61 protein-coding genes, 1 tRNA gene, 3 pseudogenes and 1 riboswitch (2 of these 66 only partly in view) are annotated in these 53,737 nt (G+C 65.2%); of the genes and pseudogenes, 13 read left to right on the top strand and 52 right to left on the bottom strand.

Translation table 11 applies throughout. The features are described from left to right. Positions 1 to 1,066: the 3' portion of a type VI secretion system baseplate subunit TssK gene (gene tssK, locus APZ15_RS05930; protein WP_011350756.1), read on the top strand. It extends 281 nt beyond the left edge of the window; the window shows 1,066 of its 1,347 coding nt (coding positions 282–1,347); the start codon falls outside the window, past its left edge; its stop codon occupies positions 1,064 to 1,066. Then, positions 1,063 to 1,845 (top strand): type IVB secretion system protein IcmH/DotU, encoded by a 783-nt coding sequence (icmH, locus tag APZ15_RS05925; protein ID WP_027788517.1) that lies wholly within the window; start codon positions 1,063 to 1,065, stop codon positions 1,843 to 1,845. The genes tssK and icmH overlap by 4 nt, the downstream gene beginning before the upstream one ends. Positions 1,846 to 1,937: 92 nt before the next feature. On the opposite strand, the gene APZ15_RS38805 is transcribed toward icmH, so the two are convergent. The 8 genes from APZ15_RS38805 to APZ15_RS05885 form a co-directional block, all read right to left on the bottom strand. Continuing rightward, entirely contained in the window at positions 1,938 to 2,633 is a 696-nt protein-coding gene (locus APZ15_RS38805; RefSeq protein WP_049096226.1) for a DUF7716 domain-containing protein, read from the bottom strand. Beyond that, positions 2,630 to 2,995 carry an immunity protein Imm33 domain-containing protein gene (locus APZ15_RS05915; protein WP_034195822.1) on the bottom strand — a complete coding sequence of 122 codons (366 nt, stop codon included), beginning with the start codon at positions 2,993 to 2,995 and terminating at the stop codon, positions 2,630 to 2,632. The genes APZ15_RS38805 and APZ15_RS05915 overlap by 4 nt, the downstream gene beginning before the upstream one ends. Further along, positions 2,979 to 3,431 (bottom strand): SMI1/KNR4 family protein, encoded by a 453-nt coding sequence (locus APZ15_RS05910; protein ID WP_049096227.1) that lies wholly within the window; start codon positions 3,429 to 3,431, stop codon positions 2,979 to 2,981. Before APZ15_RS05910 ends, APZ15_RS05915 begins: the two co-directional genes overlap by 17 nt. A gap of 53 nt (positions 3,432 to 3,484) precedes the next feature. Beyond that, positions 3,485 to 3,973 carry a DUF4265 domain-containing protein gene (locus APZ15_RS05905; RefSeq protein ID WP_027788521.1) on the bottom strand — a complete coding sequence of 163 codons (489 nt, stop codon included), beginning with the start codon at positions 3,971 to 3,973 and terminating at the stop codon, positions 3,485 to 3,487. 103 nt (positions 3,974 to 4,076) lie between these two features. Beyond that, complete coding sequence (locus tag APZ15_RS05900; protein ID WP_027788522.1) at positions 4,077 to 4,658, bottom strand: hypothetical protein; 582 nt, start codon at positions 4,656 to 4,658, stop codon at positions 4,077 to 4,079. A 287-nt stretch (positions 4,659 to 4,945) separates the two neighbouring features. Further along, on the bottom strand, positions 4,946 to 5,269 hold the full coding sequence (locus APZ15_RS05895) for a DUF7716 domain-containing protein (RefSeq protein ID WP_027788523.1): 324 nt from the start codon (positions 5,267 to 5,269) through the stop codon (positions 4,946 to 4,948). A gap of 261 nt (positions 5,270 to 5,530) precedes the next feature. Next, on the bottom strand, positions 5,531 to 5,872 hold the full coding sequence (locus APZ15_RS40755; RefSeq protein WP_138143305.1) for a hypothetical protein: 342 nt from the start codon (positions 5,870 to 5,872) through the stop codon (positions 5,531 to 5,533). A 677-nt stretch (positions 5,873 to 6,549) separates the two neighbouring features. Then, positions 6,550 to 6,858 (bottom strand): hypothetical protein, encoded by a 309-nt coding sequence (locus APZ15_RS05885; protein WP_027788525.1) that lies wholly within the window; start codon positions 6,856 to 6,858, stop codon positions 6,550 to 6,552. A gap of 362 nt (positions 6,859 to 7,220) precedes the next feature. Between APZ15_RS05885 and APZ15_RS38800 the strand changes: the two are divergent. Further along, positions 7,221 to 7,351, top strand: a pseudogene (locus APZ15_RS38800) (IS256 family transposase); the annotation flags it as partial. A gap of 33 nt (positions 7,352 to 7,384) precedes the next feature. Here the strand turns inward: APZ15_RS38800 and APZ15_RS42820 are convergent. After that, a pseudogene (locus tag APZ15_RS42820) lies at positions 7,385 to 7,513 on the bottom strand (RHS repeat-associated core domain-containing protein); the annotation flags it as partial. A gap of 178 nt (positions 7,514 to 7,691) precedes the next feature. On the opposite strand from APZ15_RS42820, the gene APZ15_RS05880 reads away from it, so the two are divergent. Further along, positions 7,692 to 8,492 carry a transporter substrate-binding domain-containing protein gene (locus tag APZ15_RS05880; protein ID WP_027788526.1) on the top strand — a complete coding sequence of 267 codons (801 nt, stop codon included), beginning with the start codon at positions 7,692 to 7,694 and terminating at the stop codon, positions 8,490 to 8,492. A gap of 59 nt (positions 8,493 to 8,551) precedes the next feature. Here the strand turns inward: APZ15_RS05880 and APZ15_RS05875 are convergent, their stop codons facing one another. Both APZ15_RS05875 and APZ15_RS05870 read right to left on the bottom strand, forming a co-directional pair. Continuing rightward, complete coding sequence (locus tag APZ15_RS05875; protein WP_027788527.1) at positions 8,552 to 8,755, bottom strand: hypothetical protein; 204 nt, start codon at positions 8,753 to 8,755, stop codon at positions 8,552 to 8,554. A gap of 354 nt (positions 8,756 to 9,109) precedes the next feature. Further along, complete coding sequence (locus APZ15_RS05870; RefSeq protein ID WP_027788528.1) at positions 9,110 to 9,652, bottom strand: DUF6622 family protein; 543 nt, start codon at positions 9,650 to 9,652, stop codon at positions 9,110 to 9,112. A gap of 414 nt (positions 9,653 to 10,066) precedes the next feature. Here APZ15_RS05870 and APZ15_RS05865 point away from each other — a divergent pair, with 414 nt between their 5' ends. Then, positions 10,067 to 11,152: a sensor histidine kinase gene (locus APZ15_RS05865; RefSeq protein WP_080981879.1), complete on the top strand. Its 1,086-nt coding sequence runs from the start codon at positions 10,067 to 10,069 to the stop codon at positions 11,150 to 11,152. Position 11,153: 1 nt separating this feature from the next. Continuing rightward, a complete protein-coding gene (locus tag APZ15_RS05860) occupies positions 11,154 to 11,888 on the top strand; it encodes a LytR/AlgR family response regulator transcription factor (protein ID WP_027788530.1) in 735 nt (244 codons plus the stop codon). A 194-nt stretch (positions 11,889 to 12,082) separates the two neighbouring features. On the opposite strand, the gene APZ15_RS38795 is transcribed toward APZ15_RS05860, so the two are convergent. Next, positions 12,083 to 12,208, bottom strand: coding sequence for a helix-turn-helix transcriptional regulator (locus tag APZ15_RS38795; protein ID WP_226113714.1), 126 nt, complete (start codon positions 12,206 to 12,208; stop codon positions 12,083 to 12,085). Positions 12,209 to 12,458: 250 nt separating this feature from the next. Between APZ15_RS38795 and APZ15_RS40750 the strand changes: the two genes are divergently transcribed. Further along, a complete protein-coding gene (locus tag APZ15_RS40750) occupies positions 12,459 to 13,856 on the top strand; it encodes a hypothetical protein (RefSeq protein ID WP_138143304.1) in 1,398 nt (465 codons plus the stop codon). Positions 13,857 to 14,459: 603 nt separating this feature from the next. On the opposite strand, the pseudogene APZ15_RS05850 reads toward APZ15_RS40750, so the two are convergent. The 8 genes and pseudogenes from APZ15_RS05850 to APZ15_RS05815 form a co-directional block, all read right to left on the bottom strand. Next, positions 14,460 to 14,696 (bottom strand): annotated as a pseudogene (locus APZ15_RS05850) (helix-turn-helix domain-containing protein); the annotation flags it as partial. Between the two features lie 218 nt (positions 14,697 to 14,914). After that, positions 14,915 to 14,990 (bottom strand) — tRNA-Thr (locus APZ15_RS05845). Between the two features lie 18 nt (positions 14,991 to 15,008). Beyond that, a complete protein-coding gene (locus APZ15_RS05840) occupies positions 15,009 to 15,536 on the bottom strand; it encodes a ClpXP protease specificity-enhancing factor (RefSeq protein WP_027788532.1) in 528 nt (175 codons plus the stop codon). A gap of 71 nt (positions 15,537 to 15,607) precedes the next feature. After that, complete coding sequence (locus tag APZ15_RS05835) at positions 15,608 to 16,219, bottom strand: glutathione S-transferase N-terminal domain-containing protein (protein WP_006400565.1); 612 nt, start codon at positions 16,217 to 16,219, stop codon at positions 15,608 to 15,610. Positions 16,220 to 16,312: 93 nt separating this feature from the next. Next, on the bottom strand, positions 16,313 to 17,071 hold the full coding sequence (locus APZ15_RS05830) for a cytochrome c1 (RefSeq protein WP_021161843.1): 759 nt from the start codon (positions 17,069 to 17,071) through the stop codon (positions 16,313 to 16,315). A gap of 21 nt (positions 17,072 to 17,092) precedes the next feature. Continuing rightward, complete coding sequence (locus APZ15_RS05825; protein ID WP_027788533.1) at positions 17,093 to 18,475, bottom strand: cytochrome b; 1,383 nt, start codon at positions 18,473 to 18,475, stop codon at positions 17,093 to 17,095. Continuing rightward, on the bottom strand, positions 18,472 to 19,092 hold the full coding sequence (petA, locus tag APZ15_RS05820) for a ubiquinol-cytochrome c reductase iron-sulfur subunit (RefSeq protein WP_011350741.1): 621 nt from the start codon (positions 19,090 to 19,092) through the stop codon (positions 18,472 to 18,474). The genes APZ15_RS05825 and petA overlap by 4 nt, the downstream gene beginning before the upstream one ends. 218 nt (positions 19,093 to 19,310) lie before the next feature. Continuing rightward, positions 19,311 to 20,057 (bottom strand): Nif3-like dinuclear metal center hexameric protein, encoded by a 747-nt coding sequence (locus tag APZ15_RS05815; RefSeq protein ID WP_027788534.1) that lies wholly within the window; start codon positions 20,055 to 20,057, stop codon positions 19,311 to 19,313. 21 nt (positions 20,058 to 20,078) lie between these two features. On the opposite strand from APZ15_RS05815, the gene APZ15_RS05810 reads away from it, so the two are divergent. After that, positions 20,079 to 21,284, top strand: a complete 1,206-nt coding sequence (locus APZ15_RS05810; RefSeq protein ID WP_021161847.1) for a Do family serine endopeptidase — start codon at positions 20,079 to 20,081, stop codon at positions 21,282 to 21,284. A 204-nt stretch (positions 21,285 to 21,488) separates the two neighbouring features. Here APZ15_RS05810 and tatC read toward each other — a convergent pair whose 3' ends face one another. The 29 genes from tatC to APZ15_RS05665 form a co-directional block, all read right to left on the bottom strand. Beyond that, on the bottom strand, positions 21,489 to 22,277 hold the full coding sequence (tatC, locus tag APZ15_RS05805) for a twin-arginine translocase subunit TatC (protein ID WP_021161848.1): 789 nt from the start codon (positions 22,275 to 22,277) through the stop codon (positions 21,489 to 21,491). A gap of 41 nt (positions 22,278 to 22,318) precedes the next feature. Further along, positions 22,319 to 22,849 carry a Sec-independent protein translocase protein TatB gene (tatB, locus tag APZ15_RS05800; protein ID WP_027788535.1) on the bottom strand — a complete coding sequence of 177 codons (531 nt, stop codon included), beginning with the start codon at positions 22,847 to 22,849 and terminating at the stop codon, positions 22,319 to 22,321. Positions 22,850 to 22,875: 26 nt separating this feature from the next. Beyond that, the gene (gene tatA, locus APZ15_RS05795; protein WP_021161850.1) at positions 22,876 to 23,106 is read right to left on the bottom strand and encodes a Sec-independent protein translocase subunit TatA; all 231 of its coding nucleotides are present in this window, start codon (positions 23,104 to 23,106) and stop codon (positions 22,876 to 22,878) included. 93 nt (positions 23,107 to 23,199) lie between these two features. Continuing rightward, a complete protein-coding gene (locus APZ15_RS05790; RefSeq protein WP_021161851.1) occupies positions 23,200 to 23,565 on the bottom strand; it encodes a histidine triad nucleotide-binding protein in 366 nt (121 codons plus the stop codon). Between the two features lie 31 nt (positions 23,566 to 23,596). After that, a complete protein-coding gene (locus APZ15_RS05785; RefSeq protein WP_011350734.1) occupies positions 23,597 to 23,989 on the bottom strand; it encodes a DUF4870 family protein in 393 nt (130 codons plus the stop codon). Between the two features lie 69 nt (positions 23,990 to 24,058). Beyond that, positions 24,059 to 24,424, bottom strand: a complete 366-nt coding sequence (locus tag APZ15_RS05780) for a phosphoribosyl-ATP diphosphatase (protein WP_006485344.1) — start codon at positions 24,422 to 24,424, stop codon at positions 24,059 to 24,061. Then, positions 24,421 to 24,837: a phosphoribosyl-AMP cyclohydrolase gene (hisI, locus tag APZ15_RS05775; protein WP_027788536.1), complete on the bottom strand. Its 417-nt coding sequence runs from the start codon at positions 24,835 to 24,837 to the stop codon at positions 24,421 to 24,423. Before hisI ends, APZ15_RS05780 begins: the two co-directional genes overlap by 4 nt. Continuing rightward, entirely contained in the window at positions 24,837 to 25,610 is a 774-nt protein-coding gene (gene hisF, locus APZ15_RS05770) for an imidazole glycerol phosphate synthase subunit HisF (RefSeq protein ID WP_011350732.1), read from the bottom strand. The genes hisI and hisF overlap by 1 nt, the downstream gene beginning before the upstream one ends. Before the next feature lie 108 nt (positions 25,611 to 25,718). After that, entirely contained in the window at positions 25,719 to 26,474 is a 756-nt protein-coding gene (gene hisA, locus APZ15_RS05765; RefSeq protein ID WP_021161854.1) for a 1-(5-phosphoribosyl)-5-[(5-phosphoribosylamino)methylideneamino]imidazole-4-carboxamide isomerase, read from the bottom strand. A 163-nt stretch (positions 26,475 to 26,637) separates the two neighbouring features. After that, complete coding sequence (gene hisH, locus APZ15_RS05760) at positions 26,638 to 27,279, bottom strand: imidazole glycerol phosphate synthase subunit HisH (RefSeq protein ID WP_027788537.1); 642 nt, start codon at positions 27,277 to 27,279, stop codon at positions 26,638 to 26,640. After that, on the bottom strand, positions 27,276 to 27,896 hold the full coding sequence (locus APZ15_RS05755) for a MarC family protein (RefSeq protein ID WP_027788538.1): 621 nt from the start codon (positions 27,894 to 27,896) through the stop codon (positions 27,276 to 27,278). Before APZ15_RS05755 ends, hisH begins: the two co-directional genes overlap by 4 nt. A gap of 66 nt (positions 27,897 to 27,962) precedes the next feature. Continuing rightward, the gene (hisB, locus tag APZ15_RS05750; protein WP_011350728.1) at positions 27,963 to 28,550 is read right to left on the bottom strand and encodes an imidazoleglycerol-phosphate dehydratase HisB; all 588 of its coding nucleotides are present in this window, start codon (positions 28,548 to 28,550) and stop codon (positions 27,963 to 27,965) included. Between the two features lie 65 nt (positions 28,551 to 28,615). Next, positions 28,616 to 29,689 carry a histidinol-phosphate transaminase gene (gene hisC / locus APZ15_RS05745; protein ID WP_021161857.1) on the bottom strand — a complete coding sequence of 358 codons (1,074 nt, stop codon included), beginning with the start codon at positions 29,687 to 29,689 and terminating at the stop codon, positions 28,616 to 28,618. A 145-nt stretch (positions 29,690 to 29,834) separates the two neighbouring features. Next, a complete protein-coding gene (gene hisD / locus APZ15_RS05740; RefSeq protein ID WP_027788539.1) occupies positions 29,835 to 31,151 on the bottom strand; it encodes a histidinol dehydrogenase in 1,317 nt (438 codons plus the stop codon). Positions 31,152 to 31,175: 24 nt separating this feature from the next. Continuing rightward, on the bottom strand, positions 31,176 to 31,829 hold the full coding sequence (gene hisG, locus APZ15_RS05735; protein ID WP_027788540.1) for an ATP phosphoribosyltransferase: 654 nt from the start codon (positions 31,827 to 31,829) through the stop codon (positions 31,176 to 31,178). Between the two features lie 8 nt (positions 31,830 to 31,837). Continuing rightward, on the bottom strand, positions 31,838 to 33,187 hold the full coding sequence (gene murA / locus APZ15_RS05730) for a UDP-N-acetylglucosamine 1-carboxyvinyltransferase (protein ID WP_027788541.1): 1,350 nt from the start codon (positions 33,185 to 33,187) through the stop codon (positions 31,838 to 31,840). Between the two features lie 14 nt (positions 33,188 to 33,201). Beyond that, entirely contained in the window at positions 33,202 to 33,441 is a 240-nt protein-coding gene (locus APZ15_RS05725) for a BolA family protein (protein WP_006477131.1), read from the bottom strand. A 56-nt stretch (positions 33,442 to 33,497) separates the two neighbouring features. Continuing rightward, positions 33,498 to 34,352: an ABC transporter permease gene (locus tag APZ15_RS05720; protein WP_226113712.1), complete on the bottom strand. Its 855-nt coding sequence runs from the start codon at positions 34,350 to 34,352 to the stop codon at positions 33,498 to 33,500. Beyond that, positions 34,349 to 35,275 carry an ABC transporter ATP-binding protein gene (locus tag APZ15_RS05715; protein WP_027788543.1) on the bottom strand — a complete coding sequence of 309 codons (927 nt, stop codon included), beginning with the start codon at positions 35,273 to 35,275 and terminating at the stop codon, positions 34,349 to 34,351. Before APZ15_RS05715 ends, APZ15_RS05720 begins: the two co-directional genes overlap by 4 nt. Before the next feature lie 192 nt (positions 35,276 to 35,467). Further along, on the bottom strand, positions 35,468 to 35,743 hold the full coding sequence (locus APZ15_RS05710; RefSeq protein WP_027788544.1) for an STAS domain-containing protein: 276 nt from the start codon (positions 35,741 to 35,743) through the stop codon (positions 35,468 to 35,470). Then, positions 35,740 to 36,369, bottom strand: a complete 630-nt coding sequence (locus tag APZ15_RS05705; protein WP_027788545.1) for an MlaC/ttg2D family ABC transporter substrate-binding protein — start codon at positions 36,367 to 36,369, stop codon at positions 35,740 to 35,742. Before APZ15_RS05705 ends, APZ15_RS05710 begins: the two co-directional genes overlap by 4 nt. A gap of 111 nt (positions 36,370 to 36,480) precedes the next feature. Continuing rightward, positions 36,481 to 37,446: an MlaA family lipoprotein gene (locus APZ15_RS05700; protein ID WP_027788546.1), complete on the bottom strand. Its 966-nt coding sequence runs from the start codon at positions 37,444 to 37,446 to the stop codon at positions 36,481 to 36,483. A 31-nt stretch (positions 37,447 to 37,477) separates the two neighbouring features. Beyond that, positions 37,478 to 38,029, bottom strand: coding sequence for an outer membrane lipid asymmetry maintenance protein MlaD (gene mlaD / locus APZ15_RS05695; protein ID WP_027788547.1), 552 nt, complete (start codon positions 38,027 to 38,029; stop codon positions 37,478 to 37,480). A 24-nt stretch (positions 38,030 to 38,053) separates the two neighbouring features. After that, complete coding sequence (gene mlaE, locus APZ15_RS05690; RefSeq protein ID WP_021164333.1) at positions 38,054 to 38,821, bottom strand: lipid asymmetry maintenance ABC transporter permease subunit MlaE; 768 nt, start codon at positions 38,819 to 38,821, stop codon at positions 38,054 to 38,056. After that, complete coding sequence (locus tag APZ15_RS05685) at positions 38,818 to 39,639, bottom strand: ABC transporter ATP-binding protein (RefSeq protein ID WP_014898316.1); 822 nt, start codon at positions 39,637 to 39,639, stop codon at positions 38,818 to 38,820. Before APZ15_RS05685 ends, mlaE begins: the two co-directional genes overlap by 4 nt. Positions 39,640 to 39,723: 84 nt before the next feature. Next, entirely contained in the window at positions 39,724 to 40,848 is a 1,125-nt protein-coding gene (gene thiE, locus APZ15_RS38425) for a thiamine phosphate synthase (protein WP_027788548.1), read from the bottom strand. Beyond that, on the bottom strand, positions 40,845 to 41,660 hold the full coding sequence (locus APZ15_RS05675; RefSeq protein ID WP_021163925.1) for a thiazole synthase: 816 nt from the start codon (positions 41,658 to 41,660) through the stop codon (positions 40,845 to 40,847). Before APZ15_RS05675 ends, thiE begins: the two co-directional genes overlap by 4 nt. A 38-nt stretch (positions 41,661 to 41,698) precedes the next feature. Then, positions 41,699 to 41,896 carry a sulfur carrier protein ThiS gene (thiS, locus tag APZ15_RS05670; protein WP_011350713.1) on the bottom strand — a complete coding sequence of 66 codons (198 nt, stop codon included), beginning with the start codon at positions 41,894 to 41,896 and terminating at the stop codon, positions 41,699 to 41,701. Between the two features lie 32 nt (positions 41,897 to 41,928). After that, positions 41,929 to 43,065 (bottom strand): FAD-dependent oxidoreductase, encoded by a 1,137-nt coding sequence (locus tag APZ15_RS05665; RefSeq protein ID WP_027788549.1) that lies wholly within the window; start codon positions 43,063 to 43,065, stop codon positions 41,929 to 41,931. A 225-nt stretch (positions 43,066 to 43,290) separates the two neighbouring features. Further along, positions 43,291 to 43,414, bottom strand: a riboswitch (TPP riboswitch). Between the two features lie 269 nt (positions 43,415 to 43,683). Between APZ15_RS05665 and APZ15_RS05660 the strand changes: the two genes are divergently transcribed. The 4 genes from APZ15_RS05660 to APZ15_RS05645 all read left to right on the top strand — a co-directional run bounded on the left by APZ15_RS05660 (position 43,684) and on the right by APZ15_RS05645 (position 49,093). Further along, positions 43,684 to 45,453 (top strand): ABC transporter ATP-binding protein/permease, encoded by a 1,770-nt coding sequence (locus tag APZ15_RS05660; RefSeq protein ID WP_027788550.1) that lies wholly within the window; start codon positions 43,684 to 43,686, stop codon positions 45,451 to 45,453. Continuing rightward, entirely contained in the window at positions 45,450 to 46,226 is a 777-nt protein-coding gene (locus tag APZ15_RS05655) for an SDR family NAD(P)-dependent oxidoreductase (RefSeq protein ID WP_027788551.1), read from the top strand. Before APZ15_RS05660 ends, APZ15_RS05655 begins: the two co-directional genes overlap by 4 nt. Before the next feature lie 244 nt (positions 46,227 to 46,470). Then, entirely contained in the window at positions 46,471 to 47,733 is a 1,263-nt protein-coding gene (locus tag APZ15_RS05650) for an MFS transporter (protein WP_027788552.1), read from the top strand. A 25-nt stretch (positions 47,734 to 47,758) separates the two neighbouring features. After that, positions 47,759 to 49,093: a D-amino acid dehydrogenase gene (locus APZ15_RS05645; RefSeq protein WP_027788553.1), complete on the top strand. Its 1,335-nt coding sequence runs from the start codon at positions 47,759 to 47,761 to the stop codon at positions 49,091 to 49,093. A 172-nt stretch (positions 49,094 to 49,265) separates the two neighbouring features. Here APZ15_RS05645 and thpR read toward each other — a convergent pair whose 3' ends face one another. From thpR to APZ15_RS05630, 3 genes are all read right to left on the bottom strand, one after another. After that, on the bottom strand, positions 49,266 to 49,844 hold the full coding sequence (gene thpR, locus APZ15_RS05640; protein ID WP_027788554.1) for an RNA 2',3'-cyclic phosphodiesterase: 579 nt from the start codon (positions 49,842 to 49,844) through the stop codon (positions 49,266 to 49,268). Then, positions 49,841 to 51,331, bottom strand: a complete 1,491-nt coding sequence (locus tag APZ15_RS05635) for an alanine/glycine:cation symporter family protein (protein ID WP_027788555.1) — start codon at positions 51,329 to 51,331, stop codon at positions 49,841 to 49,843. Before APZ15_RS05635 ends, thpR begins: the two co-directional genes overlap by 4 nt. Positions 51,332 to 51,576: 245 nt before the next feature. Further along, a protein-coding gene (locus APZ15_RS05630; RefSeq protein ID WP_088611304.1) for an IS3-like element ISBcen6 family transposase occupies positions 51,577 to 52,787 on the bottom strand; the annotation gives its coding sequence in 2 pieces (ribosomal slippage) (positions 51,577 to 52,472 and positions 52,472 to 52,787; 1,212 coding nt in all). A 410-nt stretch (positions 52,788 to 53,197) separates the two neighbouring features. Between APZ15_RS05630 and APZ15_RS38785 the strand changes: the two genes are divergently transcribed. Beyond that, on the top strand, positions 53,198 to 53,737 hold the start of the coding sequence (locus APZ15_RS38785) for a lipid II-degrading bacteriocin (RefSeq protein WP_080982187.1). It continues 594 nt past the right edge of the window; only the first 540 of its 1,134 coding nucleotides appear in the window; the start codon lies at positions 53,198 to 53,200; the stop codon falls past the right edge of the window.

The following is a 53,737-nucleotide window of genomic DNA, read 5'->3' as shown; positions in this document are numbered from 1 at the left end:
CGGCATCAACGAATTCGTGTTCTATCTCGCGCTGCACCCGCTGCGCGAGAACGGCACCAACTACAGCGACGATCCGGCCGCCGGCTTCATGACGCGTTTCGTCAGCGAGCAGACCAGCGTCGGCGACAACTTCACCGACGCAGCCGAAGCCGACATCACGTTCCTGAAGACGCAGGTCAAGCTGATCGCGCACAGCGAACCGCGCGACCAGCTGCTGTCGGTGCCGCTCGTACGCGTGCGCCGCACCGCGACGTCCGGTTTCGAGATCGACGACAGCTTCGTGCCGCCGTGCCTCGCGATCGACGCATCGCCGATCCTGCACCAGCGGCTGCGCCAGCTCGTCGATGCGCTGCAGGCGAAGGTGAACGCGCTGTACGGCTTTCACCGCGAGCCGTCGAAGAACATCATCGAATTCCGCTCGGGCGACATCGCGTCGTTCTGGCTGCTGCACACCGCGAACGCCGCGTTCGCGACGCTCGCGCACCTGCACCAGCACTCGGCGCTGCATCCCGAGCGGCTGTTCCAGGAACTGCTGCGCCTCGCGGGCCAGCTGATGACGTTCTCGAAGGGCTACACGCTCGCGGACCTGCCGGTGTACCGCCACGACGATCCGGGCCCGAGCTTTGCGCGTCTCGACCTGATGCTGCGCGAGCTGCTCGACACCGTGATCTCGACGCGCTACTTCGCGATCACGCTCGACGAGGTGCGCCCGTCGTTCCACCTCGGCCGCCTCGATTCCGGCAAGATCGACGACAAGACCGAGTTCTACCTCGCGGTGTCCGCGGACATGCCGAGCGTCGAGCTCGTCGATGCGGTGCCGGCCCGCTTCAAGGTCGGCGCGCCCGACGACGTCGACAAGCTCGTGCTGTCGGCCATGCCCGGCGTGCGGCTGTCGTACACGCCGCAGGTGCCGCCCGCGATTCCGGTGCGCCCCGGCGCCTGCTACTTCGCGCTCGATTCGCGCGGCGCGCTGTACGAGCGCATGCTGCAGGCCCAGTCCGCGATGATCTACGCGCCGACTGGCATCAATGACCTGAAGTTCGAACTGATCGCGGTCACATCATGAGCTACGCGCCTTCCCTGTTCGGCGACAACGCGCCGCCTCCCCTGCATACCCCGGCGTCGACGGACGCCTCGTTCCAGGCCCGTTCGCTGCTCGACCTGCTGTACGACGGGTTCTTCATGCTGTTCCTGCTCAAGAACGGGCGGGAACCGGATAGCGCGAGCGAGTTCAGCACGCGGATCCAGGAATTCCTGTCGGACTTCGAGCGCGGCGCGAAAAAGCTGAATATCGCGGCCGAGGATGTGTACGGCGCGAAGTTCGCGTTCTGCGCGGCCATCGACGAGATGGTGCTGTCGTCGCAGTTCAAGATCCGCACGGACTGGGAACGCCGGCCGCTGCAGCTCGTGCTGTTCGGCGAGCAGCTCGCGGGGGAGAAGTTCTTCCAGTATCTCGAGGAAGGTCGCGCGCAGGGTGCGGCGCGGCTGCAGTCGCTCGAGGTGTTTCATATGTGCCTGCTGCTCGGGTTCCAGGGCAAGTATCTGCTCGAAGGGCCGGAGAAGCTGGCTTACCTCACCGCGCGGCTGGGGGACGAGATCGCGCATATGAAGGGCAAGCGGGCGCCGTTCGCGCCGCATTGGCCGTTGCCGGATCAGATCGCGCATCGACTCAAACGCGAAGTGCCGGTTTGGGCGATCGGGGCGGTTTTTGCGCTGGTGGCGCTGCTCGGGTATCTCGGGCTCAATACGTATCTGAAGGACAAGACGCTGCAGGCGTTGGCGCCTTATTCGCAGGTCATCAAGGTCGGGCCGGAATCGGCCAATTTGACGATTTCGCTGCCTTGAGGGGCGGAGGTTTCTCGGCCTCGCTTCACGATGAGAAAGGACCGCCCCGGCGGTCCTTTTTTGTTGCGACGTCCCATTCGTCGTGCTCGCGGCTACTCGCCGTTCGAATCCAGATCGAGGAAGTCGTCGTGGCGATCGAAGTGGTTAAGACAGCGGACGAGGTCGTCGATCGACGCGCCCGGTTTCTGACGACAGGCCAGATCGACGACGTCCTGGAAGTGCTCGCACGAGTAGCGGAATACGTAACCGAGCTCAGTGACACGTTCGGGGTAGCGCTCGCGATCCTCGTCGTCGACCTGTACCTTGTCGGCGATATAGATCGTCTGCCGCGGGCACCAGTCTGCATCGCCGTCATTTCCGTACACATCGTATTGCCACGCCGGATCGTAGCCCGCCGGCCGTTCGGCCTTCGCTCGCACAACCGCGATGAAGTCGGCAAGCGTGAACGTCCTGTTCTTGAAATCTTCCGGGCCGCGAATCTGCAATCCGATGCGCTCGCATTCGATACGCGCCAGCAATCGTTCGGCCCTGTCACGCTCGCACGCCAGCAGGCCGGCATCGAGGTCTCGTGCCGCCGCAAGCGCCCGCTCCAGGAACGGACGCGCCGATCCACTGCGTGACGTCTCGCACATCAGATCGCCCAGCGCGACGAGCGACTGGGCGAGTGCAACGCGATCGCCCTCCTGCTCGGCCTCGGTCAGCGCAAGATGCAGCACGGCTTCGCCTCGATCCGTCATGCCATGATCGAGCAGCATCAGCGCCTTGCGAAAGGTCTGCCGCGCACTCATCGCGACGCCTCGTTGCCGGGCAGATCCATCCAGACGTCTTCGTAGCCGGCGTCGTCGATGATGAAACGCGCGCCGGGCGGCAGCATCAAATAGGGCAAGACGAGCGGCAGGTAGGTGGGCAGATGTGCGGCGTGCAGCGGCTGGTAGAAATCGGGCGCGTCCGAATATTCGCCGCAGTGGAAAAACCAGCCGATGTCATCGCCTTCCGACAGCGCGATCCGCGTGCCATAGACAGGCATCCGCCCGAGCGTCGATATCGCGACCGCAACCTTGTGCTCGGGTTCGGCAGCGCGCAGAGCGTATCGCGCACACATGGCCTCCTGGCGCTCACGCCACTCGGCCGGATCATTCGTCAGGTTCATTTCCCGCCCCCTCCATGGCGCCCCGCATCGACAGAAAGGCCGTGAAACTGTCGGATACCGGCGTCGTCTCGCCCGTCTCGTGCGACCAAAGGACGACGGCCGGCTCGCACGATGCCGCTGTCCGGTCGTAGTCGAAGCAGTAGTAGTCACCTGTCCCGAACTCGGCAAACGGCAACAAGTGCGAGAAATCGGCATCCGTATGGTCGAAATTGTCTCGCCACGCGCGCCAGCCTTCGTCGTAGCGCCGCACGATCGAATTCCACGTCCTGCGCGGATTGCGCGCATCGAAGACGGGGAACACGGGCAGTCCGCCGAGCGACCGGCCGTTGTTGAGAAGCAGCCATGCGGCGAACGAACGCGGCAACGCGCGGCCGAGTAATGCTTCGGCCGCTTCGATCTCGGCCACGGTCGTGCCGATGGTCGGCGTGGGGGGCATCGGTTGATCTTCCTGTCGGTATCCCCGACATACACGGGTTCGATTTTGCACCGTCACGACTCGAGCCACCAGTCGAGCAGCGTTTCGTCGTCCGGATCCTCGAAGTTCCGGTAGATGTTCGCGTAGTACCAGGCAAGGCCGGTTCTTGCCGTGAAGCCGTCGAAGACGGCGCGGATTCGCTCGCCTCCCGCACCGGACGGCACCGATAACGCGAGCGAGCCGCCGTAACAACCGTCGAGCGTACCGCCCAGTTCGGATTCGACCTCATCCGCAAGCCGGTTGATGTCGCTATCCGGAATCGCGTCGCCATAGATCTGGATGCAGTAGTTTCCGCCGCGCTTCAGTACCGTGGCAGGACGATCGGGGTCATCCATGCGGACAAGATCGCCTTTCGCGAGATTCAGCGCCAGGCCAGGCGATGCCAGCAATTCGTAGATGCCCGGCTCGACCTGACGCGCGGGAAGTTCTTCATGAACCGGTGCATCTCCGGAGCTACCTGCGTAGACGTGGATCAGGTCGTCATCCTGGTCGGGGTCAAGCATTTCGTTCTCGCCGTAAGTAAGACCGTGTTTCAGTCAATCACTTGTGTCACCCGGGGCTGCCTGCGGATTGGCCTGCGCATTGCTCGAGACTGCTCGCCCGCACTCACCCGCCGACCATCTCCAGGAACACCACCGCTTCCGCATCGGGCAGCGCCTCGCCTATCCGCGCCCGGACTTCAGCAAGGAATGCCGGGCGGATTTCATACGTGTCGTCGAAGATATCGCGTGAGTACCTTCCAACGTACAACTCGCACCAGATACACAGCGCGTGGGCGAAGTGCGTGAGGGATGACGCAACGCGCAATGGTGCCCAGGAACCCGCGCCGTGGCGGTCGAACAGCACATCGCCTTCCGGGACGACGATAACGGGATCGCCGCCCATCTGACCCAGCACGATCCAGTCGTCGTGCCATCCGGACAGACGCCGCCCAGATGCGTCGACACGATAGCCGGTCTGGCCAAGCGCGAGACTCGCCTGGTTGCCGTACAACAGGAGGTCGTCAGCGGTCCAGGGAATCGACGGATCGACATCGTCGAGTGCGCTGAACCATGCAGCAATTTCATCGCTCACGGAGAGGGAGCTCGTGGGTGTTGCATGGTCGGGCGCAGGTGCGCCGATGCTTGCGTGCACGCCCACCGTGTCGCGAATTTCGACGATAAACTGCTTCAGATCCCGATCGTGCATCGTGCCTCCCGGCGACATGGCGCCTTGTCGAATCGCTTGCGAACGATACCGGTCTCGCGTCTCTCTGTCAGCCGCATGCCGACACATGAATTCACCGAAATCGTCGATGGAGTCATCGGTCGCTAAACGACTTGCGACCTTCGCATCCCGGACAACGTAATGCGCCGCAGGATTGCCGAGATAGACGGCGCCAAAAATGCATCCTCCTCGAGAAATCGAACGAGCGGATTGGCTGCAATCAGGATGTCCCGCCAGGATTTCATGATGACGTGTGGCAAACCACGTCGTCAGAACAGGATGAATTCATCGTTCTCTACGTAAAAGACGAATGCGTCGAGCAACTGCGAAACGCTCGGTTCGTCGATTTGGTCGTGGGCGTTGATCACGATATCTTCGATCGTCGCACTATTCAGCGTGACGCTCCAGCCGGGTTGCAGCGCGATCGAGGACGACGCATCGTCTTCGGCATGTTGCGCGTCTGCCGAGAACGCGCCCTCTGTATCGAGCGTCCACGGCTTCGGTGGTAGATGGAGCCAGCCAGAGAAGTCGCCGGGCGTTTCGAGGATCTGCTTCAGGCTGACTACGGTCGTCAGGTCGGTTGTTGCGAGCATGGGTTGTAGGGGTGGGAGTGACGTTTGGCGGTGCGGATGGCACGGCGTCGTGACATGCACGTGCGATATCGTCGGTAGATTCGTGTGAGCGCCGCAAAGCACGTACGTAGTTCGTCAGCATCACGGAATCGGACATCAGCGCTCGCGCACGGTACCGCAAAAGGTCGTGATTATGCCAATGAAGCGAGGGGCGAAACCTGCCACCATTTTTGTGGGTGTAGCGATCGAACAACGTGTTGGCTGCCCGCTGCGGCTGGCCATTCAGACCGGTTGGCCGAAATAAACGACCTCGAACATGTCGACCCATCGGTGGAATGGTTCCGGCAGCGCGTTCAGCAAATCGCTTTTCCCTGCAATTTTCGCATCGGACGCGAACACGACTTCATTGACTTTGGGATCGCCATAGACGGTCAGCACGACGAGGCCCCCACTGCTTCGCGTGAACGCTGCGCGCCGACAAGGCCCCGGGTCTTCCACATCGTCGAAGAATTCGACACCCGATGCAGTCAAGTCTGTCTCCCGGCATTCGAAGTATCCCCAGTCCGCGATCCGGACCGGACGATCCCGAAAAGCCGCTTCGAGGGATGGGTAGTGAGTCGTCATATGTCTCAATGAGATTCGCTCGCAACGCAGGATCGCGACCATCAGGTTCAGCGAGGCGTGTGTAAGCCGACGGCCTGCGGCACGTGGTCGGCACGCTTGCCGCGCTACCCCATCCCAAAGAGCGAATCGACAACGTTCCTGATCCACGTCTTGACATCACCCCAGGCGATTTTCTTTTGCGTCGTAATTTTTCCGATAAAAATTATCGACCACACGACGGCGAGACCTGCGGCGACACATAGGCTTAAAAATGAAAATTCACTCATTGGAATGAACGCGTTCAAATTTCTTCGCGATGTACGCATGCGACATGAGTGTACGTGAGGTCCAGAGGTCTCTGGCCGAGCACTATGGCATCGATGTATCACCCGACTTCATCGAGACGGTTACTGAAGGGCGATCGCCAAAGCGCTGAGTTGGCAGAACCGTCCGCTTGACGCGATGCATCAGGTATTGCTCTTCGACTCGCTGCGGATCGAGGAGACCGACGGCGCTAAGTTCCGGCTTCAGGCGGGTACCCGGAATCCGCAGCACTTCGATGGCAATACTTCGAGGCTCGGCGCTGTCGGCCAGTTAACGTGTCCGACGCCACGTCGCCTTGTCGGCTTCGATATCGACTCCCTGCCCATCCGTAGGCTCGCTTCGCCACATGACCAGTACATGATGAGCCCAACCGGTCAAGCAGCTCTGCTCTGATACTCGCCAAAACACTTGTCGCAAACAGCAACGAGCCCGTCGAAGACGGCCGCATGCTGATCCTCGAAATCCGATCCAAACGGCGCATCACCAGGCTCCGGCAAACCGAACTGTTTCGCGACCTCGGTCGAAACAAAGTACGAAATGTCGGCGAGTCCGTCTCCCAGCCAGTCGATGTCGTAACGGAGAATCTTCAAGCGCCTCGCGTCCGTTTTCATGTCGGCGCCGATATCGCTCGAAACATGTATCACCCCGGTTGCGCCATGCGATTTACACAGTATCCGGCCCATGTCTCATCCTATTGTCGTTTCCCATTCGCAACTAGAGCGAATCGATGACGTTCCTGATCCACGTCTTGACATCACCCCAGGTGATTTTCTTTTGCCTGGTAATTTTTCCCATAAAAATTATCGACCACGCGACGGCGAGACCCGCGGCGACACATAGGCTTGAAAATGAAAATTCACCCATTGGAATGAAAGCGTTCCAATTTCTTCGCGATGTATGCATGCGACTATTTTTTCGAATCACTGCGGATCGAGATCCGCGACGACGGCGTAGTCGGCAACAAGGCCGTCTATCCAGACCGACGGGCAGGAGCTTATCCGATCTTTTGTGTGAGGCATAAACCGAGAGCCAAGGAACCACTTTTATGCCACGCAAACGCAAGGAGGAAGTGACGATTGAACCGGGCACGACGGCTTGAACCTTGACCCGGCACTGATCAAGCAACTGGTGCCCGGGACACTGAACCGGTCGACGATCAACGAACGGCTTGCAGCAGGCCAGCCAATCCGCGTCCAGGCGTCCAACTCCGTGCAATCCACTTTCATCATCAATTTGCTGCCCCTGAAATCGGAGTGAATTTCGAGTGATTTCGCCCGTCACTCGCGATACCCGCGCAACAACTTCTTGCGCGACTCCCCACGCCTTGTACGACGCCTCCCGCCAATCACGCGGCCGGCCGCCCCCGCCCTGCTGAAATCGATCTCAATCAGGGCCAATTCGACTTCCGGCGCGGCGCGGTTGCGAGTAGTGTCTACATGCCCGTATTCCGGCCGCCCCCGGGTTCGACCGATACCCGGCGCTCACCACACACGACACTGACCTCTGGAGATCTGCGATGAAACGTTCGAAGTTCCTGCTGTCGGGCCTGCTGCTCGCGTCGGCCCTCGGCTTCACGGCCGTCGCCGCGCACGCCGACGACCTGCTCGACTCGGTCAAGAAAGCCGGCGTGCTGCGCGTCGGCCTCGAGGGCACGTACCCGCCGTTCAACTCGCGCGGCACGTCCGGCCAGCTCGAGGGTTTCGACGTCGACGTCGCGAACGCCGTCGCCGGCAGGCTCGGCGTGAAGACGCAGTTCATCCCGACCGAATGGAGCGGCATCATCGCCGGCCTGCAGGCCGGCAAGTTCGACGTGATCGTCAACCAGGTCACGATCACGCCGCAGCGCAAGGAAGCGCTCGACTTCAGCGAGCCGTACACGTACTCGGCCGCCCAGCTGATCCAGCGCAAGGACGACACGCGCAACTTCAAGTCGCTCGACGATTTCAAGGGCAAGAAGCTCGGCGTGACGCTCGGCACCAACTACGACCAGATGGCGCGCACCGTGCCGGGCATCGAGGTGCAGACGTATCCGGGCGCGCCGGAGAAACTGCGCGACCTCGCCGCCGGCCGGATCGAGGCGACGCTCGACGACCGCCTGATGCTGCCGTACATGATCAAGACGTCGAACCTGCCGCTGCGCGCGGGCGCAGTGCTGAACGGCGGCAAGCAGGAAATGGCGATCCCGTTCCGCAAGGGCAACCCGAAGTTCGAGAAGGCGATCAACGACGCGCTCGACTCGCTGCACAAGGACGGCACGCTGAAGAAGATCTCGATGCACTGGTTCGGCAGCGATGTGACGGTGCCGGTCGCGCAGTAAGCGGCCCGACACTTCAACGCGTCACGCCATTCGTTTCGGTGAATGCGTGACGCGTCCCCTCAAGCCGCTTCGTCGAAGCGCGCCAGCAGCATCTGGCCGACCGGTGTCAGCGCCGGGCGCGCGGCCACGGCGTTCATGCGCATCTGCGTATCGTCGACCAGCCGCTTCTCGACCAGCACGGCAAAAGCCGGATTCGACGGATCGACGCTGTCCGGCGCACGTGCAACGCGCAACAGCATCGAGAATTCATGCGGGCTCAGCATGGTCCCTGTCTCCTGATCGTCCGCGATCCGGTTCGAACCGGCGTCGATCGTATTTTCGAATGTAATGGCGCGTGGCATGACTGCCGCGCCGCCGGGAGCGAGATCCCGGCAGGCCTGCCTGCGACGCGGGCACGTCGTCGCGAGCGGGTTGCGCACGTCCCGGCTCCGGCGATGCCGCCGCGACGGGAACGTGCAACGTTATGGGCGCACCATGACGCGACCATGACAGGAAAGCGGGGCGCAAGACAGCGTGCGTTACATGCCGCTTCGATTCGATGCCGATCCAGGAGACGAAGACGGATCGCATCGCATGCATGGCCGGCGGTTGCCTGCTCGCCGGTTGTTTCGCGCCCTTCATCGCGGGTCGACCGAATACGGGAACCCGCCGCTTGCCGATCCGCTCGCATGGCGCATGCAGCGCACGACCACGTTCACCGCGCGCCCGAGCGTCATCCCGACGAGCACGCCCCATACCGCGAACGACAGCATCACGAAGCCGCTCGTCGCCGCCCACGGCGCGTGCACGGCGACCGCGTAATGGATGCCAGTTTCGGCGACGAACGTCAGCATCAGCGTGACGAGCAGGCTGGCGTCGCCAGGCAGGCGCACGCGCAGGCCCGACGACGCCGGACGGTACTCGAGCCGCCACCGGCTCGCGTGCAGCCAGCCCAGCGACGCGCCGCCCAGGACGGCCGCCAGTGCAATCGCGTTCGCGTCGATGCCGGCATGCGGAAAGAGCCCGTTCAGGCTGACGATGCCGAGCATCCCGAACGCGACCGGCGAGATCAGCGGTCGTGCCGCCGGCACCTCGCGCGGGAAACAGCGCTTGATGCCGATGTAGAGCAGCACGCAGAACATTACGTACACGTAAGGCTTCAGGTGAAGGAGTGCGGACATGGTCGGAGTCGCCTGGTCGGAGTGGACACGGCAACACCGTACTGCGCCGCTCAGGCAGACGGCACGGCTTGCGACGGGCGGCCGGAATTTGCGGACGAGTTGCGCGTCGCGGCGATGATCGTCCGGCGAATCGGGACGAATGACGCGCCACCGAATCCGGCCGCCGGCGACGTCCGAGCTGAATGGTCCGCCCTCGCCCGCCAGCCGGCGCTTCGTGCTCGACTCGCAACCGGCAACACCCCGTGTCCTTCCGCAGCGCCTTCCACTACACTCGTGGCGGAAACCGGCCAACCGTCGGCAGCCGACGCGCTTCGTCGAAGCCGCGCGCCGTTCGTCGCAACGCGCGCGTTATCGGCCCGTCCGGCAGTAAGGTCAGGCCATCGGCGCATCGCGCACCCACCTTCACCCGACACCATGCGAGCCACGTCCGACCCGTCGCCGATTCCGCAGCCACCCGCCGGCGCCCCGCCGCGGCTGCTGCGCGATCCGTCCGCGCTGCTCGCGTTCGCGTGCTTCAACTCGGTCGTCGGCCTCGGTTTCTGGGCGATCCATTTCAACGAACCGCTGCTGCCCTACCTCGTCGTCGCCAACACGATCGGCTTCTGCGCGCTGCTGTTCAGCCACGCCGCCGACCGGCTGCTGCCGCGCAAGCCGAGGCTCGCGCTGAAGACCGTCGTGATTGCACCGGCCAGCGTGCTCATCGGTTTCGAGATATCGGCAGCGATCGTCCGCGGGAACGTGCCGCACGTGTTCGGGCGCGCCCGCCTCGGAACGTGGGACAACTACGGGCCGTCGTTGCTCATCTCGGCGATCCTGTTCGTGTGCGTATCGTTGTTCCTGCAATCGATGCGCATGCGTGCGACGCTCGAGACCGAGCGCCGCGAAGCCGCCGAAGCGCGCCAGGCCGAGACCGCCGCGCGCCTGGCACTGCTGCAGGCGCAGATCGAGCCGCACTTCCTGTTCAATACGCTCGCGAACGTGCAGAGCCTGATCGAGCGCGACCCGGCCCGCGCATCGACGATGCTCGACAGCCTGAACCGCTACCTGCGCGCGAGCCTGCGGCGCACGCGCGATGCGACGTCGACGCTCGGCGAGGAACTCGAACTCGTTGAAGCACTGCTGAAGATCGCATCGATCCGGCTCGGCGAGCGGCTTTCTTATTCGATCGACGTGCCGGCGGACCTGCACGCGCTGCCGTTCTCGCCGCTGCTGCTGCAACCGCTCGTCGAGAATGCACTGCTGCACGGGATCGAGCCGTCCATCGACGGCGGCGTGATCGTGATTCGCGGCAGGATGCGTGGCGACAAACTCGAACTCAACGTGATCGATACGGGCGTCGGCCTCGGCAAAAGCGACACGCGCCTGCATGGCGGCGTCGGACTCGCCAACGTCGCGGCGCGCATCCGGACGCTGCACGGCGAGCGCGGCCGCGTCTGCATCGAAACGAACGCCGCCGCCGCGCATGGCGTCACCGCTACCCTGCTGATCCCGATCGACTGACATGCCGACCGCCCTCATCGCCGACGACGAACCGAACCTGTCCGCCTCGCTCGCGCAGCGGCTGGGGCAGCTCTGGCCCGAACTGGAAATCGTTGCGATGCCGCGCAACGGCATCGAAACGCTGGCCGCGCTGAATGCGTCGCCACGCCCGGACATCGCGTTTCTCGACATCCGGATGCCCGGTATCGACGGGTTGAAGCTCGCTGCGCTGGCGCCCGATGTGCATGTCGTGTTCGTCACGGCCTACGACGAATATGCGGTCGACGCGTTCGATCGCGCGGCCGTCGACTACCTGTTGAAGCCGGTGACGGACGAGCGGCTGCTGCGGTGTATCGCGAAGCTTCAGCGCGGCGGGCCGGCGCTTGCGCAGGCCGATGCGCTCGCGCAGGCGGCACAAGCAAGAGAAGCGGTGCCGATCCGCTGGCTGACGGTAGGCGTGAAGGATGCGACGCGGCTCGTATCGGTCGACGATGTGCTGTATTTCCAGGCGTCGGAGAAATACACGGAAGTCGTCACGGCTGGCGAACGGCTCGTGATTCGCACGCCGCTGAAAGAGCTGATGCAGCGGCTCGATCCGGAGCGGTTCGCGCAGGTGCATCGCGGCGTGATCGTTGCGTATGCAGCGATCGATCGCATCGAGCGCGATCTGCTGGGACGGTTGCGGATTCGCGTGCATGGGCAGCGGGAAATGCTGCCCGTCAGTCGTGCGTATGCGGGGTTGTTCAGGCAGATGTGAGGCTATCGGCGTCTATCGCGCGGCAGCCGCAACATGCCGCTGCTCCCATCCCGCTTGCGTGGCAGGCGCCGCCAGGCGCCACGCCGTGCAGCAGCGCGCAATTCAGTTGCAGGAGTCGAGTCCCGGCCTTGTCTGGCAAGGATCGAATTCATATTGGAAACGCCTCGAGACTTCCGACTCTTATGATGCGAAATCTAACTGAGAGCACGGATCCAATCCTCGACGGCGGATTCGCGCCACGCCACGGCCCGATCGCCCAACTTGACCCCAGCCGGAAATGTTCGTGCGCCAATCCTGCGATAGACCTCACTCTTGGACAAGCCAATACGTCGCTAACAGCCGAGCGAGTGACGTCACAACAGGCTTTACAGGGTTATGAAACACCGGGGAAGCTGGGAGCACCCGCCGAGCGGCAGCAATCCGCGACGGTGCGGCGCCGCCCACCCGGCCCAGCCAGGCCAGTCGCGCGATGCCAACGACTGACGTTCGACAGACCGATTCTCAGACCATCGGCCGATTGCCCGAGTTGTTGCTCGCTTTCAACCCCGGCACGGGTCTGCGTCTGACCACGTGAAGTATCATTTCCGCCAGATGAATCGGGCAAACATCGGAAGGGACTACGAAAAACACCCGGACGGTTTTTTCCTGCGTTGCCTAACACATCACCATTCAATTGCCAGAGGGCCTATGTTAATCGGGCACGCGGTAGATTTCTCACCAGAAGTGATCAGGGCCGCTTTGCCGATCGCACGACGCTTGTTCGATGAACAATGGCTGGTCGAACAAGCAGGTAAGAACTCAAGTGATCCGCTCCTCTACACGGAAATGCCGTTGGCTTCCGCTCGTGGGTCAGCTCGTGCGCTTCGTGAGGGAATACCGCAAAAGGACGAAATGCACCCTCTCGCGGAAGCTGTTATAGGCACCGAGCGAATACTCAAGTATCACGACGAGCGTGGGGAGTTTCTATGCGGTGTTTTCGCCTACCGCCTTCTGTCACTTCGTGACGTTGCCCTCAACTTGGACAATGTGAAAAACATGAAAGACCGGCTCCCGCGATTGACAGGCGATCAATGGCAGTCCGCCTTATACGAATTGTTGGTAGCAAGTGCACAGGCGAATTCGGGAAAAGTCGAACTTCTTGATGAAGTGGGGCAAGCCGTACCCGATATGGCGATAGATGGTTCGATATTTATCGAATGCAAAGCCAAAACGCAGTACGAGGAGAAAGTATCTGACTTCATTGGCAGATTCAGACGGCTGGCGCTTGACAAGATTTTTGAGGAAGCCGCGAAAATAGGTGACGGACTTTTGATCAAAATCGACGTGCATGATGAGGCTGGCATAACAGACATTCCCCATCTGCTGCGCTCAATGTTCGCCGATAAGCTAACCAGGAGATCTACGCACCGCGTCAAGATCAACGTTACCCCTCATCCGTCCGGCCCCTTTGAACTGCCGCACCCAATGAAGGCCCATTCCGCAGAACTCTGGCGGTGGATCATGAACTTTGACGAATGGCGCGACTGGCACTTTGTTCTGCCGTTCGGCGAATTAATTGTACAGAACGCATCGAACGTTATGGTAACGAGCGTTCGCCGCCCAATCCTAGTTTGCGCAAGGTCCACTGCTCTCTCAAAAAGCGTGCAGAATATTCGCGCGACCGTTGCGAACGCTTGCCGACGCCAACTACGTGACCATCAACCTGGAATGGTACGCGTCCTTGTGAACTCTGATCTCTATGGAATTGGTCAAAATTCCAACGCAGCCACGATTAAAGATGCTCTTGACGAGCTGTCAATGGAGTTGTTACGGACATATACGCGGCTTGTGGGTGTCCGATTTGACATAGTGACTCCTCCTGATCGAGGGGATTTGGCGGTTCACTACACCTCCGCAGGAGCGGTGAGACAAACTGTCGATAAAACTTTCGAATCGATCATAAGTACACCAGGAGTCCTTCTGCTCTAGATGAGCGTTGGCGCAGTCATTTTCTGTCAATCGCACAATCCCTAGAACAAATCTCGCGTTGCTTATGCGCGTGTCGACGCATCGATTCGCATCGTTGCGCATCAAAACGCATGATTTCCGCGCACTGAAAAGCGACCAGAACCACGCAGCGCCGGGTACCCCGACACCTCTACCGGCGCTCACAGTTCTGTCGAACAGTGAGGTACAGGCGAAGAAACGCCGAGACTGCATAATCAAGGCGCATAAAAGTGCATAGAAGAATCGGGCCGCCGATTGCCGCGCGGCCCGCGCCGGGCGGCTTCGAGCACCTAGCGCATGAGTGCACAAAAACCGTTCATTTTTGCGGGCAGGTGGGGCGGGGCTACAACTGCGCGCGCCGGATCCGAATCAGCCCGCCCTAGGGGTCGAACCGCCCCCAAGGGCTGCACCTGCCACGTGCACACAGCCCCGCCACGGGCCTGCTGCGCGCTACCCCACCAGGGCGACCAGCGACCGACCGCTCTGAGGACACGTGAACCCGCCGACTCCGTGCATGGATACAGGCGAAAAATGCCGCCCAGCACCGAAGTCCCAGGCGGCTCTCTGCTGCGCCAACCACTCTCGTCAGACGTCAACCTGCGCGTCCGTGATGCCGAGCGCGGCGGCGATCTTCTCGCGCGTCGACTTGCGCAGCTTCTCGCTGCTCTCCTGTTGAGCGTAGGCGGACTGGCTGATGCCGAGTCGCGTCGCGACTTCGACCTGCGTCAGCCCGAGATATTCGCGCCACGCACGCAGGGGCGTCACCCCGTCGACCGTTGCGCTGACAACTTCATGAGGAATCAAATCGCGATCTTCTCGGCGCTGCGTCATGTGTTACTCGGAGGGGATCGTCATGATGGCTTGCACTCATTCCGGCCCGCCGACTTGCTTTGCGACAAGACGGAACCCTTGCTTGAAGAAACGCTACGTACACAGCACGTAGCTGAACAAGCCTGTTCGCCAATGCAGATTGGAAATGCCGAGGGGGAATTGGAAACGCGAAGGGGCTACGCAAACATCGCGTAACCCCTTGTCAGATATGGTGCCGGCTGCAGGACTCGAACCCGCCACCTGATGATTACAAATCAACTGCTCTACCAGATGAGCTAAGCCGGCGTAGCGCGAGATTCTACCTCATTTCACGATCTTGAGGCGAGGTCTGTTGCCACCTTTCGAACCGTCGCCATCGCCGTCGGTTTTCGGCGGTTCGTCGGCGCCTTCGGAGGGTTCCTCGTTCGCGCCGCGGTCGGCAACCGGCGTCAACGCAGCAGGCGACTCGTCGCGCTGCGCGTCATCCGCCTGCGCGGCTTCTTCGTCGAACGCGCCCGAATCCTCGCCTTCGCCCGCAACCGCATCGACCTGGAACGCCATCCCCTGCCCGTTCTCGCGCGCATAGATCGCGAGCACGTTGGCAACCGGAATCTCGATCTTGTGCGCCTTCCCGGAGAACCGGGCCGTGAACTCGATCCACTCGTTGCCCATCTGCAACTGGCTCGTCGCCTCGAAGCTGATGTTGAGCACGATCTCGCCGTCACGCACGAACTGACGCGGCACGCGCGTCGAGTTGTCGACCCTCACCGCGATATGCGGTGTGTAACCGTTATCGGTGCACCACTCGTACAGCGCGCGCAGCAGATAAGGCTTCGTTGAAATCTCTTGCATCACAATCCTCGAACCCGGAGCGGGCGCGCGGCACGCCGCGCCGCCCTCCCCGTCTTGCCTTCATTGCATCATCAACGACGCATGACCTTTTCGGACGGCGTCAGTGCTTCGATATAGGCCGGCCGGCTGAAGATCCGCTCGGCGTACTTCATCAGCGGCGCGGCGTTCTTCGACAGCTCGATGCCGTAGTGATCCAGACGCCACAGCAGCGGCGCGATCGCGACGTCGAGCATCGAGAATTCCTCGCCGAGCATGTACTTGTTCTTCACGAAGATCGGCGCGAGCTGCGTCAGGCGATCGCGAATCGCGAGGCGTGCCTTCTCGTGATTCTTCTCCGCCGCCTTGCCCTTCTCGTTCTCGAGCGTGCTGACGTGGACGAACAGTTCCTTCTCGAAGTTGAGCAGGAACAGGCGTGCACGCGCGCGCTGCACGGGGTCGGCCGGCATCAGTTGCGGGTGCGGGAAGCGCTCGTCGATGTACTCGTTGATGATGTTCGATTCGTACAGGATCAGGTCGCGTTCGACCAGGATCGGCACCTGACCGTACGGGTTCATCACCGAAATGTCTTCCGGCTTGTTGAACAGGTCGACGTCACGGATTTCGAAGTCCATGCCCTTCTCGAACAGCACCAGCCGGCAACGCTGGGAGAACGGGCAAGTTGTGCCGGAATACAGAACCATCATGTTTGCGTTTCCTCAAAAAAGCCGAGGGCCGGCACGCGGCGAACCTCCTTCCGGGGTTCCACCTTGCGCCGGCCCCACGCCGGTCAGGCGTGATTACTTGATATCTTTCCAGTACGCGGCATTGAGCCGCCAGGCCAGGAAAGTCAGGACACCGAGAAAGATCAGCACCCATACGCCGAGGCGTTTGCGGGTCTGCTGAGCCGGCTCGGACATCCAGGTCATGTACGCCACCAGGTCGGCAACCGCAGCATCATAATCCACCGCGGACAGTGTCCCCGGCGTGACCTGCTGGAAGCCGACGAGCGTATGGACCTTCTCGCCCGTCTCCTCGTCCGTCTTGTCTTCGAATTTGGCAGTGCGCTGCCCCTGCAGCTGCCACAGTACATGGGGCATGCCGACGTTCTCGAACACCGCGTTGTTCCAGCCGGTCGGCCGCGTATCGTCGCGGTAGAAGCTGCGCAGATACGTATACAGCCAGTCGCGGCCGCGCGCGCGCTCCTCGACCGACAGGTCGGGCGGCGAGGTGCCGAGCCAGTTCTTCGCGTCTTCAGGCCGCATCGCGACGGACATCGTGTTGCCGACCTTGTCGGTCGTGAACAGGAGATTCTTTTCGATCTCCTTCTGGGATATGCCCAGATCCGTCAGACGGTTGTAGCGCATCAGGTTCGCGCTGTGGCAGTTCAGGCAATAGTTTACAAACAATTGCGCGCCGTGCTGAAGCGAAACGAGATTTTCCGTGTTATCGGGCGCCCGGTCGAGCGGAAAATTACCTTCCGCCCGCACCGCCGGCGCCACCAGCAGCGCACACGCGGTCGCCCCGATCAGCGCGAGTGTCGAAAGCAGTTTCTTCATGTCGTTCTCTCCTCGCTCACGTTAATGGGGCTTGAAGCGCACCCGCTCCGGCGGCTGCTTGAACGTGCCAAGCGGCGTCCAGACGGGCATGCCGAGGAAGAACGCGAAGTAGATCAGCGCGCAACACTGCGCGATCAGCGTGGCCGCCGGCGACGGTGGCCGCGTGCCGAGGAACGCGAGGGTCAGGAACGCCGCGACGAAGATCCCGAGGAACACCTTGTGGAACAGCGGCCGGTAGCGGATCGACTTCACCGGGCTGCGGTCGAGCCACGGCAGGAAGAACAGCGTGATCACCGCCGAACCCATCACGACGACGCCCCAGAACTTCGACTCCGTCAGGTACATGAAGACGACGATCGCCGCGGCCAGCACCGGCAACCCGGCCTTCCACTTGCCGCTCGCGCGGATCAGCGCGAGCACGCCGAGCAGCGCGATGACGATCATCAGGACGATCTTGAACGGGTCGGTGGTCGCGCGCAGCATCGCGTAGAACGCGGTGAAGTACCAGACCGGCGCGATCTCGGGCGGCGTCTGCAACGGGTTCGCCGGGACGAAGTTGTTCGCCTCGAGGAAGTAGCCGCCCATCTCCGGCGAGAAAAACACGATCAGTGCGAAGACCATCAGGAACACGCACACGCCGAGGAAATCATGCACCGAGTAGTACGGGTGGAACGGGATGCCGTCGAGCGGAACGCCGTTCTCGTCCTTCTTCGCCTTGATCTCGATACCGTCCGGGTTGTTCGACCCCACTTCGTGCAGCGCGACGAGGTGCGCGATCACGAGGCCAACCAGCACGAGCGGAATCGCGATCACGTGGAACGCGAAGAAGCGGTTCAGCGTGACGTCCGACACGACGTAGTCGCCGCGAATCCACAGCGACAGGTCCGGGCCGACGAACGGGATCGCCGAGAACAGGTTCACGATCACCTGCGCGCCCCAGAACGACATCTGGCCCCACGGCAGCAGGTAACCGAAGAACGCCTCGGCCATCAGGCACAGGAAGATCGCACAGCCGAAGATCCACACGAGCTCGCGCGGCTTGCGGTACGACCCGTAAAGCAGCCCGCGAAACATGTGCAGGTAGACGACCACGAAGAACATCGACGCGCCCGTGGAGTGCATGTAGCGGATCAGCCAGCCCCACGGCACCTCGCGCATGATGTACTCGACCGACGCAAACGCGAGCGTCGAGTCGGGCTTGTAGTTCATCGTCAGGAAGATGCCGGTGACGATCTGGTTGACGAGCACCAGCAGCGCGAGGGAGCCGAAGAAGTACCAGAAGTTGAAGTTCTTCGGCGCGTAGTACTCGGAAACGTGCTTTTTCCAGGTGGACGTGAGCGGGAAGCGCTGATCGATCCAGCCGGTGAGACCTGTCGTGGAGACTTCCTTGTTGTCGGCCATCACGCTTCTCCTTTCTCGTCCTTGCCGATCACGAGGGTCGTCGCCGACGTGAACATGTAGGGCGGGATGTCGAGATTCTGAGGCGCCGGCTTGTTCTTGAACACACGGCCGGCGAGGTCGTAGGTCGAACCGTGGCACGGGCAGAGGAAACCGCCCGGCCAGTCGTCCGGCAGGTTCGGCTGCGGACCCGGCGTGAAGCGCTGGCTTGGCGTGCAGCCGAGGTGCGTACACACGGCCATCACGACGAGAATGTTCTTGCGATCGGCCCGCGAGCGATATTCGTTCGCGCAATACGCGGGCAACGGCATCGTATAGGGCTTTTCGGTGGTCGGATCGGCCACTTCCTTGTCGGCCTTGACCACGTCGGCAAGCATCGCGTCGGTGCGGTTCAGGATCCACACCGGCTTGCCGCGCCACGGCACGGTCACCATTTCACCGGGCTTCAGCCCGCTGATGTCGACTTCGACCGGTGCTCCGGCCGCTTTCGCTTTCGCGGACGGCGCAAGCGACGCCGCGAAAGGTATGACGGTGGCGACGCCTCCTACGCCACCTGCTACGGATGTCGCAATCAGCCAGGTACGGCGGCCGCTGTCGACGCGTTTCTCTTCCTTGTCTCGCATCACACGCCCCACTTCTGAGTTGGATTTTCCGTCACGACTTTCCATTCCGCCGCTAGTTTGCTCGAATGGAGTCGCCATTTACAAGGCCCGGAGATGAAAATCCCTTCGAAGTGATTGATAGTTAAGGGTTTCCCCCCACTATCGGAGCGATTAAATCATTTCGCTATTAAGCATCCGCTACATTGAGAAATTTCGATGCGCTGCCGCAAATCCGGCACTCAGACCGGGTTATGGATATCGATAAAAAGGTGTTCGATACCGAATTCTTCGGACAAGTGAGCGCCGAGTGCCTGAATTCCATAGCGTTCGGTCGCATGGTGCCCTGCCGCAACGAACGCGACGCCGCTCTCCGCGGCCGTGTGCGTCACGTATTCGGACACCTCGCCGGTCAGGAACACGTCCGCGCCGGCATCGATCGCCGCGTCGAAATAGCTCTGCGCGGCGCCCGTGCACCACGCGATGCGCCGCAGCTGCATGTCCGGATCGCCGAGCACGAGCGGCGTGCGGCCGAGCGTGCGCTCGACCTTCGCGACGAAGTGCTCGAGCGAGACGGGCATCGGCAGCGTGGCCATCCAGCCGAGGTCGCCTTCGCCGAAACGCTGCTCGCCGATCAGCCCGAGCCGCTCGCCGAGCTGCGCGTTGTTGCCGAATTCGGGATGCGCGTCGAGCGGCAGGTGGAACGCGAACAGGTTCAGGTCGTTCGCGAGCAGCAGCTTCAGGCGCTGATACTTGCGGCCCGTGATCTGCGGCGGCTCGTTGCGCCAGAAATAGCCGTGATGGACGAGCACGGCATCCGCCCCCCATTCGAGCGCGGCTTCAAGAAACGCGACCGACGCCGTCACGCCGGTGGCGATCTTCTCGATCTTGCGACGCCCCTCGACCTGCAGGCCGTTCGGGCAATAGTCCTTGAAGCGCGCGGTTTCAAGGGTATTGTTCAAGTACAATTCAAGTTCGATCCGATCCATATAAACCTCTAATCCATTCAGATGCTTAGACGCTTCTGGCTGTTCTTCGCGCAGGCGGTTACCGTGCTGCTCGCGCTGATGTTCATCGTCGTGACGCTCAAGCCGCAATGGCTGCAACGGCAAGGACAGCTCGGCAAGCAGCTCGCCACGCCGATCGTTGCGCTGCGGGAAGTCGCGCCGGGCATCGGCGGCGCGCCGGCGACCACGTCGTACGCGGAAGCCGCGCAGAAGGCGATGCCGGCCGTCGTCAACGTCTTCTCCAGCAAGGACGGCTCGCTACCGCCCGATCCGCGCGCGAAAGATCCGCTGTTCCGCTACTTCTTCGGCGACCGCAACGCCCGCAAGCAGCAGGACGAACCGGCCGCCAACCTCGGCTCGGGCGTTATCGTGAGCCCGGAAGGTTACATTCTAACGAACCAGCACGTCGTGGACGGCGCCGACCAGATCGAGGTCGCGCTCGCCGACGGGCGCACGGCCACCGCGAAGGTGATCGGCAGCGATCCCGAAACGGACCTCGCCGTGCTGAAGATCAACATGACGAACCTGCCGACGATCACGCTCGGCCGCTCTGACCAGTCGCGGGTCGGCGACGTCGTCCTCGCGATCGGCAACCCGTTCGGCGTCGGCCAGACGGTCACGATGGGGATCATCAGCGCATTGGGCCGCAACCACCTCGGCATCAACACGTTCGAGAACTTCATCCAGACCGACGCGCCGATCAACCCCGGCAACTCGGGCGGCGCACTGGTCGACGTGAACGGCAACCTGCTCGGCATCAACACCGCGATCTATTCGCGCTCGGGCGGCTCGCTCGGCATCGGTTTCGCGATTCCCGTGTCGACCGCGCGCACGGTGCTCGAAAGCATCATCACGACGGGCTCGGTCACGCGCGGCTGGATCGGCGTCGAGCCGCAGGACGTCACGCCGGAGATCGCCGAATCGTTCGGGCTTCAGCAGAAATCGGGCGCGATCGTCGCCGGCGTGCTGCAGGGCGGCCCGGCCGACAAGGCCGGCATCAAGCCGGGCGATATTCTGGTCTCGGTCAACGGCGAGGACATCACCGACACGACGAAGCTGTTGAACACGGTCGCGCAGATCAAGCCGGGCACGCCGACCAAGGTGCACGTCGTCCGCAAGGGCAAGGAGTTCGACATGAACGTCGTGATCGGCAAGCGCCCGCCGCCGCCGAAGCAGACGCTCGACGAGCAGGACAGCGATACCGAATGACGTCGGGCGGGCGGCGCGCAGCCGCGTGCCGAACTCCACCGGAAACGAAAAAGGGCAGCCGCATGGCTGCCCTTTTGCTTTGCATCGAAAGACCTTCTTTCCGGGATGGCGGCCTCGCCGCACGCGATCCGGCCAAGCGACACCACCCGGCCGCTCAGGCCTGGCCGGAAACCCGCCTGCCGTGCATCGCCCGGCGCGCCGCCATCAGCTGGCGGCTTCGCCGTTCCCCGCCTCGCCTTCCTCGGCCGGCTTCTTCGGCACGAAGAACCGCGCGGCCAGCAGCCCGATCTCGAACAGCACGATGAGCGGCAACGCGAGCATCAGTTGCGAGAATACGTCCGGCGGCGTGACGACCGCCGCGACGATGAACGCGCCGACGATCACGTACGGCCGCATCTCCTTGAGCTTCTTCAGCGACAGCACGCCCATCCGGACGAGCAGCACGACGACGATCGGCACCTCGAACGTGACCCCGAACGCGATGAACATCCCGAGCACGAAGCTCAGGTAGTTGTCGATGTCGGTGGTCATTTCCGCCCCGAGCGGCGCGTTGTAGTGCGCCATCACACGGAAGATCGTCGGGAACACGAGGAAGTACGCGAATGCCATCCCGCACAGGAACAGGAAGTAGCTGCTGCCGACGAGCGGCGCGACGAGCTTTTTCTCGTGCTGGTACAGCCCCGGCGCGACGAACGCCCAGATCTGGTACAGCACGATCGGCAGCGCGATCACCAGTGCGACGAGCATCGTGACCTTCATCGGCACGAAGAACGAGCCGGTGACGTCGGTGACGATCATCTTGCCGTCCTTCGGCAGGTTCTCCATCAACGGCCGCGCAAGCAGCCGGAAGATGTCGGGCGCCCAGTAGACGAGCCCGAGGAACACGACGATCACGGCCGCCCCCGCGCGAATGATGCGATCGCGAAGCTCGACGAGATGGGAAATGAAAGTTTCTTCCGGGGCGTCGCCCGGGTTCTGCTGGGGGTCGCTCACACCGGCCCTCGGTAGGATTGACGAGCGAGCATGCGCTCGGCTCAGAAGAAGCGCGTCGGCCGGCGCAGGCTGGCCGGCTGGTGGCGCGCGACGCGCGCGGCGCCCGACTGCACGTGCGTGCGGCGGGTGGTCGCGCGCTTGTACCAGGCAGGCGCAGCCGCCTGCTTGACGCGCCAGTTGCGGCGCTTGGGCGCGAGCGCGGCCGTACTGCCGCGCCACGACGGCGCCGCGGGCGTGTCGGACTCATGGGACCCGGTGCTGCCCGACGCTTCGTCAAGGCCGCCAACCGCGGAATGCCACGTGTCGTTCAGTTCCTTTTCGTGCTCGCGCAGGTTGTCGTGAATCGTCGTCTCGACATTGCGCGCAGCCGATTCGAAATCGGTCTTCATCGTCCGCAGCGCGTCGAGTTCGATTTCGCGCGAGACCTCGGCCTTCACGTCGTTGATGTACCGCTGCGCGCGGCCGAACAATGCGCCTGCCGTACGCGCGACGCGCGGCAGGCGCTCGGGGCCGAGCACCACGAGCGCGACGACGCCGATCAGCGCCATCTTCGAAAGACCGAGATCCAGCATCGCGAATGCCTGTCAGCGTGCCGGCGTTACGCCTTGTTCGAATCGGAACGCGTCGTTTCCTTCGCGTTGACGTCGACCGAGCCCGAGCGCGGCAGTTGCTGCGCGTCAGCCGGTGCCTCACCGTCCTTCATGCCGTCCTTGAAACCCTTCACGGCGCTGCCGAGATCGTTGCCGATATTGCGCAGCTTCTTCGTACCGAAAACCAGCGCGACGATCAGCAGCACGATCAGCCAGTGCCAAATGCTCAATCCACCCATGATGAAACCTCTCCTCAACCACGCCGCTACGCGGCGCAAATCGCCGGCAACGTGCCGGCTTCGACTATCGATGCGGGGAAACGCCCCGCGCCGTCAACCCATCCGCTGCCAGGGGCGCGGGCCGGCCAGGATATGCGCGTGCAGGTGGTAGACCTCCTGCCCGCCGCCCGGGCCTGTATTGATCACCGTACGGAAACCCGTTTCGCCGCCCGTATAGGCGACGCCGAGCTGGCCGGCGAGACGCGAGACGAGCAGCATCAGCCGGCCGAGCATCGGCGCATCGGCCTCGCTCGCCGCCGACAGCGTCGGCAGGTGCTGGCGCGGAATCACGAGCACGTGCGTCTCGGCCGCCGGGCGGATGTCGCGGAACGCGACGAATTCGTCATCCTCGTGCACCTTCGTGCTCGGGATCTCGCCTGCCGCGATCTTGCAGAACAGGCAATTCGGATCGTGACTCATGTTGCTCCTGCAGACGCCCGAACGCGGCCGGTCAGAACCAGGCCTGCGGATCGAGCGGCTTGTTGTCGTTCAGGTACAGCCAACCCTTGATGATACGGTACAGCGTCCAAATCCACGTGACAAACATCACTGCGAATCCGATCACCACGAACATCAGCGCGAACCCGATCACGTACGCGATCAGCGCGCGCCAGAACGTGCGGATCTGCCACTCGAAGTGGGCGGCATACGGCGTGCCGGCCACATCGTCGCGCTTCACGTAGTTGATGATGATCGCGATGATGCCCGTGACGCCGCCCGTGAGCCAATGAAACGCATAGAGGCCGTAGAGCACGTGAGTCAACGTGCGCAGCCCGTTCAGGCGTTCGGCGTCCGCGGCCCCCGGCACCGACGGCGGCGGAAACTGACTTGGCGTATCGGTCATGATGCTACCCCCGTTAGATGACAATTCTTACAGCTTACCGCACTGTGGCCATCCCGCGACAAGGGTCTGTCACCCGCCGTTTTCCTCACGCTCGCGACGCTTGCGCAGGGCCTTCTCCTCGATCCCCGACAGCCCTTCGCGGCGCTCGAGCTCGGCGATCACGTCGGCCGGGCTCAGGTCGAAATGCGACAGCATCACGAGGCAGTGGAACCACAGGTCGGCCACCTCGCCGACCAGCGCGGTCGGCGCGCCGCCCTGGCGCACGTCCTTCGCGGCCAGCACGACTTCCGTCGCCTCTTCGCCGATCTTCTTCAGCACCGCGTCGTCGCCCTTGTGGAACAGGCGCGATACGTACGATTGATCGGGGTCGCCGCCCTTGCGGCTATCGATCACGGCCGCGAGGCGCAGCAGCGTGTCTTCGGTCGATTGCGTCATTTGTAGATGTGTTCGGGATCTTTCAGCACCGGTTCGACCGCGACCCAGTCGCCGCTGTCGACGGTGCCTTCGAATTTCTGGAAGAAGCACGAATGCCGGCCGGTGTGGCACGCGATGCCCGACACCTGCTCGACCTTCAGCAGCACGACGTCCTCGTCGCAGTCGAGCCGCACTTCGTACACGTGCTGCACGTGGCCCGACTCCTCGCCCTTGAACCACAGGCGCTTGCGCGAACGCGAATAATAGACCGCGCGCTGCGTCTCGATCGTCTTCGCCAGCGCCTCGCGGTTCATCCACGCGAACATCAGCACGTCGTTCGTCGACGCCTCCTGCGCGATCACCGGCACGAGGCCGTTGTCGTCCCAGCGGACCTTGTCGAGCCACGCGGGCAATGCATTCGTTTCCGTATTCATCACAGCCTCACCGGGATGCCCTGGTCGGCCATGAAGCGCTTCGCCTCGCCGACCGTGTGCTCGCCGTAGTGGAAGATGCTCGCGGCCAGCACCGCATCGGCGCGGCCGTCCTTGATGCCGTCGGCCAGGTGCTGCAGCGAGCCGACACCGCCCGACGCGATCACCGGCACCGGCACCGCGTCCGACACGCCGCGCGTGAGCGCGAGGTCGAAGCCCGACTTGGTGCCGTCGCGATCCATGCTCGTGAGCAGGATCTCGCCCGCGCCGAGCTCGGCCATCTTGCGCGCCCATTCGATCGCGTCGAGGCCCGTGTTCTTGCGGCCGCCGTGCGTGAAGACTTCCCAGCGCGGCGTCTCGCCGTCGGCCGACACGCGCTTCGCGTCGATCGCGACGACGATGCACTGCGAGCCGTACTTGTCGGCCGCGTCGCGCACGAGCTGCGGGTTCGCGACCGCCGACGAATTCATGCTGACCTTGTCCGCGCCCGCGTTCAGCAGGCGCCGCACGTCCTCGACGGCGCGCACGCCGCCGCCGACGGTCAGCGGAATGAAGACCTGCGACGCGACGGCTTCGATGATCGGCAGGATCAGGTCGCGCTGGTCGGACGTCGCGGTGATGTCGAGGAACGTCAGTTCGTCGGCGCCCTGGTCGTCGTACCGGCGGGCGATCTCGACGGGGTCGCCGGCATCGCGCAGTTCGACGAAGTTGACGCCCTTGACGACACGCCCGGCAGTCACGTCCAGGCAGGGGATGATGCGTTTAGCTAGAGCCATGATGTTGCGCCAAATGCCGCGATGGGACGGCCGGTTGCGGAAAGCCTCGCGCGAGGCTTCCGTTGGGGCCGCCTGCTGGCAGCCCCGGCGAGCGGGACAACCGCGCGCTTACGCGTTGTCGAGTTCGCCGTTCAGTTCGTCCGCGCGCTTTTGCGCGGCCGCGAAATCGAGATCGCCGGAGTAGATCGCACGGCCGCAGATCACGCCTTCGACGCCGTGCTCTTCCACTTCGCACAGGTTCTCGATGTCCGTGAGGTTCGACAGGCCGCCGCTGGCAATCACCGGGATGCCGACCGCCTGCGCGAGCTTCACGGTCGCCTCGATGTTGATGCCCTGCAGCATCCCGTCGCGGCCGATGTCCGTGTAGACAATCGATTCGACGCCGTAGTCCTCGAACTTCTTCGCGAGATCGACCACCTCGTGGCCCGTGAGCTTGCTCCAGCCGTCGGTCGCGACCTTGCCGTCCTTCGCGTCCAGCCCGACGATGATGTTGCCCGCGAACGCGGTGCACGCGTCCTGCAGGAAGCCCGGATCCTTCACGGCCGCGGTGCCGATGATCACGTAGGACAGGCCCGCGTCGAGATACTTCTCGATCGTCTCGAGGCTGCGGATGCCGCCGCCGAGCTGTACGGGGATTTCATCGCCGACTTCGTCGAGGATCGCTTCGATCGCCTCGAGATTCTTCGGCTTGCCGGCGAATGCGCCGTTCAGGTCGACCAGATGGAGCCGCCGGGCGCCGAGATCGACCCACTTGCGGGCCATCGCCGCCGGGTCCTCGGAGAAAATCGTGGCCTGGTCCATATCGCCCTGTTTGAGGCGCACACACTGACCGTCTTTGAGATCGATGGCCGGAATCAGCAACATAGCAATCGGGTGTCGTCGTGGAAAAAGAAAAGAATCCGGCGCGTACCGGCCAATCCGGTACCGCGCCGTCTCGCTAGTTTAGTACAACTCTTTCGGCGCTTAGGCGCGCGAGCCCCGTAAGACGGGCCTCTGCGGCCCGCCGACTGTGGCACGCACGCGACGTTCACGGTTTCCAGTGTACGAAGTTGCGATACAGACGCAACCCGACCTCCGCGCTTTTCTCGGGGTGGAATTGGGTCGCGAAGAGGTTGTCCCGCGCGACCGCGGACGTAAACGGCGCGCCGTAGGCCGTTTCGCCGACCGTATGCGCCGGGTTGTCCGGCGTCACGTAGTAGCTGTGCACGAAGTAGAAATACGCGTCGTCGGGCACGCCGTCCCACAGCGGATGCGGCTGCGACTGGTGCACGCGGTTCCAGCCCATCTGCGGCACCTTGAAGCGCGAGCCGTCGTCCTGCACGCGGCCGTCGAGTTCGAAACGCACGACCTTGCCGGGCAACAGGCCGAGGCCCTTCGTGTCGCCTTCCGCGCTCCAGTCGAACAGCATCTGCTCGCCGACGCACACGCCGAGCAGCGGCTTCGTGCGCGAGGCCTCGATCACGGCCTCCTGCAAGCCCGACTCGCCGAGGCAGCGCATGCAGTCGGGCATCGCGCCCTGGCCGGGCAGCACGACACGGTCGGCCGCGCGGATCGCGGCCGGCGTGTCGACGATCGCCACGTCGGCGGCCGGTTCGGCCTTCTTGAGCGCCTGCGCGACCGAGCGCAGGTTGCCCATCCCATAATCCACAATCGCAATCGAAGTTTTCATCTCAGTGCAGGCAGTAGCGCCCTCAGTCCATTGACGATGAATTCCACCGCCAGCGCCGACAGCATCAGACCCATCAGCCGCGTGGCGATGTTGATGCCCGTGCGGCCGATCCAGTTCGCGATCGGCTCGGCGAGCCGCATCGCGACGAAACACAGAAAAGCCAGGGCCGCGCCGATCGCGACCAGTCCGGCCCGCTCATACCAGTGACGCGAGTTCGCCGCGTAAATGATCACCGTGCTGATCGAGCCGGGGCCCGTGAGCAGCGGAATCGCCAGCGGCACGACCGCGATGTTGTCCTTCAGCTCGGCCTCGTGGCGCTCCTCCGGCGTCGATCGCGTGTTGCCGATCTGCGCGTTCAGCATGTTGATCGCCATCAGCAGCATGATGATCCCGCCGCCCACCTCGAGCGACCCGACCGAAATGCCGAAGAAGTCGATGATCTGCTGCCCGAGCAGCGCCGTCACCGTCATCACGCAGAACACCGACACCGACGCGATCCGGATCGTACGCCGCCGCTCGATGTCCGTCTGCTGCGCCGTCAGGCTCAGGAAGAACGGCACCGCACCGATCGGGTTGATCAGCGCCAGCAGCGAAATGAACGATTTGAGCAGATCCATCGCAAGCCGGCGCCGCGCGCCGAAGCCGTGAGGTTGTCCTTGACGCTCCGTCCGGTCAGTTCAGGTTCAGAGGCTGCCCTTCGTCGACGGGATCTGCCCCGCCGCACGCTCGTCCAGTTCCACCGCCGCGCGCAGCGCACGGCCGAAGGCCTTGAACACGGTCTCGAGCTGATGGTGCGCGTTGATCCCGCGCAGGTTGTCGATGTGCAGCGTGACGCCCGCGTGGTTCACGAAACCGCGGAAGAACTCGATCGACAGGTCGACGTCGAACGTGCCGATCCGCGCACGCGTGAACGGCACGTGGAATTCGAGGCCCGGCCGGCCGGAGAAGTCGATCACGACGCGCGACAGCGCCTCGTCGAGCGGCACGTACGAATGGCCGTAGCGACGGATGCCCTTGCGGTCGCCGATCGCCTTCGCGACGGCTTGCCCGAGCGTGATGCCGACATCCTCGACCGTGTGGTGGTCGTCGATATGCGTATCGCCATGCGCTTCAACCTCGAGATCGACCAGACCGTGTCGAGCGATCTGGTCGAGCATATGGTCGAGGAACGGCACGCCGGTAGCCAGCTTCTGCTGGCCCGTGCCGTCGAGATTGAGCTTCACACGGATCTGCGTTTCGCTGGTATTGCGAACGACTTCCGCCACACGCATGGCAATTCCTTGACTGAGTCGATGTAAATGGGGATTGATCGTTTCGCGCCGCGGCGCCCGCAGGCTCAACCGGGCAGCGCGAGTTTCAAAGCGGCCAGCAGGCGCGCGTTTTCGTCGGGAGAACCGACGGTGAGCCGCACGCATTCAGCCAGCAACGGATGCATTTTACTCACGTTTTTGACCAAAACCCGCTCGGTGAGCAGCGCGTCGAACACGGCGGCCGCGTCCGGCACCCGCACCAGCAGGAAATTGCCGGCGCTCGGGAACACCGTCGCGCCCGGCAGCGCGGCCACGGCCTGCGCGAGACGCGCGCGTTCCGCCCGCAGATCGGCCGCCTGCGCGTCGAGTACGCCGAGGTGGTCGAGCAGGAAATCGGCGGTCGCCTGGGTCAGCACGTTGATGTTGTACGGCGGGCGCACCTTGTCGAATTCGGTCAGCCATGCGGGCGAACCGACCAGATAACCGAGGCGGATGCCCGCGAGGCCGAGCTTCGACACCGTGCGCATCACGACGACGTTGTCGAATTCGGCGGCGCGCGGCAGCCACGAGCGCCCGGCGAACGGCTGGTACGCCTCGTCGATCACGATCAGGCTGTGCCGCGCGGCGGCGACGATCCGTTCGATGTCGGCATCGTCGTACAGCGTGCCGGTCGGGTTGTTCGGATAGGCGAGATAGACGAGCGCCGGACGATGCTCGGCGATCGCCGCGAGCATCGCGTCGACGTCGAGCGTCAGGTCGGCCTTCAGCGGCACGCCGACGAATTCGAGCTGCGCGAGCTTGGCGGACAGTTCGTACATCACGAACCCCGGCACCGGCGCGAGCACCTTCGCGCCCGGCTTCGCGCAGGCCACCGACATCATGCTGATGATTTCGTCCGAGCCGTTGCCGAGCAGCACGTCGCAGGCAGCCGGCACGCCCATCGCGTGGCGCAGCTTGTCGATCAGCGCGGCCGGGCGCGGCGCCGGGTAGCGATTCAGCGCGACCTGCGCGAGACGCTCGCCGAGCGCCGCGGCGAGCGGTTCGGGCAGCGGGTACGGGTTCTCCATCGCGTCGAGCTTCACGAACCCGCTCGCGTCCGGCACCGGATAGCTCGTCATCGCGAGCACGTCGCGGCGAATGATGTCTTGTGGCGTCGTCATGATCTCAAGCCGGCGTGCGTCGCGCCGGCGTCAAATGATCGGCAAGGCGGCGGCCGCCGCCCTGCACTGGTGTCTCCAGCCCCGGCCTTCGGGGTGCGGGCCGGGCGGCACATCCGCGCCTGCCCCGGCCCCGCGCTGCGTGCGCTCAGTTCTTCATCCGGAATTCGGCGCTCTTCGCATGCGCCTGCAGCCCCTCGCCGTACGCGAGTTCGGACGCGATCTCGCCGAGCGTCTGCGCGCCTTCGGCACTGACCTCGATCAGGCTCGAGCGCTTGATGAAGTCGTACACGCCGAGCGGCGACGAGAAACGCGCGGTGCGCGACGTCGGCAGCACGTGGTTCGGGCCCGCGCAGTAGTCGCCGAGGCTCTCGCTCGTGTAGCGGCCGAGGAAGATCGCGCCCGCATGGCGGATCTGCTGGCCCCATTGCTGCGGCTCCAGCGCGGAAATTTCCAGGTGCTCGGGCGCGATGTCGTTCGCGATCCGGCAGGCTTCGGCCATGTCGCGCACCTTGATCAGCGCGCCGCGGCCTTCGAGCGACGCGCGGATCACGTCCTGGCGCGGCATCGACGGCAGCAGCTCGTTGATCGCCTTCTCGACGCGCTCGAGGAACGCACCGTCCGGACACAGCAGGATCGACTGCGCGAGCTCGTCGTGTTCGGCCTGCGAGAAGAGATCCATCGCGACCCAGTTCGGGTCGGTCGTGCCGTCGCATAGCACGAGGATTTCCGACGGCCCGGCGATCATGTCGATGCCGACCGTGCCGAACACGCGGCGCTTCGCCGACGCGACGTACGCATTGCCGGGGCCGCAGATCTTGTCGACGGCCGGCACCGTCGCCGTGCCGTACGCGAGCGCGCCGACCGCCTGCGCGCCGCCGATCGTGAACACGCGATCGACGCCGCCGAGCAGCGCCGCGGCGAGCACGAGGTCGTTCTTCACGCCGTCCGGCGTCGGCACGACCATCACGATCTCGCCGACGCCCGCGACGCGCGCGGGAATCGCGTTCATCAGCACCGACGACGGATACGCGGCCTTGCCGCCCGGCACGTACAGGCCGACGCGGTCGAGCGGCGTGACCTTCTGGCCGAGCACCGTACCGTCGCTTTCCGTGTACTGCCAGCTATGCGTGCCGCACTCGATCTTCTGCTTCTCGTGGTACGCGCGCACCCGCGCAGCCGCCGCTTCCAGCGCCGCGCGCGCCTTCGGCGCTAGGCCGTCGAGCGCCGTCTGCAGCGCGTCCTGCGGCAGCTCCAGCGCGGCGATGCTGTTCGCGCTCAGCCGGTCGAAGCGGTTCGTGTACTCGAGCACCGCGGCGTCGCCGCGCGACTTCACGTCGGCGAGGATCTGCGCGACCGATTGCTCGATCGCCGCGTCTTCGCTTGCCTCGAATGCGAGCAGCGCGCGCAGCTCGGCGCCGAAGCCTTCGCTCGTCGAATCGAGCTTGCGGATGGTGATGGACATGGGAGTTCCGTTACGGTGATGCGCTCAACCGCCATTCTGCGACGCGCGTTCGAACGCGTCGAGGATCGGCTTGAGTGCCGTGCGCTTCAACTTCAGCGCAGCCTGGTTCACGACGAGGCGCGACGAGATCGCCATGATCTCCTCGACCTCGACCAGATTGTTCGCCTTCAGCGTGCCGCCCGAGCTGACGAGGTCGACGATCGCGTCGGCCAGCCCCACCAGCGGCGCGAGCTCCATCGAGCCGTACAGCTTGATCAGGTCGACGTGCACGCCCTTCGCGGCAAAGTGTTCGCGCGCCGTTTCGACGTACTTCGTCGCGACGCGCAGCCGCGCGCCCTGGCGCACGGCGCTCGCGTAATCGAAGCCGGCCGATACGGCCACCGACATCCGGCAGCGCGCGATGTTCAGGTCGATCGGCTGGTACAGGCCCGAGCCGCCGTGCTCGACCAGCACGTCCTTGCCGGCCACGCCGAAATCGGCCGCGCCGTATTCGACATAGGTCGGCACGTCGCTCGCGCGCACGATGATCACGCGCAGGTCCGGGTTCGTCGTCGGCAGGATCAGCTTGCGCGACGTTTCCGGATCCTCCGTCACCTGCACGCCGGCAGCGGCGAGCAACGGCAGGGTTTCCTCGAAAATCCGGCCCTTCGACAACGCAAGGGTCAACGGCGGGGTCAGCGGCGCGGTCATGCTTGGCTCCCGGAAAGGCGGCGCACGTTCGCGCCGACGGCGGTCAGTTTGGCTTCCATGCGGTCGTAGCCGCGGTCCAGGTGATAGATGCGGTCGACGAGCGTTTCGCCGTCGGCACGCAGCCCGGCGATCACGAGGCTCGCCGACGCACGCAGGTCGGTCGCCATCACGTTCGCGCCCGACAGCTTCTCGACGCCCGTCACGAGCGCGGTGTTGCCGTCGATCGTGATGTTCGCGCCGAGCCGGTTCAGCTCCTGCACGTGCATGAAACGGTTCTCGAAAATGGTTTCGACGACCTGCGCGGTGCCCGTCGCGACCGTATTGAGGGCCATGAACTGCGCCTGCATGTCGGTCGGGAACGCCGGGTATTCCGACGTGCGGATCGTGACCGCCGACGGCCGGCGGTCCATCTTCACGCGCAGCCAGCTATCGCCTTCCTCGATCGACACGCCGGCTTCGCGCAGCTTGTCGATCACCGCGTCGAGGATGTGCGGGCGCACGCCCGTCAGCATCACGTCGCCGCCCGCCGCCGCGACCGCGCACAGGAACGTGCCGGCCTCGATGCGATCGGGGATCACCGAATGGCGCGCGCCGTGCAGCCGCTCGACGCCCTGGATCACGAGGCGATCGGTGCCGATGCCGTCGATTTTCGCGCCCATCGCGACCAGCAAGTGTGCGAGATCGCTCACTTCCGGCTCGCGCGCCGCGTTTTCGATCACCGTCTCGCCGTCTGCCAGCGTCGCGGCCATCAGCAGGTTCTCGGTGCCCGTCACCGTGATCATGTCGGTCACGATGCGCGCGCCCTTCAGGCGCTTCGCGCGGGCTTCGATGAAACCGTGCTCGATGCTGATCTCGGCGCCCATCGCCTGCAGGCCCTTGATGTGCTGGTCGACCGGCCGCGCGCCGATCGCGCAGCCGCCCGGCAGCGACACCTTCGCCTCGCCGAAACGCGCGAGCAGCGGCCCGAGCACGAGGATCGACGCGCGCATCGTCTTGACGAGCTCGTACGGCGCCACGAGGTTGTCGACACGCGACGCGTCGAGCTGCACGCGGCAGCCGTCGGTCTCGCTCTTCACGCCCATCTGGTTCAGTACCTTCAGCGTGGTGCGCACGTCTTTCAGGTTCGGCACGTTGTCGAGATCGACCGGATCGGCGGTGAGCAGCCCCGCGCACAGGATCGGCAGCGCGGCATTCTTCGCACCCGACACGACGATCTCGCCCGACAGGCGGTGGCCGCCTTCGATCACGAGCTTGTCCATCCCATGGCCATGCGATTCCCCGTTGGCGGCCGGGTGTGCCGTGGCGACGCTCTGGACGGCGTCGCGCTCGTTGACGGTGACTTGCACTCAGTGAGTTCCGGTTATGCGTTCTGCCATTCGGCGGGCGTCAGCGTCTTCATGCTGAGCGCGTGAATTTCCTGCTTCATGCGATCGCCGAGCGCCGCATAGACGAGCTGGTGCCGCTGGATCGGCCGCTTGCCTTCGAAGGCCGCCGACACGATCGTCGCGAAGAAATGCTGGCCGTCGCCTTCGACTTCCAGATGCGTGCAGGCGAGACCGCCGGCGATGTATTGCTTGACCTGTTCGGGAGTCGGCAACATGGTGTAAGGCTCCTGTCGGCGCGCGCCGCCTGCATGGCGGCCGCTGCCTGTCGATATCAATGACGCAGTTTGTAGCCGGTCGCGAGCAGCCGCATCGCGATCAGCGCGAGCAGCACGAAGAAACCGGTGACGATCGCGAGGCTCGCGAACGGGTTGATGTCGGACGCGCCGAAGAACCCGAAACGGAAGCCGTCGATCATGTAGAAAAACGGATTGAGACGCGAGATCTCGCGCCACACGGGCGGCAGCGAGTGCGTCGAATAGAACACGCCGGACAGAAACGTCAGCGGCATGATCAGGAAGTTCTGGAACGCGGCGAGCTGGTCGAACTTCTCGGCCCAGATCCCGGCGATCAGGCCGAGCGTGCCGAGGATCGCCGAGCCGAGCAGCGCGAACGCAATGATGAACAGCGGCGCCGCGAAATGCATCGGGATAAACCAGATCGTCACGACGAACACGCCCGTGCCGACCGCGAGGCCGCGCACCACGGACGCGAGCACGTACGCGCCGAAGATGTCGCGGTACGACAGCGGCGGCAGCAGCACGAACACGAGATTGCCGGTGATCTTCGACTGGATCAGCGACGACGAGCTGTTCGCGAACGCGTTCTGCAACACGCTCATCATCACGAGGCCCGGCACGAGAAAACTCACGTACTCGACGCCCGGATAGACCTCGACGCGGCCCGACAGCGCGTGACCGAAGATCGTCAGGTACAGCAGCGCCGTCACGATCGGCGCGAGCACCGTCTGGAACGACACCTTCCAGAAACGCAGCAGTTCCTTGTAGAACAGCGTTTGAAAACCGCTACCCGACACTCGCCCGATAGCGCCCGGCTCAGGAGTTTGGAGGGAACGGGGGGGCTTCGCCCCCCCGAGCGAACGCAGTTCGCGTGGGGGTTGTTGATTCATGCCAGTCCCTCGATCACCTCGGCCCCGTTCATCACCTGGACGAACACGTCTTCGAGGTCGGCCTTGCGGACCTCGATCTCGTCGAATGTGCAGCCCGCCGCGCGGCATTGCGCAAGGATCCGCTCGACATCGTCGTAGCTCGACAGGCGCAGCAGGTGTTCGCCCGGCGCGCGCGCGGCCGGATCGGTCTCCAGCCCGCGCAGCTCGGCGGGCAGCGCGCCCGTTGCCAGCCGCAGGTACAGCTGCAGCCCCGCGAAGCGGCGCAGCAGCGCGTCCGTGCGGTCGAGCGCGACGACTTCCCCGCGACGCAGCATCGCGATGCGGTCGCACAGCGACTCGGCTTCCTCGAGGTAGTGGGTGGTCAGCACGATCGTGTGACCTTCGCGGTTCAGGCGCGAGATGAATTTCCACAGCGTCTGGCGCAATTCGACGTCGACGCCGGCGGTCGGCTCGTCGAGCACGATCACGGGCGGCCGGTGCACGAGCGCCTGCGCGACCAGCACGCGGCGCTTCATCCCGCCGGACAGCGCGCGCATGTTCGCGTCGGCTTTCTCGGTGAGGTCGAGATTGGCCATCACTTCGTCGATCCAGTCGTCGTTGCGGCGCAGCCCGAAATAGCCGGACTGGATCCGCAGCGTCTCGCGGACGGTGAAGAACGGGTCGAACACGAGTTCCTGCGGCACGACACCGAGCGCGCGGCGCGCGCCACGGAAGTCCTTGACGACGTCGTGACCGCGCACCGAGATACTGCCTTCGTCGGCCCGGGCGAGCCCGGCGAGGATACTGATGAGCGTGGTCTTGCCTGCGCCGTTGGGGCCGAGCAGACCGAAAAACTCGCCTTCCTCGACCGACAGGCTGACGCCCTTGAGCGCCTGAAGCGATTTGTAGCGCTTCTTGACGTGACGGATTTCTATGGCTGACATGACTGTGCGCGGCGCAAGGGCCGCGACGCCTATTCTGTGCTTGCTGCGAATGAAAATGGGGGCCGGACGCCGATTGGCTGCCCCGCAAAACGCTTGATTATAGGGCAAACCGGCTGGTGGAGCCGGTGCCGGAGGCACGCGGCCTGAAGCGTGCGCGCGCCGGCTGGCGCGGCAGGCTCCGGTCGGACAGGGTCAATGTCGCCCGGTGCCTTCGATGAGCGCGTCGACGCCGTAGGCGCGCGCGAGGCTGGCGAGCTTCGGGGGGAGATTGAGGATGTCGAGGGTCGCGCCGCGCGCCTTGGCGGCACGTTGCCATGCGAGCAGCACGGCGAGCGCGGACGAGTCGAACTGCGTCAGCGCCGCGCAATCGACGGCGGTCGCGCCCGCGCCGATGCGCGCAAGACCGTCCGCGAGCGCGGACTTCGCGCTCGCGACGGTCAGCGAGGAGCCGGCTTCGAAGCCGCTCACGACGCTTGCTTGCCGGCGGCAAGTTGCTGGTTGCGCTGCGTGAGGAACTGGATCAGCCCTTCCACGCCGCTTTGCTGGATCTTCTCGTTGAACTGCTGCTGGTACGTCTGGATCAGCCATGCGCCGAGCACGTTCAGGTCATACACCTTCCAGCCGTTCGACGTCTTGTACAGGCGGTAGTCGATCTGGACCGGCTGGCCGTTGTTCATCGCGACCGTCTTGACCACGACGTCGGTATCGGCCGGATCGGCGCGGAACGGCGGGTACTGGATCTGCTGGTCCGGCTTCAGTTGCGCCAGCGCGCCCGAATACGTGCGGATCAGCAGCAGCTTGAACTGCTCCTGAACCTGCTGCTGCTGTTCGGCCGTCGCCGCGCGCCAGTTGCGGCCCATCGCGAGCTGCGTGGTGCGGCGGAAATCGGTGTACGGCAGGATGTCCTTGTTGACGATCGTGATGATGCGGTTGGTGTCGCCCTGCTTGATCGTCTGCTGCTTGACTTCGTCGAGCACCTGCTGCGTCGCCGTCTTGATCAGCGCCTGCGGGTTCGACTGGTCGACTTGCGCGTGGGCTGCGCTGCCGAACGAGAACAGCGCCGCGAAAACGGGGATCAGGAACAGTTTTTTCATCATAGTGACCTGCATGAATATGTCGATGCGAAGGTTGGAGCAGGTAGCTTACGCGCAAGTTCGCGCACGCTACCGACTGAATCGTTTCTGGCTGTAACGAATGTAAATCCGTCAGTGCAGACGAATGCTCGGGAAGCGGAACCCGCCCGGCGACGGCGGCGCCACCTGCATCGGCGGCACGTTCGTTTCGCTGGCCGGGTTCGGCGATTCGGCCGTGCCCGAGGCCGGTGCCGCCACCGCCGCGCCCGATGCGCCTGCCGGCGCCGTCGCGCCGCCCACCGCTGCCGCGCCCGCCGTACCGGCCGCGCCGGCTGCCGCCGGTGCCGCGCCGTCTTCCGGCAAGTCGTACTTCGGCAGCGCGTCGTTGCTCGACGTCGCGGCCGCCTCGCCGCGCGCGTTGCTGATCAGCATCTGGCGACGCTGCAGGTACGCGTTACGCACGAACGAATACTTGTCGAGTGCCGCGGCATCCAGCACGTCGCCCGCGCCGAGCAGGTTCGCGCGCGTGTTGACGAGGTTCACGCCGAACAGGCCCCAGCTCAGGCCATCCGGCTTCACGTAGGTGAGCGGGTTGCCGACGTAGTCGACACCCAGGCCGGCCGTGTCGCGCAGCGTGCTCGGGCCGAGCAGCGGCAGCACCAGATACGGGCCCGACGGCATGCCGTAGCGGCCCATCGTGATCCCGAAGTCGGCCGTGTGCTTCGGCAGCTTCGCGATCGTCGCGACGTCGAACAGGCCGCCGACGCCGAACACCGTGTTGATCACGACACGCATGATGTCGCCGACGCCGTCCGCGATCCGCAGCTGCACGATGTTGTTCGCCGCGATGTAGACGTCGCCGATGTTCGAGAAGAAGTTCGTCACGCTGTCGCGCACCGGCTGCGGCACCACGTACTGGTAGCCCTTCGCGACCGGCTTCAGCGCATACGTGTCGACCGTGTCGTTGAACTTGTACATCGTCCGGTTGAAGCCTTCGAGCGGATCGCCCTTGGTCGGCGTCTGCACGGTCGCGCAGCCGCTCAACGCGGCGACTGCCGCTACCGCCAGCGCGGCGTGCCTGATGCGGATCGTCTGCATGGTCATTACCCTCTTCTATTCTCTCGTGTGGTTATTGGGCCGCGGAACCGGACACCGCCGACGCCGGCACCGCCACCGGTGCAGGCGCGGCCGGCGCGCCGGCTGCCGGCTTCGCACCGCCCGCATCGGCGGCCTTGCTGTAAAGGAACTGGCCGATCAGATTCTCGAGCACGATCGCCGATTGCGTCATCGTGATCGTATCGCCCGACTTCAGCATTTCGGTGTCGCCGCCCGGATCAAGGCCGATATATTGCTCGCCGAGCAGGCCCGACGTCAGGATCTTCGCCGACGAATCCTTCGGGAACTGATACTGGCCGTCGACATCGATCGTGACAAGCGCCTGGTACGTGTTCGTGTCGAAACCGATCGTCTTCACGCGGCCGACCACGACGCCCGCGCTCTTCACGGCCGCGCGCGGCTTCAGCCCGCCGATATTGTCGAATTTCATCTTCACCGAGTAGGTCGGCTGAAACGAAAACGAGCTCATGTTGCCGACCTTCAGCGCCAGGAACAGCACCGCAAGGAAGCCCACCACCACGAACAGGCCGACCCAGAAGTCGAGAGCAGTCTTTTTCATCGTCATCCCAAAATTTGGCTTGGCTGAGGCTTAGCTGAACATCAGCGCGGTCAGCAGGAAATCGAGGCCGAGTACGGCGAGCGACGCGAACACGACCGTCTTGGTCGTCGCGCGCGACACGCCCTCGGGCGTGGGCTTCGCTTCATACCCTTGAAACAGTGCAATGAAGGTCACGGCGAACCCGAACACGATGCTCTTGATCACGCCGTTGCCGACGTCGGCCCAGACCTGGACCCCGCCCTGCATCTGCGACCAGAACGCACCCGGATCGACGCCGATCAGCACGACACCGACGAAGTAACCGCCGAGCACGCCGACCGCGTTGAAGATCGCGGCCAGGAGCGGCATCGCGATGATGCCCGCCCACAGGCGCGGCGCGATCACGTTCTTGATCGGGTCCACCGCCATCATCTCGAGCGCGGTGAGCTGCTCGCCGGCTTTCATCAGACCGATCTCGGCCGTGAGCGACGTGCCCGCGCGGCCCGCGAACAGCAGCGCGGTGACGACCGGCCCGAGCTCGCGCACGAGCGACAGCGCGACCAGCAGGCCGAGCGCCTGCTCGGAACCGTAGCGGTTCAGCGTGTAGTACCCCTGCAGGCCGAGCACGAAGCCGACGAACAGCCCCGACACGGCGATGATCACGAACGAATAGTTGCCGAGGAAATGGATCTGCTTCGTGACCAGCCGAGGCCGGCGCAGCAGCGGGAAGAATTCCAGCACGAGGCGCACGAACAGCCGCGTGCCGTAGCCCGCGCGCTCGAGGCCGCCGATGACGTAACGTCCGATCGCGCTGATCATGCGCGCCCTCCGCCGAGCCCGAAATCCGCCGCCAGCGGCGGGCTCGTGTAATGAAATTTGAACGGGCCGTCCGGCGCGCCGTCGATGAACTGCCGCACGCTCGGATCGGTCGACGCGCGCAGCTCGTCGGGCGTCCCCTGCGCGAGCACGCCGCCGTTGGCCAGGAAATACACGTAGTCGGCGATCGCGAACGATTCCGGCACGTCGTGCGTGACGAGGATCGACGTGGCGCCCAGCGCCTCGTTCAGCGTGCGGATCAGGTTCGCGGTGATGCCGAGCGAGATCGGATCGAGGCCGGCGAACGGCTCGTCGTACATGATGAGCTGCGGATCGAGCGCGATCGCGCGTGCCAGCGCGATGCGGCGCGCCATCCCGCCCGACACCTCGGACGGCATCAGGTCGCGCGCGCCGCGCAGCCCGACCGCGTTGAGCTTCATCAGCACGAGGTCGCGGATCAGGTCCTCGGGCAGGTCGGTATGCTCGCGCAGCGCGAACGCGACGTTCTCGAACACCGACATGTCGGTGAACAACGCGCCGAACTGGAACAGCATGCCCATCTTGCGGCGCAGCGCATACAGGCCGTCGCGCGTTTGCGCGCCGACATCGGCGCCGTCGAACAGCACCTGGCCTCGGCGCGCGCGCACGAGGCCGCCGATCAGGCGCAGCACGGTCGTCTTGCCGCAACCCGACCCGCCCATGACCGCGACGACCTGCCCACGCCCGAAGCGCAGGTTCAGGTTGGACAGGACGAGGCGGTCGCCGTAGCCAAAGTCGACGTCGCGAAGTTCCAGCAGGGTCTCGGTAGGAGTGGGGCTCACGGAGCTGACAGTCCTTTTACGCAGAACGCCGAATTATAGGGCCTGCATTGGAATGATGTCGTGACGCCGTTCCGGGCCCTGCGGTCAATGATTGTCAAATTGTCCGGGAAAACATTGCTGCAACGCAACAACGGCAGCCCGATAGTCGGCCGCGCCCGTCACCGCACTGACCACCGCGACACTGCCGACACCCGTCGCCAGCACGGCCGGCAGCGCGTCGAGCCCCACCCCGCCGATCGCGACGAGCGGCACCCGCGCCCCCGCGAAGCGCGCATAGCGGGCAATCCGCGCCAGGCCCTGCGGCGGCGCGGCGACGGCCTTGGTCGCGGTCGCATACACGGGGCCGAGCGCGAGGTAGCTCGGGCGCTCGTGCAATGCCCGCAACATTTCGTAATAACCGTGGCTCGAAAGTCCGAGCCGCAGGCCCGCGCGCGCAATCGCGGCCAGATCGGCCGTTTCGAGGTCTTCCTGGCCCAGATGAACGCCGTACGCCCCCTCTTCCACGGCGATCTGCCAGTGATCGTTGATGAACACGCGCGCATCGGGATGGCGGCGCCCGGCCGCGACCGCGCGTGCGATTTCCCGCCGCAACGTGTCCGGCGTCGCGCCTTTCACGCGCAGTTGCACGGTCCGCACACCGCAATCGAGCACGCGCTCGACCCATTCGGCGTCCGGCACGACCGGATAGAGGCCGAGCTGCGCAGGGCACGGCGCGAACGCGGGTTCCGGCGCGGCCGGCAGCCCGGCGACACGCGGGAACCGCGCGGCGTCGACCGGCCACGCATCGGCGGCGCGCGTTTCGTCGCCGTCGCGCCAGGCCAGCGCCAGCACCAGCGCGTCGACCGGCGCAAAGCCGCAGTCGAGGAACGCGGCGAGCGCGGCAATCCAGTCGTCCGCGAGCGGATGCGCGGCGTCGAGCGCGTAGCGCGCGCCCGCCGTGTGCAGTACCGCGCCCTGCTCGTCGAATTCGATCGCGACCGCGCCCGGCGCCGCGGGCCGCGACGCGGCCGACGCGCGTGCCTGCGCGGCGCGGTCGCCGGCCGAAACGATCAGCACGTCGCCGTCGGCCGGCGCGTCGGGCACCGCGACGCAAAGCCGCCACGGCGCGGCGGCGTCCGGCCAGTCGCCCAGCCGGGCGCGAATCCGTTCGGCCGCTTCGGCCAGTTCGTCGGCCGGCGGCCAGAATGCATCGGCGAAACGCACGCTCATGCGCCGCCCCCGTCCTGGTGCCAGAACGGCATCCCGACGACCGGCGTGCTGGCGTGCGCGGTCTCGCGCGCATCCATCGGGCCGGCGAGATACGCGGCACGGCCGGCCTCGACGCCCTGCGCGAACGCACGCGCCATGATCTCCGGGTGCGTGGCCTGCGACACGGCCGTGTTCAGCAACACGCCGTCGAAGCCCCATTCCATCACCTGGCACGCGTGAGACGGCACGCCGAGCCCGGCGTCGACGATCAGCGGCACGTCCGGCAGGCGTTCGCGCAGCACGCGCAGCCCGTACGGGTTCACGACGCCCTTGCCGGTGCCGATCGGCGCGCCCCACGGCATCAGCGCCTCGCAGCCGGCGTCGAGCAGGCGCCGGCCGATCACGAGATCCTCGGTGCAGTACGGCAGCACCTTGAAACCGTCCTTGACCAGTTGCGCGGCCGCCTCGATCAGGCCGACCGGATCGGGCTGCAGCGTGTAGTCGTCGCCGATCAGCTCGAGCTTGATCCAGTCGGTGCCGAAGACCTCGCGCGCCATGTGCGCGGTCGTCACGGCTTCGGCGACGGTCTGGCAGCCGGCCGTGTTCGGCAAGAGCGGCACCGCGTGACGCTTGAGCAGGTCGAAGAAGCCGGCTTCGGCCGTGCCGCCCGTCATCTGGCGGCGCAGCGCGACCGTCACCATCCCGGGGCGCGACGCGGCGATCGAATCGGACAGCGACTGCAGCGACGGATAGCGCGACGTGCCGATCAGCACGCGGCTTGCGAAGGTTTCGCCGTACAGCGTCAGCGCGTCGGCGGAGGTGAGGGACGTCATGTCGTTTTCCTGAAAGAGCGGGGACGAACCGGCGGCGCTCAGCCGCCCGCGACCGGGTGCACGACGTCGAGCTTGTCGCCCGCCGCGAGTGCGCGCGCCGCATGCTGCGTGCGCGCGACGAAGTTGCCGTTCAGCGCGACCGCGTACGGCGGACGCGCACCGTACGCGGCGAGCGCGTCGGCCACCGTTGCGCCGTCGGGCAACGTCAGGTTCTGTTGGTTGATCTGGATGTCCATGAGGCTTCGTCGAATTCGGTCGGCGGTGCGCGTCAGGCCGGCTGGCGCGCGTCGTTGCGGTGATGAAGGAGCGTCGGCCAGCGCTCGGCGCCGCGCCACGCGGCGAACGCGTCGGGATCGCCGAACGCGCCGCCGAGCGCGGCTTCGGCAAGCGCGACGGCCGCGTGCGCGACTTCCGGCGCGATCATGAAGCCGTGCCGGTACAGGCCGTTGACGGCGAGCGTCGACGCACCATCCCAGATCACCGCCGGGCGATGATCGGGCAGCGTCGGCCGGCACTGCGCATTGAGTTCCAGGATGCGCGCCTCGCCGAACGCCGGATGCACGGAGAACGCCGCGCTCAGCAGTTCGAGCGCGGAGCGCACGCTGACGGGCGACATGTCCTCGCCCTCCACCTCGGTCGCGCCGATCACGTAGAGATCGTCCTGCTTCGGTGCGATGTAGAGCGGGTAGCGCGGATGCAGCAGCCGCACGGGCCGGGTGAGCCCGATGCCGGGGGCGCGCACGCGCGCGACTTCGCCGCGGATGCCGCGCAACGCGGGCAGCGCGGGTTTCGCGCCGAGCCCGCGGCAATCGATCGTGAAATGCGCGGCGGGCAGGTTCGCATCGTCGATCGTGACGTGCCAGTGCAGGTCGACGCCGCGCTCGGCGAGGCCGGCCGCGAGCGCGCGCAGCGCCTGGCGATTGTCGAGCTGGCCTTCGTTCGGCAGCAGCAGGCCGCGCGCGAAACGGCCCGCGAGCACCGGCTCGGCCGCGTCGACCTGCGCGCCGGCGAGGGTCACGAAACCGCTGTCGAACAGGCCGGCCGGCGCGTTCGCGCGCACGCGCCGCTCGAACAGCGGCGCCTCCGCGCGGTCCGCGTGATGCCAGACGACGAGCGTGCCGTGATGCTGGAAGAAAACGGGTTCGGGCAGCTCCGCGAGCCACTGCGGCCAGCGCGCGAGCGACGCGGCGCCGAGCTCGGTGATCAGCAGCTCCGCGCTCGCCGCTTCCGCGAGCGGTGCGAGCATGGCGGCCGCGATCCACGCGGCCGACTGCTCGCCGTCCGGGCCGCCGCGCTCGTAAAGCGCGACGCGATGGCCGTCGCCTGCGAGCCGCCATGCGATCAGACGGCCGACGAGGCCGCCGCCGAGCACCGCGAAATCGGGGCGGGTGTCCCGGACGTTCATCGCGCCCCCTCCGCACGGGCGCGCTCGACGAACGTCGACGCGCACGCGCCGCCGCATGCGAACGCACGCGACATCGGGCCGGGAACCATGCAAAAGACTGAAGATTGTGCGGTCATCATTCCTTCCGTAACGCGCAATGCGCGTACCCAAAAGGACGAAACCGGCAGCAAAGGCCGGCCGGGCGGGACTCGGGCGCTGACCATGTGGGATGGCAGCCAGCGCGACCCGGCGGGATCAGAAACTTCCCTCGCCGGTATTACCCGGATCGGGTGCGAAGGGTCTTTCTCAGCCTCATTGCGCTGCCCGGAACATCCGCCGGCCGCGCTACAAAGCACCCCTGTTTCGTCGTCGGCCATTAGACCATAAAAGCGGAAAGCGCCGCAAACTGTCCCCCTTGCGGCAAATTCGCCGTCGTGCCGCGCCGCTCTGGCACAATGCCCGCAGGCCGGCCGCGCGAGCGGCCGGTTGCCGCGTCACCGCCGGCCTTAAGTGCCGTTTAAGACACGCGGGCGACCATCCGGACGCCCGCCGTCAGTCGGCGCCGCGTCCCGGCATGCCGTATCGCGGCGCGCGCCCGGCTTCGCCCGGCCCGCGCGCCGGCTACTCATCAGGAAGCACATGACCCAATCGATCGATCCCGTCCGCTCCGCCTCCGACGCGCCGCAGGACGAGCGCCCGGTATCCGCATGGAGCCTCATCAAGCCCTACTGGGTATCGTCCGAATGGAAAATCGCATGGGGCCTGCTGGTCGCGATCATCGCGATCAACCTCTGCGTGGTCTGGATCAACGTCCGGCTCAACAAGTGGAACGCGGAGTTCTACAACGCGCTGCAGTCGAAGGACGTCCACGACTTCCCGAACCTGCTGATGCAGTTCTCCGCGCTCGCGTTTGCCTTCATCATCCTCGCCGTGTACGGCCGCTACCTGCGGCAGATGCTCGGCTTCCGCTGGCGCCAGTGGCTCACCGACCGTTTTCTCGGCCAGTGGCTCGGCGATCGCGCGTTCTACCGGATCGAACGTGACCGTCTCGCCGACAACCCCGACCAGCGGATCACCGACGACCTTCAGTCGTTCTCGACGACCACGCTCGCGCTGTCGCTCGACCTGCTGTCGACGGTCGTCACGCTCGTGTCGTTCATCACGATCCTGTGGTCGCTCGCCGGCGCGCTGACGTTCTCGCTCGGCGCGACGCCGATCACGATCCCCGGCTACATGGTGTGGGCGGCGGCGCTGTACGCGGTGGTCGGCTCGCTGATCATCCAGAAGGTCGGCCACCCGCTCGTGTCGATCAACTACCAGCAGCAGCGCGTCGAGGCCGACTTCCGCTTCGGGCTGATCCGCGTGCGCGAGAACGCCGAGCAGATCGCGTTCTACGACGGCGAGAAGACCGAGACCGGCAACGCGCAAAACCTCTTCATGCGCATCCGCGACAACTGGTGGCGCGTGATGAAGTACACGAAGCGGCTCACGTTCGTGCTGAGCTTCTACGGGCAGATCGCGATCATCTTCCCGCTCGTCGTCGCCGCGCCGCGCTATTTCGCGGGCGCGTTCTCGTTCGGCGTGCTGATGCAGATCTCGTCCGCGTTCGGCACCGTCAGCGATTCGTTCTCGTGGTTCATCAACAGTTACTCGACCCTCGTCGAATGGCGCGCCACCGTCAACCGTCTGCGCGAATTCAAGCGCGTGATGGGCACGTCGCACCTGAAGGAAAGCCTGTCGCCCGCGACCGAGCACGGCGGCATCAACCTGCATTACGTCGACGGCGCGAAGCTGTCGACGTCGTCGCTCAAGCTCGCGCTGCCGAACGGCAACGCGCTCGCGAACATCGGCAGCGTCACGATCGAGCCCGGCTCGCGCTGGCTCGTGATCGGCAAGTCGGGTTCCGGCAAGAGCACGTTCATGCGCGCGCTCGCGGGGCTCTGGCCGTTCGGCGACGGCGCGATCGATGCGCCGGTCGGCGCGCGGATGATGTTCGTGCCGCAAACGAGCTATCTGCCGATCGGCAAGCTGAAGGCCGCGCTCACCTATCCGGCGACCGCCGACGCGTTCAGCGACGAAGCCTGCCGCGACGCGCTGCGCGCATGCCGCCTCGAGGATTATGCCGAGCGCCTCGACGAGACCGCGCACTGGACCCGCGTGCTGTCGCCGGGCGAACAGCAGCGCCTTGCCGGTGCGCGCGTGCTGCTGCACAAGCCCGACTTCCTGTTCCTCGACGAAGCGACGAGCGCGCTCGACGCCGACAACGAGGCGCGCCTGTACCACCTGTTCGCCGAACGGCTGCCGAAGGCCGCGATCGTCAGCATCGCGCACCGCGAGTCGCTGGCCGCGTTCCACGCCGGCACGATCAACGTCGAGCGCGTGAACGACAGCGACAAGGTCGCGGCGTGAAGCCACGCGCCGCGCACGTCGCCCGGATCGCGCTGATCACCGGCGCCGGTTCGGGGATCGGCGCGGCGCTCGCGCGGCGGCTCGCGGCGCCCGGCATCGCACTGGCGCTGCACGCACGCGGCGCGGACGAAGCGGCACGCGCGCGGCTCGCCGAAGTCGCCCACGCGTGCACGGCGGCCGGCGCGGAGTGCGTCACGCTCACCGGCGATCTCGGCGAGCCAGGCGTGGCCGCGTCGCTCGTCGATGCCGCCGCCACGCGCTTCGGCGGGCTCGATCATCTCGTCGCCAACGCCGGCTTCGCCGCGCGGCAATCCTTTTCCGGTCTTTCCACGGACGCGCTCGCGTCCGCTTTCGCGGCGATGCCCGGCGCGTTCTCCGCGCTCGCGGGCCGCGCGCGGCCGCTGCTCGAGGCGTCGGCCGCGCCGCGGATCGTCGCGGTCAGTTCGTTCGTCGCGCACCGCTACCGCGCCGACGCGCCGTTCGCGGCCACCGCTGCCGCGAAGGCCGCGCTCGAATCGCTCGTGCGCACCGCCGCCGCCGAATTCGCCGCGCGCGGCATCACCGTCAACGCAGTCGCGCCAGGCTTCACGCGCAAGGACCACGGGCCGAGCGCCGGCAACGCCGACGCGTGGGCGCAGGCCGAACAGGCGACACCGCTCGGCCGGATCGCCGAACCCGACGACGTCGCCGCGCTGATCGCGTTCCTGCTGTCGGATGCGGCGCGACAGATCACCGGGCAGATCGTCCACATCGACGGCGGCCTGACGCTCTGAATCGAGCGGCCGTACGTCGTGCGGACGCGCGGGACGTCGCTGCCACCGACGTTGGCGTGGCACGCGAGCGCGATCGGCGCTCGCACGTTCCCGGAACACCCGCCCCGTTCCACGCAGCCCTCCCACCCTCGCCGCCCGCCGCGCCATCGCGCGCTCCCGTCTTTTTGGCGCCCCGCTCCCCACCCGTAAAATAACCGCCACGCGGCAGCGCGAGACAGGACGAGACAACAGGGGGACGGCAAGCATGCAGGCATTCCAGTGGTTCGACGAGCTGTCGACACGCGAACGCAGGACGCTGTATGCCGGATTCGGCGGCTACGCGGTCGATGCGTTCGACTTCATGATCTATTCGTTCCTGATTCCGACGCTCATCGCAGCCTGGGGCATGACGAAGAGCGAGGCCGGGATGATCGCGACGAGCTCGCTGATCTCGTCGGCGCTCGGCGGCTGGGTCGCCGGCATCCTCGCCGACCGCTACGGCCGCGTGCGCGTGCTGCAGTGGACGATCGCGACGTTCGCGCTGTTCACGTGCCTGTCCGGCTTCACCCACTCGTTCTGGCAACTGCTCGCGACACGCACGCTGCAGGGCTTCGGCTTCGGCGGCGAATGGTCGGTCGTGACGATCATGATGGCCGAGACGATCCGCTCGCCCGAACACCGCGCGAAAGCCGTCGGCACCGTGCAGAGCAGCTGGTCGTTCGGCTGGGGCGCGGCCGCGATCCTCTACTGGGCGTTCTTCGCGCTGCTGCCCGAGCAGGTCGCATGGCGCGCATGCTTCTGGATCGGCATCGCGCCCGCGCTGTGGATCCTGTACATCCGCCGCAACGTCAGCGATCCGGACATCTACACGGCCACCCGCCGCGCGCGCGACGAAGGCCGCGTGTCGGGCCACTTCCTCGAGATCTTCTCGCCGCCGCACCTGCGCGCGACGCTGTTCGGCAGCGCGCTGTGCACCGGGATGCTGGGCGGCTACTACGCGATCACGACGTGGCTGCCCACCTACCTGAAAACCGTCCGCCACCTGTCGGTGTTCAATACGAGCGGCTATCTCGTCGTGCTGATCGTCGGCTCGTTCGTGGGCTACGTGGTCGGCGCGATCCTGTCCGACCGGCTCGGCCGCCGCGCGTCGTTCATCCTGTTCGCGATCGGCTCGTTCTCGCTCGGCATGGCGTACACGATGCTGCCGATCACCGACACCGCGATGCTGCTGCTCGGCTTCCCGCTCGGGATCGTCGTGCAAGGGATCTTCGCGGGCGTCGGCGCGTACCTGTCGGAGCTGTATCCCGGTGCGATCCGCGGCTCGGGCCAGGGTTTCTGCTACAACCTCGGGCGCGGGCTCGGCTCGTTCTTCCCGATCCTCGTCGGCTCGCTGTCGCAGTCGATGTCGCTCGTGAAGGCGATCGGCCTCGTCGCGGGCGGCGGCTACCTGCTCGTGATCGTCGCGGCGCTCGTCCTGCCGGAAACGCGCGGCAAGTCGCTCGTCGACGATCCGGCCGTCGCGTCCTGAGCAACCGCCACGTTCCGGAAACCGCATGCACGTGATCGTTCTCGGCGCCGGCGTGATCGGCGTCACCACTGCCTGGCACCTGCGCGAAGCCGGTTGCGAGGTCACCGTGATCGAACGCGAGGCCGATGTCGCGCAGGCGACGAGCCTCGGCAACGCGGGCGTGATCGCGCCCGGCTACGTGACGCCGTGGGCCGCCCCCGGGATGCCCGGCAAGATCCTCAAGTACCTGTTCGAGCCCGCGTCGCCGCTGATCTTCCGGCCGACGCTCGAAGCCGCTCAGTGGCGCTGGATCGCGCGCTGGCTGCGCGAATGCGAATTCGAGCGGTTTCGTGTGAACAAGCAGCGGATGCAGCGCATCGCCTATTACAGCCGCGCATGCCTGCACGCGTTTCGCGACCGTCATCCGTTCGACTACGGCGCGAGCCGGGGCTACCTCCAGCTGCTGCGCGGCGCGTTCGACGTGCAGATGGTGCAGCCCGCGCTGAAGGTGCTGCGCGACGCCGGCATCGCGTTTCGCGAGCTCGATGCGGCCGGCTGCACGGCGATCGAGCCGGGACTGCGCTGGGCGCGGCAGGCGCCCGTCGGCGGCATCTACCTGCCCGACGACGAAGCGGGCGACTGCGCGCGCTTTACGCGTGAACTGCGGGCGCTGTGCGAAGCGAAAGGCGTGACGTTCCGCTTTCACACGGACGTGCAGGCGCTCGACGTTGAAGCGGGCCGGGTGCGCGGCGTGCGGATCGTCGGTAACGGCAACGAGGATGGCGATACGCCGGATCGCGCGCGAGCGCATCCGCACGCATCGAACGCCGGCGGCAAGCAACGCGACGCGCGGCTCGCCGCCGACGCGATCGTCGTCGCGCTCGGCGTCGACAGCGCCGCACTGCTGCGGCCGCACGGCATCGACGTGCCGCTCTATCCGGTGAAGGGTTACTCGGCGACGCTCTCCGTCGTCGACGACGAAAAAGCGCCGCACGCCGCGCTGATGGACGAATCGCTGAAGACGGCGATCACGCGCTTCGGCCCGACGTTGCGCGTCGCGGGTACCGCGGAACTCGGCAACCGGCACGCAGCGCTGCGCCGGCAGGCGCTCGATACGCTGATGAAGGTGCTCGACGACTGGTTCCCGCACGCGGCCGATCGCGCATCGGCGCGCTTCTGGGTCGGCCGCCGGCCGATGACGCCCGACGGGCCGCCGCTGCTCGGCGCGAGCGGGATCGACGGGCTCTGGCTCAACGTCGGCCACGGCTCGACGGGCTGGGCGATGTCGATGGGGTCGGGGAAGGTGGTGGCGGATCTCGTCACGGGGCGGGAACCGGAGATCGACTTGTCGGGCCTGACGCTCGCGCGCTACGGCCGGTAGGGCCGGTGGCGCGGTGGCGCGGCGGCGCGGTGGCCCGGTGGCCCGGTGGCCCGGTGGTGCGGTGACGCGGTGGCGCGGTGGCCCGGCTGGCCCGGCTGGCCCGGCTGGCCGGACGATATCGCCGACGCGATACACACTGCGTCCGGCAATCACACCGCGGCGCGCAAGCCGCTCACTGCGGCGCCGGACCGTCCGCCTCGCCGTCCGCCCACGCGATCGGCGCGGACGCGACCGGCCGATGCGACACGCCCTCGTGCGACAGCCGGCTTTCGAACAACGTCAGCGCTTCGACACGCACCGCGACCGCCCGCCCGGGCGCACCGCCGTGCGCAGGCTGGCCGACCGCATCGCGCGGCAGCCGCGCGAGCGTCACGTGCGGCCGGAACGGCCGCCGGTCGGCCGGCACGCCGAGTTCGCCCAGCAGCGCGACCAGCCCGGCATTCAGCGCCAGACAGGCAGGATCGGCCGCGAGCTCCGCGACGATCAGCCTCGCGCGCGGCAGGCTCGGCCACCACGCGATCCGCTCGACCGGCAGCAACGGCAGCGCATGGGCGGCCGCGAGCGCGGGCAGATGCGCGGCCAGCGCCTCGCATCGGTCCCGTTCGATCGCGCCGATGAACGCGAGCGTCATGTGCAGTTGCGCGGACTGCGTGCGCCGCGCTCCGCGGGTGACCGGCAACGCGTGCAGCGCGTCGCGCGAGGCCGCATCGGGCATCAGCGCGACGAACGCACGGAGCCGGTCGCCGTTCATGACTCGCTCACCGCGGCACGCGGGGCGCGTGCCGTTTGAGCCGAAGCGGGACGCTGCGGCAGCGGGCCGTGCTCGCCCCACACGTCGGCCGGCAGCACACGCGCGAGCTCGGGGATCGTGTTGCGCGTGAACACCGGATCGGCGATGCCCGCCGCGCGCTGGCGACGATAGTCGGCCCACGCGGCGTGCGCATGCTTGCCGAGCGCGAGGATCGCGATCAGGTTGATGATCGCCATCAGCCCCATGCTCGTATCGGCCATGGCCCAGACGAGCGGCAGTTGCCCGACGCTGCCGAACATCACCATGCCGAGCACCGCGACACGGAACAGCGGCAGCACGCCGCGCCGCTTCGTGATGAATTCGACGTTGCCCTCCGCATACGCGTAGTTGCCGATCACCGACGAAAACGCGAGGAAGAAGATCGCGACGGCCATGTAGATGCCGCCCCAGTCGCCGACGTGGCTCGAGATCGCGCGCTGCGTGAGCGCCGCGCCTTCCATCCCCGTGCCGAGCTCGTACTGGCCCGACAGCAGGATCACGAACGCGGTCGCGCTGCAGATCACGATCGTGTCGACGAACACGCCGAGCATCTGGATCAGCCCCTGCGTGACGGGGTGCCGCGTGCTCGCGGTCGCGGCCGCGTTCGGCGCGCTGCCCATCCCCGCTTCGTTCGAGAACAGCCCGCGCTTCACGCCGATCGCGATTGCCTGGCTGACCGCGTAGCCGGTCAGGCCGCCTGCCGCCTGCTCGAGACCGAATGCGCTCTTCACGATCAGCGCGATCACGTCCGGCACGAGCGCGATGTGCGTCGCGACCGCATAGACCGCGAGCGCGAGATAGCCGATCGCCATCAGCGGCACGATCACCTGCGCGACCGTCGCGATGCGGCGGATGCCGCCGAAGATGATCGGCGCGGACAACAGCACGAGGCCGAGGCCGACCGTCTCGCGGCTCCAGCCGAACGACGTATGGAATGCGTCGGCGATCGCGTTCGCCTGCACCGCGTTGAACACGAAACCGAACGCGAGGATCAGCGACAGCGAGAACAGCACGCCGAAGCCGCGCGAGCGCAGGCCCGTCTGGATGTAGTACGCGGGGCCGCCGCGATAACTGCCGTCCGGGTGCGACACCTTGAAGATCTGCGCGAGCGTCGCCTCGACGAACGCGGACGACATCCCGACCAGCGCCGTCATCCACATCCAGAAGATCGCGCCCGGCCCGCCGACCGTCAGCGCGACCGCGACGCCCGCGATGTTGCCGGTGCCGACACGGCTCGCGAGCCCGGTCGCGAACGCCTGGAACGACGAGATGCTGCCCGGCTCGCCCTTGCTGCCGACCAGTTTCATGCTGAGGAACAGCGCCTTCAGCTGGATCATCCGGAACCGCAACGTGAACCACGCACCGGCGCCGAGCAGCAGCGCGATCAGCACGTAGTTCCACAACACGCCGTTGACGGCGTCGATCAGCCCATGCAGGAGTGCTTCCATCCGGTTTCCTTGTAAATAGGGTCAGTCATGAGCGTCGACCGCGAACGCGGCCCGAGGGGCGACATGATATGACAGTTCGCAAGAAACATTACAAAATGAAAGAATTTGGTGTCGTGACGAATCATGGGGTGATCCTGACCAGATTCGTCGACACGCCCCCGCCACTTCAGTCAATCTCCCGTGACTGTTGGACACATTACTCCGCCAACAGGAGTGGAGTTGACCCTGTAATACCGGACACAGCCTCACACTAAGGTTGCTGAATCCATCGAGCGCCGGAACTCGCGAGGCGAGCGGTATTTCAGCGCGCTATGGGGATGCTTCTCGTTGTAATGCTCGAACGCGATGGCCAGATTGCGTGCAGCAGTCGCTGCGTCCGGCTTCGGCATGAAGGCGACGTAGTCGCGTTTCATCGTCTTCACGAAGCTCTCGGCCATCCCATTACTTTGCGGGCTGCATACCGGCGTGGTCAATGGCTTCAGGCCGATGGCCACTGCGAACCGACGCGTGTCGTCGGCTGTGTAGCCCGAACCGTTGTCGCTCAGCCACTCGATTTCGGACGGCGTATGCAGCTCGATGCCAAACCGATTTTCCACTGCAGCCAGCATCACGTCGCGCACGATGTCGCCGCTGTGGCCTGCCGTCGTAGCCGCCCAGCTCATCGCCTCACGGTCACAGCAATCCAGCGCGAACGTTACGCGCAGCGGCTCGCCGTTGTCGCAGCAGAATTCGAAGCCGTCCGAGCACCATCGCTGATTGCTGCGCTCGACGGCTACCTTGCCGTCGTGTCGACGTTGGGGCCGAGGTGGAATCGGTCGGCGCTGCATCAGCAGCCCATGTGTGCGCATGACGCGATAGATTCGCTTGGCATTAAACGGCGCCAGTCCGACCGCAACGCGCTCGTTGCGCAAGATGCCCCAAACCCGGCGATAGCCATAGCTGGGCAAATCGCCAATGACCCGGCGGATCTCCTCGACCGCGTCCGCGTCGTCGCTCTGCCTCGATTGACGGCCATCGCGCCACGTCGCCGGACGCGACAGTCGTGCCGATACGTTCGAGCGCGACACGCCGAGAACTTCACAAACCAGTTTCACTGGTCGTCCTCCGGCAGCGAGGGCGAGTGCGCTATCCATTTTTTTGCCCGGCCGTACTCGACTGCTTCGCGGAGAATCTCGTTCTCCATGGTCTTCTTGCCGAGCATCCGTTGCAACTCACGAATCTGCTTGAGTGCATCGGCCAGTTCCGAGGCCGGGACTACTTCCTCGCCGGCCTTGACCGCTGACAGGCTCCCATCCTGGTACAGCTTGCGCCAGTGGAACAGTTGGTTCGGATTCACGCCGTGCTGGCGCGCGACCATCGAAACCGATTTCCCCGGCTCAAAACTCTCGCGAACCATCGCCAGCTTCTGCTCCGCCGTCCAGCGCCGCCGACGCTCCGGGCCCGTCAACACTTCCATCACTTCCTGCCTAGTGTTAGTCAAAAACACAGTCCTATGCCTACCCGTTATTGTAAGTGGGTGACTGTGTCCGGCGTTTCAGGGGGCTGCTCCAAGGAGATAGCGTTTCCGCATTTAGACTTTTCTCTGCGCTTACCCGGACGATACGTAACGGTTGCTGGTCGGTCTACCAGCCACGCGCTCCCATCATCCCCGTGTCCAGAACCGGCGCCCGACCAATTTCGAGATAAGGGAGCGCGACCGCGTGCTCTCGCAAATCTCTTTCGATTTCGCTTCGTAGTGACGTCCCAGATGATTTCCCCATGATTGCGCGACTGACAAAATCCTTGCAGGCGGCAGAAAAAGATATGACCGTTCCACTCTCAGGTATGCGAATCAATCATTGAAATCACCACTACGCGAGATATGAAATGATGAAACGGAATCCTCTTAAAAATACAAACCACGCCTCCGAAGAAAAGCAACAGCCTTTGATGCGACGACGCCTTTTGGCTGCGTCAACTATGCTCCCATTTGGCACGCTACTGAAGCACGCGACGGCCATGGCTCAGAGTAACGTCCTCCCGCCCATCTTGATCACTGAGTCAAGGCCACCCGACTTTAATTTTGGTGATTTCACTATCAAGGCAAACGAAATTCCCGGCGCCAATGCTGGCGCAGGAATGCCGGCACCTTCTATTTGCTTCAATCAATATTGCACATCGAATTTCATGTTGCTTTTCGCAAACACGGGCAACATGATCCGCGCCACCGAGATGTTTCTCAAACACCTTGAGGTATTTGGCAAAAACGATACGGCGTTCTGGCGAAATCAACTAACACTGGTGGGCGGCTTCACCCCGTGGCTTGCCCTTGGTGGCTACAAGCATTTACCCGGCGCCAACCAATATGGATTTAGCTTCGAACCTGGGCAATATGCCAACATCACTGCATTATTCGGCATTTACGTT

This window comes from Burkholderia cepacia ATCC 25416 (assembly GCF_001411495.1).
Taxonomy (GTDB): Bacteria; Pseudomonadota; Gammaproteobacteria; order Burkholderiales; family Burkholderiaceae; genus Burkholderia; species Burkholderia cepacia.
This window is presented reverse-complemented; position numbering and strand designations above follow the sequence as displayed.

Excerpts from the sequence above, each read along its gene's own strand:
- icmH (WP_027788517.1), top strand. The coding sequence starts at position 1,063 with ATGAGCTACGCGCCTTCCCTGTTCGGCGACAACGCGCCGCCTCCCCTG.
- APZ15_RS38805 (WP_049096226.1), bottom strand. The coding sequence starts at position 2,633 with ATGAGTGCGCGGCAGACCTTTCGCAAGGCGCTGATGCTGCTCGATCAT.
- APZ15_RS05915 (WP_034195822.1), bottom strand. The coding sequence starts at position 2,995 with ATGAACCTGACGAATGATCCGGCCGAGTGGCGTGAGCGCCAGGAGGCC.
- APZ15_RS05910 (WP_049096227.1), bottom strand. The coding sequence starts at position 3,431 with ATGCCCCCCACGCCGACCATCGGCACGACCGTGGCCGAGATCGAAGCG.
- APZ15_RS05905 (WP_027788521.1), bottom strand. The coding sequence starts at position 3,973 with ATGCTTGACCCCGACCAGGATGACGACCTGATCCACGTCTACGCAGGT.
- APZ15_RS05900 (WP_027788522.1), bottom strand. The coding sequence starts at position 4,658 with ATGCACGATCGGGATCTGAAGCAGTTTATCGTCGAAATTCGCGACACG.
- APZ15_RS05895 (WP_027788523.1), bottom strand. The coding sequence starts at position 5,269 with ATGCTCGCAACAACCGACCTGACGACCGTAGTCAGCCTGAAGCAGATC.
- APZ15_RS40755 (WP_138143305.1), bottom strand. The coding sequence starts at position 5,872 with ATGACGACTCACTACCCATCCCTCGAAGCGGCTTTTCGGGATCGTCCG.
- APZ15_RS05885 (WP_027788525.1), bottom strand. The coding sequence starts at position 6,858 with ATGGGCCGGATACTGTGTAAATCGCATGGCGCAACCGGGGTGATACAT.
- APZ15_RS05880 (WP_027788526.1), top strand. The coding sequence starts at position 7,692 with ATGAAACGTTCGAAGTTCCTGCTGTCGGGCCTGCTGCTCGCGTCGGCC.
- APZ15_RS05875 (WP_027788527.1), bottom strand. The coding sequence starts at position 8,755 with ATGCTGAGCCCGCATGAATTCTCGATGCTGTTGCGCGTTGCACGTGCG.
- APZ15_RS05870 (WP_027788528.1), bottom strand. The coding sequence starts at position 9,652 with ATGTCCGCACTCCTTCACCTGAAGCCTTACGTGTACGTAATGTTCTGC.
- APZ15_RS05865 (WP_080981879.1), top strand. The coding sequence starts at position 10,067 with ATGCGAGCCACGTCCGACCCGTCGCCGATTCCGCAGCCACCCGCCGGC.
- APZ15_RS05860 (WP_027788530.1), top strand. The coding sequence starts at position 11,154 with ATGCCGACCGCCCTCATCGCCGACGACGAACCGAACCTGTCCGCCTCG.
- APZ15_RS05840 (WP_027788532.1), bottom strand. The coding sequence starts at position 15,536 with ATGCAAGAGATTTCAACGAAGCCTTATCTGCTGCGCGCGCTGTACGAG.
- APZ15_RS05835 (WP_006400565.1), bottom strand. The coding sequence starts at position 16,219 with ATGATGGTTCTGTATTCCGGCACAACTTGCCCGTTCTCCCAGCGTTGC.
- APZ15_RS05830 (WP_021161843.1), bottom strand. The coding sequence starts at position 17,071 with ATGAAGAAACTGCTTTCGACACTCGCGCTGATCGGGGCGACCGCGTGT.
- petA (WP_011350741.1), bottom strand. The coding sequence starts at position 19,092 with ATGCGAGACAAGGAAGAGAAACGCGTCGACAGCGGCCGCCGTACCTGG.
- APZ15_RS05815 (WP_027788534.1), bottom strand. The coding sequence starts at position 20,057 with ATGGATCGGATCGAACTTGAATTGTACTTGAACAATACCCTTGAAACC.
- APZ15_RS05810 (WP_021161847.1), top strand. The coding sequence starts at position 20,079 with ATGCTTAGACGCTTCTGGCTGTTCTTCGCGCAGGCGGTTACCGTGCTG.
- tatB (WP_027788535.1), bottom strand. The coding sequence starts at position 22,849 with ATGCTGGATCTCGGTCTTTCGAAGATGGCGCTGATCGGCGTCGTCGCG.
- tatA (WP_021161850.1), bottom strand. The coding sequence starts at position 23,106 with ATGGGTGGATTGAGCATTTGGCACTGGCTGATCGTGCTGCTGATCGTC.
- APZ15_RS05790 (WP_021161851.1), bottom strand. The coding sequence starts at position 23,565 with ATGAGTCACGATCCGAATTGCCTGTTCTGCAAGATCGCGGCAGGCGAG.
- APZ15_RS05785 (WP_011350734.1), bottom strand. The coding sequence starts at position 23,989 with ATGACCGATACGCCAAGTCAGTTTCCGCCGCCGTCGGTGCCGGGGGCC.
- APZ15_RS05780 (WP_006485344.1), bottom strand. The coding sequence starts at position 24,424 with ATGACGCAATCGACCGAAGACACGCTGCTGCGCCTCGCGGCCGTGATC.
- hisI (WP_027788536.1), bottom strand. The coding sequence starts at position 24,837 with ATGAATACGGAAACGAATGCATTGCCCGCGTGGCTCGACAAGGTCCGC.
- hisF (WP_011350732.1), bottom strand. The coding sequence starts at position 25,610 with ATGGCTCTAGCTAAACGCATCATCCCCTGCCTGGACGTGACTGCCGGG.
- hisA (WP_021161854.1), bottom strand. The coding sequence starts at position 26,474 with ATGTTGCTGATTCCGGCCATCGATCTCAAAGACGGTCAGTGTGTGCGC.
- hisH (WP_027788537.1), bottom strand. The coding sequence starts at position 27,279 with ATGAAAACTTCGATTGCGATTGTGGATTATGGGATGGGCAACCTGCGC.
- APZ15_RS05755 (WP_027788538.1), bottom strand. The coding sequence starts at position 27,896 with ATGGATCTGCTCAAATCGTTCATTTCGCTGCTGGCGCTGATCAACCCG.
- hisB (WP_011350728.1), bottom strand. The coding sequence starts at position 28,550 with ATGCGTGTGGCGGAAGTCGTTCGCAATACCAGCGAAACGCAGATCCGT.
- hisC (WP_021161857.1), bottom strand. The coding sequence starts at position 29,689 with ATGACGACGCCACAAGACATCATTCGCCGCGACGTGCTCGCGATGACG.
- hisD (WP_027788539.1), bottom strand. The coding sequence starts at position 31,151 with ATGTCCATCACCATCCGCAAGCTCGATTCGACGAGCGAAGGCTTCGGC.
- APZ15_RS05725 (WP_006477131.1), bottom strand. The coding sequence starts at position 33,441 with ATGTTGCCGACTCCCGAACAGGTCAAGCAATACATCGCCGGCGGTCTC.
- APZ15_RS05720 (WP_226113712.1), bottom strand. The coding sequence starts at position 34,352 with ATGAATCAACAACCCCCACGCGAACTGCGTTCGCTCGGGGGGGCGAAG.
- APZ15_RS05715 (WP_027788543.1), bottom strand. The coding sequence starts at position 35,275 with ATGTCAGCCATAGAAATCCGTCACGTCAAGAAGCGCTACAAATCGCTT.
- APZ15_RS05705 (WP_027788545.1), bottom strand. The coding sequence starts at position 36,369 with ATGAAAAAACTGTTCCTGATCCCCGTTTTCGCGGCGCTGTTCTCGTTC.
- APZ15_RS05700 (WP_027788546.1), bottom strand. The coding sequence starts at position 37,446 with ATGCAGACGATCCGCATCAGGCACGCCGCGCTGGCGGTAGCGGCAGTC.
- mlaD (WP_027788547.1), bottom strand. The coding sequence starts at position 38,029 with ATGACGATGAAAAAGACTGCTCTCGACTTCTGGGTCGGCCTGTTCGTG.
- mlaE (WP_021164333.1), bottom strand. The coding sequence starts at position 38,821 with ATGATCAGCGCGATCGGACGTTACGTCATCGGCGGCCTCGAGCGCGCG.
- thiE (WP_027788548.1), bottom strand. The coding sequence starts at position 40,848 with ATGAGCGTGCGTTTCGCCGATGCATTCTGGCCGCCGGCCGACGAACTG.
- APZ15_RS05675 (WP_021163925.1), bottom strand. The coding sequence starts at position 41,660 with ATGACGTCCCTCACCTCCGCCGACGCGCTGACGCTGTACGGCGAAACC.
- thiS (WP_011350713.1), bottom strand. The coding sequence starts at position 41,896 with ATGGACATCCAGATCAACCAACAGAACCTGACGTTGCCCGACGGCGCA.
- APZ15_RS05665 (WP_027788549.1), bottom strand. The coding sequence starts at position 43,065 with ATGAACGTCCGGGACACCCGCCCCGATTTCGCGGTGCTCGGCGGCGGC.
- APZ15_RS05660 (WP_027788550.1), top strand. The coding sequence starts at position 43,684 with ATGACCCAATCGATCGATCCCGTCCGCTCCGCCTCCGACGCGCCGCAG.
- APZ15_RS05650 (WP_027788552.1), top strand. The coding sequence starts at position 46,471 with ATGCAGGCATTCCAGTGGTTCGACGAGCTGTCGACACGCGAACGCAGG.
- APZ15_RS05645 (WP_027788553.1), top strand. The coding sequence starts at position 47,759 with ATGCACGTGATCGTTCTCGGCGCCGGCGTGATCGGCGTCACCACTGCC.
- thpR (WP_027788554.1), bottom strand. The coding sequence starts at position 49,844 with ATGAACGGCGACCGGCTCCGTGCGTTCGTCGCGCTGATGCCCGATGCG.
- APZ15_RS05635 (WP_027788555.1), bottom strand. The coding sequence starts at position 51,331 with ATGGAAGCACTCCTGCATGGGCTGATCGACGCCGTCAACGGCGTGTTG.